The following is a 57,671-nucleotide window of genomic DNA, read 5'->3' as shown; positions in this document are numbered from 1 at the left end:
CACGATTGGTTGATTTACGACTGGGAAGAATTTGTTGCGATCAAACGTCGGCACATCAAGTACAACGTCGCGATTCTTGGGGCATTGCTGATCAATGTGCTTCTGGCCCTCGCGCTTCAGTCCAGCAATGCTTTCCAGTGGTTTCTGACGCTATTGGCGATACCGGCGATCATCAGCTGGCTTCTTTGTCGCAGACAATTGCGGGCGAGGTCAGCATATAAAGGCCATGAATCTGGCGTTGTTTTTCCATGGTTCAGCGGGTTGGGTGGTCTTTAATGGCTGTTCAATAAGGAGCTCTTGCCAGCCCGACGTCCTCTTGCAATACGAATCCGAAACGCAACAAGCAGTGGCAAGCCCTTCAAGGAAGATGTAGATGCGCGAACGCAAAGCAGCACGATTACTGGTCATAAGTCCCTCGCAAGAAGTTCTGCTTTTCAGATTCATCCATGAGAACGGCGCCTTGGCCGGCAGAAATTACTGGGCAACCCCAGGCGGCGGCCTTGAGGCCGGTGAGACATTCCATGACGCTGCAATACGTGAGTTGCGTGAGGAAACCGGTATTGAGGTCCTCACGGTTGACGGACCTGTAGCTCACCGTGATTTTTCCATGCTATTACCCAGCGGCGAAACTGTACTCGCGGTCGAACAATATTTCGTCGTGCATACGCCAAGCGAGCGGCTATCCAGAGCTGGCTGGACTCAGGAAGAAACCGAGGTCATGGCCGATCATCGTTGGTGGTCCGCTGAATCGCTACGAGGCACCGACGATCAGATATGGCCCGAGAGGCTGGATGAAATGCTGGTGAATGCAGGCATCTTCGAGTCGGTCAGGTAATCATCGCTCTCCACTGAAAATAACGGACTGACCTCATGGATACTTCCCAAGAAAACCCATTGGAAACATCACTCCGGCTGGCCGCGGACGAACCCGCGCATCGCCCTGAGTTCTATCACACCCTGCTGGACTCGACCGTCTACATCCTCGGCACCGCCGGTGCGGCGCAAGGCCATGTCAATCTCGAAGCCGGCAGCAATATCAGCATCGCTCATTGGCAGAAGCCCGATGGCACGCCAGTCATTCCGTTCTTCTCCTCACTGCCAACGCTGCAACAATCCATCGACAGCGAGCAGAGCTATGTAGAAATCCCTGCCCGATCATTGTTCGAAATCACGCTGGGCGCGCTGCTCTTTCTCAATCCGAAGTCGCCGTACGGCAAGGAATTCTTTCCGGAGGAAGTGCAACGCCTGCTCTCAGGCGAAATCGGCCGGCCCGCCACGCAGCGTACCGTTGAAAAAGAAACCAACGTCTTGCTTGGACAGCCTTCGGACTACCCATCGACGATGGTCCATTCGCTCTCGCAACTGCTGGCCAAACACGCCAATGTGAAACGCGCGTTCCTGGCGCTGATGCACGACCCCTCGGTTGATGAAAAACCGCACTTGATCGTCGGCATCGAAGCGGATGGCGATATCGAACAGGTCATGCGCGAAGCCGGCAATGTCGCTGCGGACACAGCCCCTGATGGCGGGCCGGTTGATTTTTGCCGCGTGCTGACGGGACAAGCCGGGCTGAGTGATTACTTCCTCAGGGAGACCAAACCGTTCTACGAGCGCAAGTCGCCAAGCAAGCTGCGTTCGTTCTTTGGCTTTGGTTGAATACGATCTGATGAAAATCGCAGTCGCCTGCATGTCGCTTGATCAGCAGGCCAGTGGTCGATTCTGATGAGCGTGACCTTGGATTCTCTCAACCCGCCCTCATAACAGTGGGTATCCCCCCATCGTCTCGAGAGGAAGCACACACCATGACCACTCAAACCGAAACTGCCATTCTCGCCGGCGGCTGCTTCTGGGGCATGCAGGATCTGTTGCGCCGCTATCCGGGTGTGCTGAAAACCCGCGTCGGCTATACCGGCGGCGATGTGCCGAATGCGACCTATCGCAACCACGGCAACCACGCCGAAGCCATCGAGATCGAGTTTGATCCGGCCGTGATCAGCTACCGGCAGATCCTTGAGTTCTTCTTCCAGATCCACGACCCGAGCACGCCTAACCGTCAGGGCAACGATCTTGGCCCGAGCTACCGCTCGGCGATCTACTACCTCAACGACGAGCAGCGTGCCGTCGCTGAAGACACCGCCGCCGATGTAGACGCATCGAAGTTGTGGCCGGGCCGAGTGGTTACGGAAATAGAACCGGCCGGCCCGTTCTGGGAAGCGGAACCCGAGCATCAGGATTACCTGGAGCGGATTCCGAACGGCTACACCTGCCATTTCATCCGGCCTAACTGGAAACTGCCGAAGCGCGGTTGAAGAAACTGCTGGCGGGGTTCAATGCCCCGCCACCACCGAAGCTTCTACAGAGCGCGGGCCCGACTTGAAACCGTGGGCCCGGGCACCCCAGGCAATGGCGAAGGCGATAGCGACCAGTGCCAGCATGGCCCACGGAAATGAGGTAACGCCCCACTGATCGAGCAGCACGCCGCCGACGACACCGCTGCCAGCGATCGCGCTGTTCCACGCCACTACGTTCAACGACAAGGCGACATCCGCTCCGTCGCCCGCCGCATCAGCCAGCGCCGTTTGCAACAGCGTCGCCGCGCCGCCAAAGGTTAAACCCCATGCCGCCACGCCGAGATAAATCACCTCTGGGCTGCCTCCGCCAAATCCCAGCGCCACGCAGACGGCGGCAAAGGTCGCCAAACTCAGCAGAACCGTCGAACGCAGCAGCGGCTCGACCAGCTTCGCCGTCAGCCATATCCCGACCAGAGCGGCGATGCCGAAGCTCAACAACACCACATCCACCCGCTCGGCCATGCCCGCCGGCGCCACGAACGGAGCGATATAGGTGTAGAGAATGTTGTGCGCCAGCATCCAACTGATCACCACTTCTAGCACAGGACGCACGCCCGGGGTAGTCAGGACTTTGCTCAGCGATAGGCGTTGATGGGCCGGCTGCGGCGGGTAGTCGGGCACTTTCACCAGTACCCAGACGATCAGTACCAAGGTCAGCGCCGACATCAGACCGAATGTAGTGCGCCAACCGACCAGCCCACCGAGCCACGTACCCAGAGGCACGCCCAGCGACAGCGCAATCGGTGTGCCGACCATCGCCAGCGCCAACGCCTTGCCCTGCTGTTCGGGCTCAACCATGCGTCGCGCATAGCCGGCCAGCAGACTCCATGCCAGACCCGCCGCAACCCCGGCGAAGAACCGCGCGACCAGCGTCACGCCGTAATGCGACGACAGCGCGGTAATCGAATTGAACAGCAGGAAACCGACAATCGTCAGCAGCAGCACGTTGCGGCGCCGCCAGCCCCGGGTGGCGATGGTCATCGGGATCACCGCCAGTACGGAACCCAATGCGTACGCGGTAACCATTTGCCCGGCCATGGACGGCGAAATCGCCAGGCCTTCACTGATCAACGGCAACAGGCCCGCCGGCAGGGTTTCGGTGACGATGCAGATGAAGCCAGTCATGGCCAGCGCCAGCAAAGCGCCGATGGGCAGACCTTTTGGCGTAGCCGTTAACGTGATTGAAGGTGTCACTGGAAGCTCCTCGAAAAAACCGACTCAGATTTAAATACCGATCGATCTAGATCCTGAGGGTGCATGCGCAGCGTTGTCAACAATTTCTGTATCGACTAGTCTTTATATTAAATCAATGAGGAGTCAGGTCATGGCGAGAACCGGTCGCCCCCGTCAGTTTGATCGCGACGACGCCGTCGATCAGGCTTTGCAACTGTTCTGGCAACACGGCTACGACGCGACATCGCTGGCCCAATTGAAGGCAGGCCTGGGTGGCGGTATCTCTGCACCTAGCTTCTACGCCGCGTTCGGTTCCAAGGAAGCGTTGTTCGATGAATGCGTGCAGCGTTATTTAACCACCTATGCGCAAGTCACCGAGTGCCTGTGGGACGACAGCCTGCCACCACGCCAGGCGATCGAGACCGCTTTGCGCCAGTCGGCACGCATGCAGTGCGACGACACACACCCCAAGGGCTGCATGGTTACCCTCGGCGTCATGAGCGCACCGAGCCCGGAAACCGCCCATGTGGCGCAAGCCCTGACCCACTCAAGGCAGCGCACCCGTGCCGGCATTCAAGCCTGCGTCGAACGCGCTGTGAATGCCGACGAGCTGGCCAGCGGCACAAGTGCGGCGGCGATGGCGACGGTATTCGACAGTTTCCTGCAGGGCATATCCATCCTCGCCAGAGACAACACCGCGCTGGATAACATTGATGCTGCTATCACTCAGGTCATGCAAATCTGGGACATTGCCGCCACGCGTAAGGCGGATTGATCAAATCACAAATGCACCGGTGCCACCGGCGCCGAACCCGGCTCCGGCACATCGACATTGACCTTCAGTGCAATCAGCAGCGCGGCCAGCAACATCAGAATTCCAGCCGCTACAAACACACCATGGATACCGCTGAAACTGAACACCGAACCGCCGGCGGCGGCGCCTGCGGCAATCGCCGACTGCACCGATGCGACGACCATGCCGCCTGCGCTTTCGGCCTGATCGGGTATCGAGCGCGCCACCCAGTTCGACCATGCGACCGGCACGCCACCGAAGGCCATCCCCCACAGCGCCAAGAGCAACGCCTGCCCGGTGAGCGAGGCAGGTAACCCGACCAACGCCAGAGCGGCAACACCCACCAACACCGGCATCAGCACCAGTGTTGCGCGTGGATTGCGCTGCAACAGCCAGCCGGCGAACAGCGTGCCGGCAAAGTTCGCCACGCCGAAACCAAGGAGCATCAGTGCCAGCGTCTGCGGGCCGACGCCGGTGGTGCTTTCCAGAAATGGCCTGATGTAGGTGAACAACGCAAAGTGACCGGTGTGCACCAATACACAGCCAAACATGCCAATGGTAATGCCCGGTCGCAGCAACACCTCAAGCACCGTGCGCAGGCGTGACGGACGATGCGGCGCCAGACTGGGTAGCGTGAATATTTGGAAGACCAGCGTCACCACGCCAACCGCCGCAGCTGCGAAAAACGCACTGCGCCAGCCAAACTGACCGCCGAGATAACTGCCCAATGGCACCGCGACCACGGTCCCCACGGCGATCCCGCTGAAGATGATCGACAGCGCACGCGGCAGCAGCGCCGCCGGCACCAAGCGCATCGCCACGGCCGCCGCCATGCTCCAGAATCCGCCCAGAGCTATGCCCAAAAGGATGCGCATGATCAGCAACACTGCGAGGCTGGACGACAACGCGACCAGCAGATTCGATGCGATCATCAGTGCCGAGAAACCGAGCAAGACCAGGCGCCGATCAAGACTGCGCGTCAATCCAGGTACGAGCAATCCGGCGAACAGCGCCACCACTGCGGTCACCGTCACCGCTTGCCCGGCCAGCGCTTCGCTGACGCCAAGATCGAGCGCCATCGGCGTCAGCAGGCTGGCCGGCAGATATTCCGCCGTGAGCAGACCAAACACACCCATCGCCAGTGAAAACACCGCCATCCACGCAGGCACCAGCGGCTCCCCGTCAGTTCGCCCATCACCTACACGTTCATTCATTTCAAGACTCCCTCGGACATTTCGAGAGGGCAGTCTATTGGCGGCAAACCGGATGATCTATGATGCGCAGTCTTGAACTTTTGATCGAAACCCCGAATATGAGCAGCATTGATTCCTTCTCTGTGTCCTCAGACCTCATCACCGAGTTGCTGCGCAGCATGCGTCTGCGTGGCGTGCAATATCGTCGGATCCACGCCGGTCCGCCGTATGGTCTGGGTTTCAGCGACAAATCGGGCCATGCGTATTTCCACTTCGTCGCCGCTGGATCGACGTTATTGCGACTGGAGGACGGCAGCCTGTACGAGTTGTCAGCAGGCAATGCGGTATTCATTGCTCATGGTGCCGCGCACCAGTTGCTGTCACACGCTGGAGCTGAAGTGCAGGACATTGACAGCGCCGTCGCCGCGCCACTCGGCGATACGGTCTGCGCGATGCAGGTCGGGCACAGCGCCGATTCGCCCGATAACGCCCTGCTCTTCAGTGGCTGTATGGAGTTCGAACTCGGCAGCCTGCAAGGCCTCGGTCGGCTGATGCCGGGTCTTATGCTGATCGACGCCGGCGGCCAGCGTTATCCGGGACTCATGCCGATTCTCGCGACCATGGAACGCGAAGTCAGCGCAGCGCGCATTGGCTTTGCCGGCATTCTCGCGCGCCTTGCCGACGTAGTGGCGGCAATGATTGTTCGCGGCTGGGTCGAATGCGCTTGCGGCAATGCCTCCGGTCTCGTCGCCGCCCTGCGCGACCCTCGCCTGGCGCAGGCCTTGCTGGCCCTGCACCAACAACCGGGGCGCGACTGGAGCGTCGCCGAACTGGCAACGCTGTGCAACACCTCACGTTCGGCCTTCGCCGAACGCTTCCAGACCACCCTCGGCACCCCGCCGCTGCGCTACGCCACCGAACTGCGCATGCGCCTGGCCAGTCAGTGGCTGACCCTGGAGAGACTGCCAATCGAAGAAGTGGCGCAGCGCTTGGGCTACACCTCCCAAGCGGCATTCAGTCGTGCGTTCAAGCGGATAACGGGAAGCTCACCGGGAGCGAGTCGGCGCCAGCGCTGAAGACGAGAATCGCCGTAACAGAGCCGCTCTCATTATGTGCCCCCCCCCCCCAGATTCTGCCCAACACCGCGCTCGCCCGCTCACGGATAACCGAGCCTACGAGACACAGCGCTTTTGCCTACAAATCTTACGGAAGTCGCTGTCTTGCCGGCTTACCCTCCGCAATTTATCGTTTCCCCGTCGCCACCTGAGAGTTGAAAGCGCTGGGCACATTCGACTTTGTGCAAACAGGTCAGACGAAAAAGGTGTTGTTGACGTATCCGTCACTCCTACCTAATCTGCTCCCATCCCGCCCAAGGCAGTACGCCGTTCTAATCATCCAGAACATGCCAAACCCTTGGGCGTTTTTTTAGGTAAAAAACATGCCCACTGCGGTGTTGGTCGATGGCGCCTTTTTCATCAAACGCTTTCGACGAATCGAACCTCAAAACGCCTTCAACGCTGAACGCGCGGCCGATCTGGTCCATCGATGGGCAACCGCCCACCTCCTCAATAAAACCTTGACCCGTCCAACGGGCGCCATTCGAGAGCTACGACAACGAGCCAGGAAAGAGCTTTACCGTATCTTCTTTTATGACTGCCCCCCACTGGACACCAAACAGCACAACCCAATAAGCAAAAAAGCTGTGGATTTTTCCAGGTCCAGGGAGGCGGCATTTCGCAAAGAGCTGCACTCCAGACTGCGAAGTAAACGTAAGCTGGCGTTACGACTTGGACATCTGTCGAAGGATGTCAGATGGACCATCAAACCCGCAAAAATCGCTGAGCTGTTGAAAGGCAAAATCCAGATGACTGACCTTATGGACTTCAGCCCCCCAATTTCCCCAGCCCCGCGCCCACCCGCTCAGCAGCCTGCAAATCCCCACGCGCCTCCAACTCCTGCGCCACTCGCCGCAACTGCTCAACCGTCAATCCCACATTCAGACTGATCTTCAAATGCGACTCCAGCTGTGATTCCACCCCAGCCATTGCCGCCAGCGCACCAACCGTCGCCAGTTCCCGATCCGTCCATGCCAGGTTGTCACGGGCGAAGATGTCACCGAACAAGTGCACCTTCAAAAACTGATCGATCGCCGGGGCGAATTCGAACAGGGGGCCGGACACTGGCGCACCGACCAGACGAGTCTGATTGTCGGTGCCGAGTTCGGTGAGCGCATATCCCGACGGAACCGGACCCGGCTCGCGTCCCGGCACGTCTTCGATGCCCCGAGCAGCGCGTTCCTGCAAAACCTTCATCAGCAATGACAAGGCGTTGAGGCTGCGAGGGAACCCGGCGTAGGCGTACAGCTGCACCAGAATTTCCTTGGTCTCGCTGATGCTCAGCCCGGCATCGAGACCACGATTGAGTGCGTCGTGCAGACGCGGCATGTCGCCGATTGCAGCGTTGGCGGCAATCGGGGCGATCGCCAGTTGTTTAGGCGTCAGAGGCTGTTCTTGCATGATCGGTTTCTCCGGTGATCGGGAAGGATTGGCGCAGAGGGGATTCACGCAGGCTGCACTGGCAAGGACCGCGCAGCCGAGGGCCGCGATGCGCAGAAGGCGCGGCTGATGCAGGGTTTTCAGCTTCATCAATGAATCTCCTCACTCATCCAGCGTGAACGTCACCCGCACATCGCCGCGCCCCAAGACTTCGGCCAAGTCCTGCGGGCGTTCGATGCGGCCAAGACGCGAATAGCGGTAGGACGAATCGAAGGTTTTGTAGAAGACCACCAACGTATCGTCGCCATACAAAAGGAAATCGCCGTTGTGGATCGTGCCCGGCCGGTAGGACTGGGTGGGCAATGGCGGCTGCACGGTGGCGTATTTTTCATTGCCGTGCAGGTCGGTCATTTCCAGGCTTAGCGGCAATCGCGTGAGCAATTGCCGCGTACTCGGGTTGTCATCCAGTGCAATGGCAAAACGCTGTTCTCCGACGGTCATCCACATCCTGCTGGCCTCCATAGCGGTCGGTGCAGACAGAGCAACGGGCAGCCATGCCATCAGTACGAATCCCTTCCAGCCGTTGGCAAAAGTCCGCATCGCTTTGCTCCGTCGCGTTGAAAGTTACTTCAGGTTGCTCTTGAAGAACTGCGTCAGCTTGGCAAAAGGAATCAGCTCGACCCGGTCGTACAGATCGACATGGCCTGCGTTCGGCACAATCACCAGTTCTTTCGGCTGCCCCGCCAACCGGAACGCCTCTTCGCTGAACTCACGGGAGTGCGCGTCGGCACCGGCAATAAACAACATCGGGCGCGGCGAGATGCTCTCGATATCGACGAACGGATAGAAGTTCATGAACTTGGTGTTGCTGCTCAGCGTCGGACGCGTGGTCTGTTGCGGCGTCGAGCTGGCCGGGGTGAATTCGCCGCGCGGGGTGCGGTAGAAATCGAAGAATTCACGCTGGATCGGATGGGTGTCGGCCTTCAGTTCCAGCACCGTGCCGCCGGTGTATTCGACCTTGCCGCCAGTAAACTCGGCGTAACGCTGCTCGGCCGCTTGCGCAATGATCTGCTTGCGCTGCGCAAGGCTTTGCGAGTGCTTGAGGCCATCACGGTTGGCCGCGCCCATGTCGTACATGCTGACCGTGGCGATGGCTTTCATGCGTGGGTCGATTTTCGCCGCGCTGATCACGAAGCTGCCGCTACCGCAGATGCCCAACACGCCGATGCGCTCGCGGTCGATGAATGGCCGTGTGCCGAGGTAATCGACGGCCGCGCTGAAGTCTTCGGCATACATGTCCGGCAGCACGGCATTGCGCGGCGCGCCCTCGCTTTCGCCCCAGAACGACAGATCCAGCGACAGGGTGACAAAGCCCTGCTCCGCCAGTTTCTGCGCATACAGATTGGAGCTCTGCTCCTTTACCGCGCCCATCGGATGGCCAACGATAATCGCCGCGCTGCGCGCTGCCGGGTCGAGTCCTTTGGGGACAAACAGGTTGCCGACCACGGTGAGTTGATATTGGTTTTTGAAGCTGACCTTCTGCACGGTCACCTTGTCACTTTTGAAGAAATTGTCGGCACCGTGGGACATGTCAGCTCCGAATGCAGTGAATGAACTCAGGAGAAACCCGAGCAGTATGAACAGTCGTTTCATGGGGGCGTCCTTGATCGAGAAGCCAGGCGTGGCCGGGATGAAGGTATTGTTGCGCAGGCTCGAGGCTTTGATTAGCTAATGAGTGCTTAATGCGGTTATAAACACTGCTAATCAATAAACCCGAGCGCGCACCCATGGCCAAACCCAATTTCAACGACCTGCTCGCCTTCGTCACCGTTGCCCGCAGCGGCAGTTTCACCCGCGCGGCGGTGCAACTGGGCGTGACGCAATCGGCGGTGAGCCAGGTAGTCTCGGCGCTGGAAGCGCGCCTGAAAATTCGCCTGCTGACCCGCACTACGCGCAGCGTGTCACTGACCGCGGCCGGCGAACGCTTGCTGCACACCGTGGGTCATCGTTTCGATGAAATCGAAGCCGAGCTGGACGCGCTGACCGAGTTGCGCGACAAGCCCGCTGGCACGGTGCGCATCACCTGCGGCGACAACATCATCAAGACCACTCTGCTGCCGAAGCTGACACCGCTGCTGCTGCAGTACCCGGACATCAAACTGGAGTTCGATATCAACTACGGTTTCCGCGACATCGTTGCCGACCGCTTCGATGCCGGCGTGCGTTTCAGCGATACCGTCGCCCAAGACATGATCGCCGTACCGATCGGCCCGCCGCTGCGCATGGCCGTGGTCGCGTCGCCCGGCTACTTCGCCCAGAACCCCGCCCCGCACCATCCGCGCGATCTGGCGGCGCACCGTTGCATCGACATCCGCTTTCCGACCTACGACGGCGTCGATGCCTGGGAATTCGAGCGTCAGGGCAAAAAGCTGAAAGTACGGGTCGACGGCCAACTGGTGTTCAATTCCACCGTGCACATCGCCGACGCCGCTGTGAACGGGTTAGGGATTGCCTACCTGCCTGAAGACGAGTTCGGTGCGCATCTGGCTGAAGGGCGTTTGGTCAGAGTGCTGGAAGACTGGTGCGAACCGTTCGGCGGCTTCCACCTGTACTACCCAAGCCGCCGCCAACCGTCGCCGGCGTTTTCACTGGTGGTGGATGCGTTGCGCGTGGTGAGAGACCCAGCCCCTTTGTAGGAGCGGGCCAGCTCGCGATAGCGTCGGCACATCCAATAGAATAAGTGCCTGACCCAGCGCTTTCGTGAGCAGGCTCACCCCCACAGGGTTTTGCGGCAGATCCCGAAAATCAATCGATTCACAAATCCAAGGTGGGAGCGAGCCTGCTCGCGAAGACGCCAGCCCAGGCAAATCATCTCTGCATGCCACCCCGCGCGCGCCTCACAACTTCGACACATCCCCGGTAGCCTCGGCAATCGTCGCCAAGGTTTCCTCCATGCTGGCGATGTCTTCATGCAGCTTTTGAAACACCAGATCCAGCGACTCGGGAGCGTCCACGGTCTGATGGCCACGCAGCGACTCGACGCTATCGCCCTCCACGTGCTGAAGAATGTCCACGCTTTCTCGCAGTGCCAATAGCTGATCAAAGATCGCGGCAATCTGCGCCTGGCTGCGGGTGCTCATCGCTGCCCCGGCTTACAGATCAGTGATCCCCATCCCAGACGTGCAATGACCATAAATCAGACCCTCGTGAAGAAACGATGAACACAGAGCAGAACAGGCGGCTCAACCTTCGGTTTTTCGCGGGCGGCGCGCGGTAAAGTGCGTTCTTGCGTGAATGATCAAGACCGATAATGGATTGACCTTGAGCGGTTCAGAGAGTTTGAAAGAATTGATCCCGACTCAATAAGCGAACTCATGCCCCAATTCGCTCTCCATCCACGCCAGAAAACGCCTGACCCGTGGGAAGCTGGAATGCGCTTTGGGGAATACCAGATGGTGCGCCGCCACCGCAGCACTCAGTGATTCAGGCGCGACTTCAACCAGCGTGCCCGCGGCCAGATACTTCTGCGCCAGCAGTGTGCTTTCCAGTGCGAAACCCAGGCCGTGACTCGCGGCTTCCAGCGACATGTATGAACGATCGAAGCTCAATGCGTAAGGCCGTTCCGGACGCGCCAAGCCATGTTGGGCAAACCATTGCGGCCATTTGAGCAGGGTGGCTTCCGACAGAATCAGATCGCACTCCAGCAGATCCGCCGCGCCGCGCACCGGGCGTTGCGCGAGCAGTTTCGGTGAAGTCAGCACCGCGAACGTCTCGTTCCTGACCGTGCGCACCTCATAGCTTGGCCAGTTCGGCAGACCATGGCGGATATCGACGTCGATCTTGTCGCGACTGAAGTGCAGCGATTCATAGGAGCACGACAGATTGATCTGTATGTCCGGATGACTCGCACGAAACGCTTCCAGGCGCGGCATCAGCCAGAGCAGGCCGAAGCTTGGCGATGAGTGCAAGCGCAGGCAATCGAGGCTGACATCGCTGGCCGCACGCTCGGTGGCAACGGCGAGACTGTGCAGAATCCCGGAGACTTCCTTGAGGTATTGCTCGCCGACCGGCGTCAGCGAGACGCCACGGGCAGCACGGACGAATAATTGCCGGCCGATCATCCCTTCCAGTTTCGCCAGTTGATGGCTGACTGCCGAGGGTGTCAGGTCCAGCACTTCCGCCGCTCTGGCGACGTTGCCGAAGCGCGCGGTTTGTTCGAAGGCCTGAATTGCTTTCAGCGGTGGCAGGATGATCGATGCCTCAGTGTCTGAGCGCATGGGGACTCCGTGGTGATTTCTTGTGATGTACGGACCGGTTTCATTCAAGCATTTGCGAAACGGCCTGACGAGTGCTGAATTTTTTTCAGCATTGAGTGACTTCCGCGTTATTGCTCACGCTCGCCCCGGAGGACAAGCTGAGTCATCGGTTACTTACACACCGACCCAATAAAAACAATTCGAGGGAATCCTCCATGCTTCTTCAAGGCAAAGTCGCAATCATTACCGGTGCCGCATCTGCCCGTGGCATTGGCCGCGCTACCGCCAGTACATTTGCGCAACACGGCGCTCGCGTGGTCATCCTCGATCTGGATGCATCCGCAGCACGTGACGCCGCCGCAGCACTGGGCGAAGGTCATCTGGGCCTGGCGGCCAACGTGGCCGACGAAGCGCAGGTTCAGCAAGCCGTCGCCGCCATCATCGAGCACTTCGGGCGCATCGATATCCTCGTCAACAACGCCGGTATCACCCAGCCACTGAAGACTCTGGATATTCGTCCTTCGGACTACGACAAAGTGCTGGACGTCAGCCTGCGCGGCACTTTGCTCATGTCCCAGGCGGTGATTCCGCTGATGCGCCAACAGTCTTCCGGCAGTATCGTCTGCATGTCGTCGGTGTCGGCCCAGCGCGGCGGCGGCATCTTCGGCGGTCCGCATTACAGCGCGGCCAAGGCCGGTGTGCTGGGGCTGGGCAAGGCCATGGCGCGGGAATTGGGGCCGGACAACATCCGCGTCAACTCCATCGCACCGGGGCTGATTCACACCGACATCACCGGCGGCCTGATGCAGGATGAACGCCGCCACGCCATCATCGAAGGCATTCCGCTCGGGCGCCTGGGTCAAGCGCAGGACGTCGCCAACGCCGCGCTGTTTCTGGCCAGCGACCTGTCCGCTTATCTGACCGGCATCACCCTCGATGTGAACGGCGGCATGCTGATTCACTGAGTAACTCTGGGCGGGCCTGCGTGGCCCGTGCGGTTCTGGATCGATGACGCAGCCGGGCCTGATGGCCTGGCGGTCAATAAAAACAAGAGATCAGACCATCATGACTACCCTGTCGCTCGAAGCGGTTTCGACCGTGCGTTCTTCTGCCTATCGCAAAACGGCCTGGCGGCTGATGCCGTTCCTGATGCTGTGCTACCTGTGCGCCTATTTGGACCGGGTCAACGTCGGTTTCGCAAAGCTGCAAATGATGAACGATCTGGCCCTCAGCGAAACGGTCTACGGACTGGGCGCGGGGGTGTTTTTCATCGGCTATTTCCTCTGCGAAGTGCCCAGCAACATCATCCTGCACAAGGTCGGCGCGCGAGTGTGGATTGCGCGGATCATGATCACCTGGGGCATCGTCTCGGCGCTGTTCGCCTTCGTTGAAACCGCCTGGCAGTTCTATGCCCTGCGCTTTCTCCTGGGGATTGCCGAAGCCGGTCTGGCGCCGGGCCTGCTGCTCTACCTCACCTACTGGTTTCCGTCCTATCGGCGGGCGCGCATGACCGTGTTGTGGTTTATCGCCATTCCGCTGTCAGGCATGGTCGGTGGCCCGCTTTCGGGCTGGATCATGAACCACTTTGCCGGTGTGCACGGCTGGGCCGGCTGGCAGTGGATGTTCGTTTTGGAAGCGGTGCCCACGGTCATCGTCGGCCTGCTGGTGCTGAGTTATCTGAAGGACGGCGTGCATCAGGCGACCTGGCTCAATGACGAGGAAAAAGCGCTGATCACTCGCGAGCTGGCCGAAGACGACCAGCAAAAGGTCACCCATGCCTCGGTCGGCGAGTTCATTCGCGACCGGCGCTTGTGGCTGCTGGCGGCGATCTACTTCTGTGTGGTCATGGGCCAATATGCGATCACCTTCTGGCTGCCGACACTGGTGCGCAATGCAGGTGTTTCCGACCCGCTGCACATCGGTTTCCTGACCAGCCTGCCCTATCTGTGCGCCATCGCCGCCATGCTCCTGGTCGGCCGTAGTGGCGACAAACATCGCGAGCGCCGCTGGCACCTGATCGTGCCGATGATCGCCGGCGCGATCGGTTTGAGCCTGGCAGCGCTGATGGGCGGCAACCCGACCTTGTCGATCCTCAGCCTGTGCCTGGCCGCCTCCGGCATTCTCTCCGCCACCTCGTTGTTCTGGATGCTGCCCACCACGCTGCTTGGCGGGGTGTCTGCGGCCGCCGGCATCGCCGCGGTCAACAGCTTCGCCAACCTCGCCGGGTTCTGCTCGCCTTATCTGATCGGCTGGATCACCACCCTGACCGGTTCCAGCGCCATCGGCATGTACCTGATTACCGGCGTGCTGTTCCTCGGCGCGAGCCTGGTCCTGCGTATTCCTGCCGCTTTGGTCAATCGTTGAGTCAACGGAGTTTCATCATGACGACTAATCTTGCACACGCTGCATCGCTGAGCCTGACCCAGCGCGCGCACAACATTCGCCGCCATGCACTGCGCATGGGCCAGGTTCAGGGCCAGGGCTATGTGGGCCAGGCGCTCGGCGCGGCTGACCTGCTGGCGGTGTCTTACTTTCATGCGATGAACCATCGCCCGACAGATCCCGAATGGGAGCAACGCGATCGCTTCTATCTCTCCATCGGCCACTACGCCATCGCGCTGTACGCAGCGCTGATCGAAGCCGAGATCATTCCGCTCGACGAGCTGGAAACCTACGGCTCGGATGACAGCCGCCTGCCGATGTCGGGCATGGCCGCCTACACCCCGGGGATGGAAATCACCGGCGGCTCGCTAGGTCAGGGCCTGGGTATCGCGGTCGGTGCCTGCCTGGGCCTCAAGCGCAAAGGCTCTGCCTCGTTCGTCTACAACCTGCTGTCCGATGGCGAACTCAATGAAGGCTCGACCTGGGAAGCGGTGATGTCGGCTTCGCACTGGCAGCTCGACAACCTGATCGCCATCGTCGACGTCAACAACCAGCAGGCCGACGGTTACTCCAGCGAGATTCTTTCGTTCGAACCCATTGTCGATCGCTGGCAAGCCTTCGGCTGGTTCACCCAGCGCGTCGACGGCAATGACCTCGACGCCCTGATCGCTGCATTCGATGCCGCGCGCAATCACCCCGGCGGGCAACCGCGCGTGATCATCTGCGACACGAAAATGGGCAAAGGCGTGCCGTTTCTGGAGAACCGGGAGAAGACCCACTTCATTCGCGTCGAAGAGCACGAATGGGACCTGGCACTGAGCAACCTTGAAGAAGGAAAAGACCAATGAGCAACGCCGCCAACACTGCGCCTTCGACTGCTACTGGCGCGCCGGTGAAAAAGCGCCTGACCACCTCGGCGATGATTGCCTCGATTGCCTCCGAGGGCCAGGCGACCCGCTCGGCACCGTTCGGCCATGCGCTCGCAGCGCTGGCAGACCAGCGCGCGGACATCGTCGGTCTCTCTGCGGACCTGTCCAAGTACACCGACCTGCACATTTTCGCCAAGGCGCATCCGGAGCGTTTCTATCAGATGGGCATGGCCGAACAGTTGCTGATGAGCGCTGCGGCGGGCATGGCGCGTGAGGGTTTCGTGCCGTTTGCCACCACCTACGCGGTGTTCGCCTCGCGCCGCGCTTACGACTTCATCTGCATGGCCATCGCCGAGGAAAACCTCAACGTCAAAATCGTCTGCGGCCTGCCCGGCCTCACCACGGGTTACGGGCCGAGCCATCAGGCCACCGATGATCTGGCTATTTTCCGCGCTATGCCCAATCTGATGATTGTCGACCCGTGCGATGCGCTGGAAATCGAACAGGCCGTGCCGGCCATCGCCGCTCATCAAGGCCCGGTCTATATGCGTTTGCTGCGCGGCAATGTGCCATTGGTGCTGGACGAGTACGGTTATAAATTCGAGATCGGCAAGGCCAAGACTCTGCGCACGGGCAACGACGTGCTGATCATCTCCACCGGGCTGATGACTATGCGCTCACTGGAAGCGGCCAAGCAATTGCAGGCCGACGGCATTGATGTGGCCGTGCTGCACGTGCCGACCATCAAGCCGCTGGATGAACAAACCATTCTCGCCGAAGCGCGTAAATCCGGGCGTCTGGTGGTCACCGCCGAGAACAGCTCGATCATCGGCGGCTTGGGTGAGGCGGTTGCCGGGTTGTTGTTGCGCAATGGCGTGACGCCCACCTTCAGGCAGATCGCGTTGCCCGACGCGTTCCTTGACGCCGGCGCCCTGCCTACGCTGCATGATCGCTACGGCATTTCGACGCCGGCCGTTTGCGCGCAGATCAAAGCCTGGCTGTAACTCCACCGTGAGCGGCGCCTCCATCCGAGGCGCTCGTTCATTCGCAACCAGGAGGCAGAACGTGAAAGCACATGAACTGCTGGATCCCGACTTCAAAAGCTTTTTAACTCCCGGCGCAGAAGCCTGGACGTTGGAAACGCTGCCCGCGATCAGGGAACGTGTTCACGCGACATTCAAATCCCGAGAACAAGCGCTCGGAGAAAACCTATGGATCAAGGCCCACGACGGTGAGAATTTGCGCCTGTGTCTTTACCGGCCCGCCGCCGCAGCAGCGGACGGTAATTTTGCGGTGATCCTGTACATCCACGGTGGAGGTTTCGTCCTCGGTTGCCCCGAAATGGCCGATGACTATCTGGCTGACCTCGCCGAAAAACTTCAAGCGATCATCGTCGCCGTCGATTACCGTCTCGCGCCAGAGCACCCCTTCCCTGTTCCTCTGGAGGATTGCTACACGGCCCTCGGCTGGGTTTTCGCCCACCGGCAAACGCTCAATATTGACGCCGACAAAGTAATCGTCATGGGCCACAGTGCCGGCGCCGGGCTGGCAGCAGCGCTGGCCATTGCGGCGCGGGATCGCGGCGAGTATTCCATCGCCAGTCAGGTGCTGGTTTATCCGATGCTCGATCACCGTTCGGGCAGCGCGGCCTCGCCTCAGCAGAACAGCACGACCGGCGTGATTGGCTGGCCGGCGCAGGCCAACCAGTTTTGTTGGGAGTGCCTGCGCGCTGACCAAGCGCTGGATGATCTGCCAATTGGCTGGTTTTCGCCGGCCCTGCAAGACGATCTGCGTGACTTGCCACCGACGTTTTTGGCCGTCGGCGCGCTGGATCTGTTTCTGGAAGAGGACGTTGCATTTGCCCTGCGCCTGTCCCGCGCCAGGGTTGCCGTCGAACTGCATGTCTACCCTGGGGCGCCACATATGTTCGATCAGTGCACCGGCAGTGTTAGCGATCAGTCTGCGCAGGATATCGTCCGATCACTTCGGCGATCGATAGCTAGCGCATTAACTGCTGAGGGATAGAAAGAACAGCTGAAACGGTACAACGGGATTTCTTATACAAAGCCTTCCTCCCCTCCTACGCTTTTTGATTAATACCTTCGCAGACAGGCAACTGCGGAGGGTGGCCTGCGCTTTGAGAAATTCAATATCGCTTAGCCATCGCTCTCCTCGATTCCGCCCGGATATTTTCCAGCGTCTCTTTGGATAATGTCGAAACCGACACATTTTGTTGCACCCAAAAACCGCTTGGATCCAACGTCCCGACAAACGGTAACGACCTGAATAGAACAGATTTTCAAATAGATAAACGTGGGCAAATGGCCCATCCATACGCTCGTCAAAAATCAGGCAGCCCCATCCGACACTCCCTATCTATGGTTTTAAAACCACCCGTGGACGTCCGCCCCACCCATTTACAGGGAGTAGTAATGGACAACATCGTCATTGCCGACAAAGCCAATTCTCAGCTCACTGCCCAGAACTGGGGCAATGTTCAGCTCAGTCAGCCTTCAGTTGTACAAATGCCGGTTCGGCCCGATCAATTGGCGTCGACCAGTCGCAGCGGTCAGGATTTGATCGTCAATCTGAAGTCTGGCGAGCAAATCAAAATCTCCAATTTCTTTGTCACCAGCCCTGACGGCGTGCCCAATGACATTGTCTTTCAGGGTGACGACGCGACGCTGTGGCAGGCGCGCTACAGCGCCGAGCCGTTCAATGGCTTTACCTTTGACGAAATCAATTCGCTGGACGAGCTGATCGCTGGCGTCGGAGTGGTGGATGGTGCGACGCCGGCCTGGGCGATTGCCGGGCTTGGCCTGTTGGGCGCGGGTGGTGCGGCAGCCGCTGCCGGCGGAAGTGGGGGCGGCGGAGGTGGTGGTGGTGGTGGTGGCGGTGGCGGTGGAGACGCGACGCCTCCTGCGCCCGCGACCGGATTAACCTTGTCGGCCGATGGCCGGGTGCTGAGTGGTTTTGGCGAAGCTGGCAGTGTCGTTCAGGTACGCGATGCAGCCGGCAACCTTTTGGGTTCCGGTACCGTTGGCGCCGATGGCAGTTTCCAGGTCGACCTGGGTACGCCACAGAACAATGGCCAGCCGCTCGACGTCACGCTCACCGACCCTGCGGGCAACGTTTCGACGCCGGGTACGGTCACTGCGCCGGATACCACCGCGCCCACTGGGCCTGGCAACCTCGCTGTGAGCGCCGATGGCACGCAACTCGGCGGCACCGGTGAAGTCGGCTCGACCATCCAGGTGCGCGCCGCCGATGGCAGCCTGCTCGGCAGCGCCGTGGTTGCGGCCGACGGCACCTTCAGCGTCGCCCTCAGCCCCGCGCAAACCGGCGGTCAGCCGCTGACAGTGAATGCCACCGATGCCGCAGGCAACACCTCGACCGGCGCAACGGTCAGCGCGCCGGAGATCGTCGAACCGACGACGCCAGGCAATCTCGGTTTGAGCAGCGACGGCAGCCAGCTGACCGGCACCGCCCGGGCCGGCACCACGATCGAAGTCCGTGCCGCCAACGGCGAATTGCTCGGGCGTGCGGCGGTGGCTGCTGACGGCACTTTCCTGCTGACGCTGGTTCGTGCGCAGGCCAACGGTGAAACCTTCAGTGTCGTGGCAGTCAACAGCGCCGGTGCGCAATCGCCGGCCATCACCTTCAATGCGCCGGACATCACCGGCCCCGCCGCTGCAACGGATCTGGCGGTGAGCAGCGACGGCCTCTCGGTCACCGGCCGTGGCGAACCCGGCAGCACAGTCAGCGTCACCAATGCCCAAGGCACGCTACTGGGGACAGCTCTGGTCGCCGCCGATGGCTCGTTCACCGTGCAACTCAACGCCGCGCAAATCGATGGTGAGGCGCTGAGCGTGCTGGTCACCGACGCCGCGGGCAACCCTTCGCCAGCAGTGACTATCATCGCGGTTGACCTCGACGGACTGACCCAACCAAGTGACATCGCGGTCAGCATCGATGGCACGCAGTTGAGTGGACGCGGCCAGGTCGGTTCGACCGTGACGGTGCGCGACGCCAACGGCAATCTGCTCGGCACGGCCGTGGTGGCCGCGGACGGCACGTTCAGCCTGCAACTGAGCAGTCCGCAGAACAATGGCGAAACACTGCAGATCAGTGCCAGCGACGCCGCTGGCAACACTTCCGCACCACTGAACTACGTCACGCCTGACACTCAAGGGCCGACGGCCGTCTCCGATCTCGCGCTCGACGCTCAGGGGCAGACGCTCACCGGTAAGGGTGAGTTGGGTGCGTCGGTCACTGTGCGCGATCCGGCCGGCAACATCATCGGCACGGGCACGGTGGATGCCGATGGCAATTTTACCGTTCCACTTTCCACACCACAGACCGATGCGCAACAACTGCAAGTGATCCAGACCGACGCAGATGGCAATCCATCGGCGCCGGTCAACGTAATCGCACCCGATCTGACCACACCGGTAGCCGTGACCGATGTAAGCATTTCCGCCAATGGCGCCATAGTTTCCGGCGCGGGTCAGATCGGCGCCACCGTTACTGTCACTGACACCAACGGGACCGTGCTGGGAACAGCTTTGGTCGGCAGCAACGGCCGGTTCGAAGTCACCCTGTCGTCGCCACAAACCGATGGCCAGAACCTCAGCGTTGTGCAGACCGATGGCTCGCCCACTGGCTCCCCGGCAGTTCCAGTTGAAGCGCCGGATATCCAGGCCCCCACTGCCCCTTCCAATCTGTCGCTGAATGCAGGCGGCACTGAACTGAGCGGCACCGGCGAACCCGGTGCCACCGTGTCGGTCAAGGATTCGGCCGGCAATGTGCTGGGCACCGCGATCGTCGACGGCACCGGCGCCTTCACAGTGCCGCTGAACAGCCCGCAGATCGAAGGCCAACAACTGCAAGTGAGCCAATCGGATGGCGTGAACGTTTCCCCCAACACGCCGCTGACCGCAGTGGACACCACCGCGCCGCTAGCGCCTGACAATGTCGTGCTCGCCAGCAACGGCGTGACGTTGACCGGTACCGGGCAAGCCGGCAGCACCGTAACGGTCAGCGCACCGGACGGCACGGTAATCGGTACGACGGTAGTTGCCAGCGACGGCAGTTTCAGCGTCAACCTGAGCCCGGCTCAGCTCGACGGTCAGGTGTTGAGTGTGGTCCAGACCGATGCGAGCGCCCTGCCCTCGCCGGCCACGCCGGTCACCGCACCGGACATCACCGCCCCGCCTGCACCGACCGGGCTGGTCGTCGATCCTGCAGGGGCCACGGTCACCGGCATCACGCAGCCCAATAACACGGTGCAGGTGCTGGATGCCGACGGCAACGTCATCGGCACTGCGACCGCTGACGGCACGGGCGCCTTCACGGTCGACCTCGATACTGCGCAGACCAATGGCGAAGCCTTGCAAGTCGTGGTGTCGGACGGCGCCAACAGTTCGCTGCCAGGCACCGTTGCCGCGCCGGACAGTACGCCGCCGGCAGCGGTCAGCGATCTCGCGCTCAACCCGGCCGGCACGCAAGTGTCGGGACTTGCCGAACCGGGCACGACGGTCACCGTCAGCATCGCTGGCGGCGGTCTCGTGCTGGGTACCGCAACGGCGGGTGAGGACGGCCGCTTCGTCGTGACCCTCAGTCCACCGGCCGAGCCTGGCGGCAATCTGGAAGTCATCAGCACGGATGGCGGCGGTAATGATTCGCCCGTCGTGCCGCTGGCAGGACTGGACGGTAGCCAGGTCGCGACCCCGACCGATCTGGCCTTGAGTGCCGATGGTTTCACCCTGACCGGCGCCGGAACGCCCGGTTGCACCGTGACGGTGACCAGCAGCAGCGGCACGGTGCTCGGCTCAGGTCTGATCAACAGCTTCGGCCGCTTCACCCTGTTGCTCAGCAGCAAACAGATCAATGCGCAAGTTCTCCAAGTGACGGCCACCAGTCCCGACGGTGACGTGTCGATTCCGGGCACGGTGACGGCGATCGATGGCACGGCGCCGGACGCTGTGACCAATCTGGCGCTGAATAACAACGGCACGACACTCACTGGACGCGGAGAGGCCGGGGCGACGGTCACTGTCACCGACGCCACAGGTACCGTGCTCGGTACTGCACTGGTCGCCAGCAATGGCACGTTCAGCCTGACGCTGACGCCGGCGCAGCTCAATGGCCAGGCGCTTACCGCGATCCAAAGCGACGCCGCCGGCAACCTGTCGCAACCCGCCGGCATCATCGCTACCGATCTGCAACCGCCAGCTGCAGCGACTGGCGTCAGCATCAATGACGTCGGCACCGTGGTCAAAGGCCAGGGCGAAGCCGGCAGCACCGTGACCGTGCGCGATGCCGCCGGCAATGTTCTGGCCACCGGCGTGGTCGATCAGAGCGGCAATTTCCAGGTCACCTTGCCCAACGCGCAGAACACCGGCGAAATCCTGCAGGTCGCCCTGACCGACGCCAACGGCAACACCTCGATTCCCACTGGCGTGGTCACCGTCGACGGCACCCCGCCGGCCGCCGTGCAGAATCCGCTGATCAGCGCCGATGGCAGCACCCTCAGCGGCACGGGTGAAGCTGGCGCGACGGTCAATGTCACCACCGCCAACGGCACCTTGCTCGGCAGTGCCGTGGTTGGCGCAGACGGCGCGTTCAGCGTGACCCTGGCGCCAGCGCCGACCAACGGCGAGGCGTTGGCGATCAGCCAGACCGACCCTGCCGGCAATGTCTCGCCGTCGACCAGCGTCAACGCACCCGACATCAGCCCACCAGCTGCACTGACCCAAGTCGCGGTGAATGCTGACGGCGTCACCGTCACTGGTCATGGCGAACCGGGCGCCACGGTGTCTGTGCGCAGCGCCGACGGCACCTTGCTCGGCACCGCGCAGGTCGGCAGTGGCGGCGCGTTCACTGTCACCCTCAACGCAGCACAACTGAATGCCGAAGTGCTGACCGTCACTCAGGAAGATCCGCCGGGCAACGTTTCGACGGCGGTTGAAGTCATCGCCGCGGATCTGACCTCCCCGGCGATTCCGAGCGCATTGACGCTCAATGCTGCCGGCGTGCAACTGTCGGGCAACGCCGAGGCCGGCAGTACGGTGACCGTACGCGACAGCCAGGGCAATCTTCTCGGGACCACCACGGCGGCCGCAAACGGCACTTTCCAGATTACCCTCAACAGCCCGCAAACCAATGGCCAGGCACTCAACGTGACAGCCACCGACGCGGCGGGCAATCCGTCGGCCCCGGGCATCGTCAACGCCACCGACACCACCGCCCCCTTGGCGACCAGCGATCTGGCGGTGAGCGCCAATGGTGCCACCCTGACCGGCATTGGTGAGGTCGGCGCCAGCGTGGAAGTTCGCGATGCCGGCGGTGCTTTGCTGGGTACTGCGACCGTTGCCAGCAATGGCAATTTCAGCGTCACGTTGTCCCCGGCGGCGGTGGCTGGATCGAATCTTTCCGTGGTGCAGATCGATGCAGCCGGCAACACCGGACCGGCGGCGCCGGTGACCGCGCCGGGCAATCTGGCGGAAAGTGCACCGACAAATCTGGCCCTCAGCGCTGACGGTCTGACCCTCACCGGCTCGGCCACCGCCGGCAGCACCGTGAGCATTCGCAATGCCTCGGGCGTGTTGCTCGGCAGCGCGCTGGTGGCGGCCAACGGCACGTTCAGCGTCACGTTGAATGCCGCGCAACTCAACGGCGAACAGCTGTCTGCCGTGGCGACGTCGAGCACCGGTATCAATTCATCCCCGACCGACTACACCGCTGCCGATATCGCCGCGCCAACGCCGCTCAGCGAGCTGAGCCTGGCACCGAACGGCACGGCTCTGACCGGGCGCGGTGAAGCCGGCGCCACGGTGACCGTGCTCGGCACGGGCGGAGTGGTTCTCGGCAGCGCCGTGGTGGCGGCCAATGGCACGTTCAGCGTCACCCTCAGCCCGGCACAGACCTCTGGTCAGACTTTGAGCCTGAGCCAGGCCGACACCGCCGGCAACGAATCCAACAGCGTCAACCTGATCGCCCCGGACCTGCTCGCGCCCAATGCGCCGGCGGCGCTGGTGGCAAGCACTGACGGCACCTTGCTGTCGGGTACCGGTGAGGCCGGCACCACGGTCAACGTGTACAACGCTGCCGGAGCGCTGGTCGGGACCGGCACCGTGAGCATCGACGGCACGTTTGCGATAACCCTGACTACGCCACAAGCCAACGGTCAGGCGCTGACCGTGTCACTGACGGATGCGGCGGGCAACACCTCGGCAGCCACGCCGTTCACTTCGGTCGACAGCACACCGCCAGCCGCTGTTTCGCAACTGAGCATCGGCGGCGACGGCGCAAGCCTGACCGGGCGCGGCGAACCGGGCGCGCTGGTCCGGGTCATCGACAGCGACGGCAACGTGCTTGGCACCGCCGTGGTCAGCGCGACCGGTACCTTCACCCTGCCACTGAACCCGGCGTTGACCAATGCCGAAGTGATCACCGTGGTTCAGGCCGACGCGGCGGGCAACGACTCGCCGGCAGTGAACCTGACCACGCCGGACTTCACCCCGCCTGATCCACTGGACAACGTCGATATCAACTCGTCCGGCGCGCTGGTCATCGGTACTGGCGAACCCGGCGCGACCGTGACCGTGCGCGATGCCAACGGCACTTTGCTCGGCACAAGTGTGGTACTCGGTGACGGCACCTTCAGCGTCACCCTCAATCCGCCGCAGATCAATGAACAGATCCTCAGCGTGCAACAGGCTGATCCACCCGGCAACGTCAGCGCCCCGGTGACGGTCACCGCCCCGGATCTGACCCCGCCAGCGACGCCGGCCGATCTGCAACTGAATGCCGATGGCGGTCTTCTCACCGGTACCGGCGAAGTCGGCGCCACTGTCCGTGTGACGTCGGCCGATGGCACCGAACTGGGCACCGGCACCGTGGGTAGCGATGGTCGTTTCCAGATCACCGTGACCCCGGTGCAGACCAATGGCCAAGCGCTGTTCGTGGTGTTGGCGGATGCAGCCGGCAATGCCTCGCCTGCCGGCACCCTGACCGCACCGGACAGCACGCCTCCTGCCGCGCTGACGGATGTCGAGATCGACGCCAGCGGCAGCCTGATTACCGGCTCCGGTGCGGCTGGCTCGCAGGTGGTCGTCACCAATGCGCTGGGCACCATCGTCGGCACTGGCACGGTGCAGGCCGACGGCAGTTTCAGCGTGACGCTCGACCAGCCGCTGCTCAATGGTGAAGCCTTGTCGGTGATCCAGCGTGATGCGGCGGGCAACCCTTCGCCGATCGTGCCCGTCACTGCGCCGGACATCACCCTGCCCGCTGCGCCCACCGGCCTCGTTCTCGCGCCCGACGGCGTGACATTGACCGGTACCGGTGAAGCCGGCGCCACGGTGCGCGTGCTCAGTGCGACTGGCACGGTACTGGGCTCGGCAACCGTGACCGGCAATGGCTCGTTCAGCGTGACCCTCAACCCGCCGCAAGTGAACGGTGAGTTGTTGAGCGTCAATCAGACCGATCTGGCATCCAACACATCGCCGACAGCGCCCGTGCAAGCGGGCGATATCACCGATCCACTGGAGGTGGCCGACCTCAACGTCAGCCAGGACGGCTTGACCGTCACCGGTACCGGCGAGCCCGGCGCAACCGTCACCGTGCTTGACGGCGCGGTGGTGCTCGGCACAGCGACGGTGGCGGCAGATGGCAGTTTCAGCGTCACGTTGTCGGCTGCGCAACTCGATGGCCGCGCACTGTCGGTCGTGCAGGCCGACGCACAAACCAACCAGTCCGAGCCCGTTCTGGTCGACGCGCCGGACAGCACTGCACCGATCGCACCAACGGTGACATCGCTGACCGGCGCCGGCACCTTGCTCGCCGGGACCGCCGAAGCCGGCAGCACCGTGACTGTGCTGTCCGCCACCGGCACCGTGCTCGGCACAGCGGTGGCATTGGGCGACGGCACCTATACAGTCACGCTGAATCCGGCTCAGGCCAATGGTCAGTTGTTGTCAGTGATCGCGACGGACGAGGCGCAAAACGCATCGCCAGAGCTGCTCTACCCGGCGGCAGATACCACGGCTCCGGATGCCGTCACCGGTCTGACCATCAGCGGCGATCTGAGCCAGCTCGCCGGTCGTGGCGAAGCCGGCGCGAGTGTCGAAGTGACCGATGCGCTGGGCAATGTTGTCGGCACCGGCACGGTCGCGGCCAACGGCACATTCCTGATCGATCTGGATCCGGGCATCACTGCCGGCCAGGTGCTGACAGTGAATCAAACAGACGTCGCGACTAACGTGTCCGCAGACGCCGACCTGACTGTTCCGGCAGTGCCAGCCCCGGCTGCGCCGGACAATCTTGTGCTGACAGCCGACGGCGTGACGCTGACCGGCACGGCGGCGATCGGCACCACCATCAATGTCTACGCGCCGGACAACAGCCTGATCGGCACCGGCGTGACTGGCCCGGATGGCACGTTCAGCGTGGTGCTGACGCCTGCGCAAACCAACGGCGAAAGCCTCGAAGTCACCGCCAACACTGCGTTGGGGGGTGCCTCGCTGCCGACTGAAATCACCGCAGGTGACACCTCGGCGCCGGCGCCACTCAGCGATCTGGCGGTCAATGCCAACGGCACAGTCGTTACCGGTCGCGGCGAAGTCGGCGCGTCGGTGACTATCACCGGCGCTGGCGGCGTGGTGTTGGGCAATGCGACGGTCGGCGCCAATGGCACCTTCAGCGCACAGCTCAATACGCCGCAGGTCAACGGTCAGGTGCTCAATGCGACTCAGACCGATGCGGCACTCAACACTTCGCCGGGGCTTAACGTAACCGCGCCCGACATCACTCCCCCGGCCGCTCCGACGGCGCTGGTCCTTAGCGGTGCCGGTCTGGTCCTCGGCGGGCTCGGTGAAGCCGGCGCCACCGTCACTGTTCGCGGTGCGGGTGGCACGGTGCTGGGCACGGCGACGGTGGCGGGCAATGGCTCGTTCTCGGTGACCTTGTCCTCCGCACAACTCAACGGCCAGCAGCTGAGCGTCACGCAGAGCGATGCGGCGGGCAACGTTTCGACGGTTACCAATCTCAGCGTCGCCGATACCACCGCGCCGGCGCCGCTGAGCAATGTCAGCCTGAACGGCACCGGACTAGCCGTCAGCGGCACGGGTGAAGCCGGCGCGACCGTCAGCGTGACCAACGCAGCCGGTACCGTCCTCGGCACCGCCGTGGTCAATGCTGGGGGCACCTTCACCGTGCAACTGTCCAGCGCGCAACTGAACGGCCAACAGCTCAACGTCCAACAGGCCGACCCGACGGGCAATCTGTCGCAGGTCTTCAATCTGACGGCCCCTGACGTGCAGGCGCCGATTGCAGCCAGCGGTCTGACGCTCGCTGCCAACGGTCTGACTTTGAGCGGTACGGGCGAAGCCGGTGCGACGGTCAACGTCTACGGCCCGGGCGGCGCGCTGATTGGCACTACCACCGTGGGCAGTGGCGGCACGTTCAGCTTCAACCTGAACACCGCACAACTCGACGGGCAGCTGTTGACCGTGCGTCTGGTCGACCCGGCCGGCAATCTGTCGCCCAACGCCAGCCTGACAGCGCCGGACATTACCGCCCCTGGCGCGCCGACTGGCGTCAGCGTCAATGGCAGCGGCACCGTGCTCACTGGCGTCGGCGTGCCCGGTTCGACCATCAGCGTACTTGGCGCCGGCGGCGTGGTGCTCGGCACCGCCACCGTCGCCGCTAACGGCAGTTTCTCCGTGGCACTGGCCTCGGCGCAGATCAACAGCCAGGTGCTCAGCGTCACCCAGGCCGATCCGAGCGGCAACGTATCGGCTGCGGCGACCGCGACGGCGCCAGACCTGACACCGCCCGCTGCCGCCACGGCGCTGCTGGTCGGCGCCGACGGCCTGACCGTCACCGGTACCGGCGAAGTCGGCGCAACCGTCACCATCAAGTCGGCCAGCGGCGCCGTTCTCGGAACCGGCACGGTCAACAACCTCGGCGTGTTTACCGTCACCCTGAACAGCGCGCAGATCAACGGTGAAAACCTCACCATCAACCTTAGCGACGCACGCGGCAACGTTTCGGTGGCCGCCAACGTCATTGCGCCGGACGTCGACGTCAACGCGCCAGTGATCGCCAGCGATAACCTCGCCGTCGGCACCGTCACGCTGGCCCCGGTCACCGCCTCGCAGACCTTCAACGACTCGTTCACCACGCTGCTGGCCGGATTCTCGAAAACCTTCACTTTCACCGTCGCCGGCGGCACGCGTCTTGATCCGACCCTGACGCTGACCACCAGCAGCCTGATTTCGCTGATCGATGGCGTGGTCTACACCCTGCAAGTGAAGGATGCCAGCGGCAACTGGGTGACTCTGGATGTCAACGGCAGCGGCGGCCTGCTCGACCTGATCGCGCTCGCCGGCCAAGGCGTGCGGGTCGACATCGGTAACCTGCTGTCAGGCGATTATCGACTGACGGTTTCAAGCACCGGTATAGGCGTGCTGACCACGGTCAATACCCAGCTGCAACTGGATGTCAGCAGCCTGACCCAGTTCAACGGCATTGCCGGGCCAGCGGTGACCGGCAACGTCATCACCAACGTCGGCGTCGATGGCACGGCCGATCAGACCGGCCCGGACAACGGCGCGCAGTTGCAGATCTTCAAGAACGGCGCCTGGGTCAGCGCTGGGGCCGGCACCACGGTGCAAGGGTTGTACGGCACGCTGACCATCGACGCCAACGGCAACTACAGCTACAAACCGAACGGCAGTGTCGGCAGCGTCGGCAAAGTCGACGTGTTCAACTATCAACTGGTGCACCCGAACGGCTTGAGCGACACCGCCAATCTGTATGTGCGCATCGACAGCCCGCAAGCCAGCGAAGTGTGGAATGACGCCAATCTCGGCAGCCCGGCACTGGTGGTTGATGCCACAGCGGACATCGCCTCAACCGACGTCACCCTGATCAACCGCGAAGTCACCACCAACTCTGCCCTTGGCACGTTCAATGTGCTGCTGGGCGGCGGCAGCGGTAACTACAACACCGTGGTCGCAGCCGATACCGTCAGTGACCTGACCGTGGTGGTCAATTCGAGCAACCTGTTGGCGCTGCTCGGTTCGATGACGGTGGGCCTGTACAAGCTCAACACCGCCACCAACCAGTACGTGCTGGTCAAGAGTTACGGCGGCAACGCGCTGGTCAATCTCGGCGGCGGCAACTACGGGATCAAGTTCGACGACCAGACCGCCGGCAGTTATCAGGTGCGGGTGGCAGTGGGCGGCCTCGGCCTGCTGACCAGCGTCAACACCAGCCTGATCAACGTCGCGACCTACAACAATCAGTTCGTGGTCGGCAGCTACACGCCGGTATCGGGCAATCTGCTCACCGACACCGCTGGCGGCGGCGCCGATGTGTTGGGCTCGGTCTACACCTTGCTCAGCGTGCTGGTCGCCGGCAGTTACGTTGCGCCGGGTTACAACGGCGTCTCGCTGGTCGGTAACTACGGCACCCTGGTGGTCCAAGCCAACGGCAACTACACCTACACGCTCAAGGCCGGGCTGACCGATGCGGTGATCGGCCAGGAAGACACCTTCACCTACCAACTCACCCACCCCAACGGCACCGTGGATACCGCGACGCTGACCATCGACCTGAACAAGGCCGGCGCATTTGCCAGCACCGCTTTCTCGGCCCTGGCCAGTGATGACCTCGGTCTGGCCCATGCCACTGGCAGCGACTTGATCCAGGGCACCGAGGGCAACGACACCCTCGACGGGTCGCACGGTGGCGCCGTGACCCTGCAAGGTGGCGGTGGCGACGACACGCTGATCATCGCCGATCAGCAATTCACCTCGGTGGACGGCGGCAGCGGCACCGACACCCTGCTCTGGGCCGGTGGTGATGTGTCGATCAACCTCGGCGATCTGCAGAGCAAGATCCACAACGTCGAAATCCTTGACCTCAACCATTCCAGTGCGGTTGCGCTGACACTGAATCTCAGCGATCTGCTGGCGATCACGTCCTCGGACAACAACACCCTGCTGATCAAGGGTGACGACAGGGACAGCGTGCACATGACCGATGGCTGGGTCGCCGATGGCACGCAACAGGCCGACGGCATCGACTATGTTCAATACACGGCGCAGGAGGATCCGAGCCACCACTTGTGGGTACAGAACGGCATTCAAGTGGTTTGAAACAAGACATCGAACGTTGGTCTCTCAACAGTAAGGGAAGTCTGTGGAGTCAGTTTTTCGCCAGAAATGGCCGGTGGTCCTGTTGACCATCGGCCTCTACCCCGCTTTCACCGCCGGCGTTCGCGCCGACGACAATCTCGACAGCAGCTTGCGCAGCATCAGCCCGTCGCAACAGCAACAACCGGCAGGCAATGAAAGCCGTCAGCGCCCTGCCCCTGCTCTGAAAGCGTCCGCCGATGCGGACGCGTTGGGGCTGGAACAAGCGGTCAGGCTCGCCGTGGACTGGCACCCACGCATCGGCGAAGCCATCGGCACCCTGTTCCAGCAAGGCGAAGGGGTCAACGTCGCCGAATCCGGCTATTACCCGCAGGTCACCGGCGGCATCAAGGGTGGCTACACCAGCGGTTACGGCAGCGATGCCGGCAGCCAGTCGGTGAACATTTCCCTCAAGCAGATGCTGTATGACTTCGGCAAGGTTTCCAGTTCGGTCGACGCCGCCCGCGCCCGGGTGGCGCGCAGTCAGGCCGGGATTCTGCTGGCGATCGACGACATCGCCCGCGACACCGCCAGGGCCTACATCGAGGTGCAGCGCTATCAGCGTCTGCTCGAGGTTGCGCGCGAGCAGATTCAGGGCATCGGCGGCATCGTTGATCTGGCCAAACAGCGCAGCGACATGGGCGCCAGCACCCGCTCCGATATGGTTCAGGCGCAGTCCCGGGCCGAAGGCGCGACGGCGACGTTGCAGGAATTCAAGGCGCAATACGCACGCTGGCAAGCGACCCTGACCAGTCTGCTCGGACGGCGCACGCCGCCGGCGGTCAGTGACGCCGCCGCACCGACACTGACTCAGGCCTGTGACGCGTCGAAGATTTCCGACACCCTGCCCGCCGTTCTCCAAGCCGCCGCGCAACGCACCCAGGCCCAGGCCGAGCTGGCCCAGGCCAAAGCCGAGGCCTACCCGACCCTGTCGCTGCAACCGTCGGTCAACCAATACCTGGACGACCACTACGACGATCAGAACTCGCGCGCTGATCGCACCCAGGTGGGGATCTTCCTCAACCTCGAAGTGCCGATCTACCAGGGCGGTGCGATCAGTGCGCGCAGCCGCGCCGCCGGGCATGCGCTGACCGCAGCGGATTCGGCCGAAGACTTCGCCCGTCTGCAAGCGCGCCAGGGTCTGGCCGAAGCCCAGGCGCAAACCTCGGGTCTGAACCGGCGGCTGCGCTCGCTGGAATTTCGCCAGACCAGCATCACCGAGGCGCGCATGTTGTATGGCCGCCAGTACCTGGAACTGGGCACGCGGCCGCTGCTCGACCTGCTCAACGCCGAGCAGGAAATCCATCAGTCGCGCTTCGATCTGGTCAACACCCAGGCTGATCTGCAACGCCTGCAGATCGACTGCTTCTACAACAGCGGTGCGATTCGCCGGGTCTTCGGCATCGACCACAGCGCCATCCAGAATGTCGAGATCCTGCCATGACCGATGCCAGCATCACTGTTCCCGAACCCGCTGCTGCCGAAGCTCGCGAAGATTATTCGCCATGGCTGGAAGCGGTGTTGAAGGTCGCCCGCCACTACCGACTCGACGTCTCGCCGGAAAGCGTGCGCCTGGCCTCGGTGCACAGCGAAGGCCGCGTCGAAGAAGTGGTTCGGCACATGGCGCGTCAGGCCGGTTTGAGCGTGAAATTCGCGGTATTCGACAACAAGAGCCTGAGCCGCTGGCGCACGCCGCTGGTGGTGCAACTGCGCGACGGCCAGGTCGGCGTGCTCGAAAGCATCGGCGAAACCGGCGAGCTGGGCATCTGCTTCAGTGGCGATCAAGGTTTGCAGAGTCGCATGGAGGCTGGCGCGCTCGCCGAGCAGGCATTGCGCACGGTGATTCTGCGTCCGACGCAACCGGTGGCCGACGTGCGCACCAACGATTACATCAAGCCCTACGACGAGCACTGGTTCCGGCGCATCGTCCTCACCGATCTGCGGCCTTACAGCCAAGTGATGATCGCCTCGCTGGTGGCCAACCTGCTGGGCATGGCCGGGGTACTGTTTTCCATGCAGGTGTACGACCGGGTGATTCCGGCCGAGTCGCTGCCGACCCTGTACGTGTTGTTCGGTGGGGTGATGCTGGCGCTGCTGTTCGATTTCGTCATGCGCATTCTGCGTCTGCGCATCACCGATGTGCTGGGCAAACGCGCCGACTTGCGCGTCTCCGATCTGGTCTTTGGCCACGCCTTGCGCCTGCGCAATTCCGCGCGGCCGAAGTCCAGCGGTTCGTTCATTTCGCAGTTGCGCGAGCTGGAGCAGATCCGCGATCTGATCACCTCCAGCACTGCCACGGCACTGGCGGACATGCCGTTTTTCCTGCTGTTCCTGCTGGTGTTCTATTTGATCGGCGGGCCACTGGTGCTGATTCCACTGGTGGCGCTGGTGTTCATGTTGCTGCCCGGGATCATCGCGCAACCGCGTCTGGCGCGACTGGCCAATGCCTCGATGCGTGAAGCGGCGCTGCGCAACGCCATGCTGGTGGAAAGTATTCAGGGCCTCGACGACATCAAGGCATTGCAGGCCGAGCAGCGTTTCCAGCAACAATGGAACCAGTACAACGCCGCCTCGGCGGACAGCAGCCTGCGCCTGCGCACCCTGACCAACAGCCTGGTGGCGTGGACGCAGAACGTGCAAGGCGGAGTGTTCGCGGTGGTCATTGTGTTCGGCGCGCCAATGGTGATCGCCGGCGACCTGACCACCGGCAGCCTGGTCGCGGCGTCGATTCTGTCGTCGCGGATGATGGGGCCGATGGCGCAACTGACCCACGTGCTCACCCGATGGCAGCAGGCCAAGGTCGCGCTCGAAGGCTTGAACCGGATCATGCAGATGCCGGTGGATCATCCCGAAGGCAGTCAGCGCGTGCACCTGCCGGCGATTCGCGGCGACTACCACATGCGTCAGGCCAGTTTTCGCTACAGCGAGGAATCGACCCCGGCGCTCAACAACATCGACCTGAGCATTCGGCCCGGCGAGCGCATCGCCCTGCTCGGCCGCAACGGTGCTGGCAAGTCGACGTTGCTGCAAGCACTGGGCGGCGCGATGGATCTGAGCAGCGGTGAAACCACTCTGGACGGCATCGCCCTGGCGCATCTGGATCCGGCCGATCTGCGCCGCGACGTCGGCCTGCTGTCGCAACAGGCGCGACTGTTTCATGGCACCTTGCGCGACAACATCACCCTCGGTGCCGGTCAGGCCAGCGATCAGGAAATCATCGCCGCGCTGACCGTCACCGGTGCCCTGGACTTTGTTCGGCAGCTGCCCAAAGGCATGGATCACCTGGTGCTTGAGGGCGGCCTGGGTTTGTCCGGAGGTCAGCGTCAAAGCCTGTTGCTGTCGCGCTTGTTGATCCGCCAGCCACAAGTGCTGCTGCTCGACGAACCGACAGCCGCGCTCGATGACGTCACCGAGCGGCTGCTGCTGGAAAAACTCGCGACCTGGACCCAGGGCCGAACGCTGGTGGTCGCCACGCACCGGGTCAGTGTGTTGCAACTGGTCGAGCGGATCATCGTGCTCGACAACGGACGGATCGTCATCGATGACCATCGCGACGCGGCATTGGCGCGGCTGCGCGCACCGGGCAAAGGAGTGGCGGTATGAAGCCGATGATGACCGACGTGCCGGACCCGATGTCCTACCTCGACGGCCGCGATGAGCGCGCCCTTGCCGGTGGCGCAAAGGTGATCTGGGGGTGCGCGCTGATGCTCGCCTGCTTCATTGCCTGGGCGGCGTGGTTCGAGATCGTCGAGGTCTCGACCGGTACCGGTAAAGTGGTGCCCAGCTCGCGCGAACAGGTGATTCAGTCGATGGAGGGCGGCATTCTCGAGCAGCTCAATGTCAGCGAAGGTGCTTTGGTCGAGCGCGGGCAGATCCTCGCGCAACTAGACCCGGTGAAGAACCAGTCCAACGTAGGCGAAAGCGCGGCCAAGTACCGCGCGGCGCTGGCCAGCGTCGACCGCTTGCAGGCCGAAGTCAGCGAAAAGCCCTTGACCTTCGACGCATCGCTGCAGGAATTTCCCGATCTGATCCGCGCCGAAACCGAGCTCTATCAGACCCGGCGCAAAGGTCTGGCGGAAACCCTCGACGGTATTCAGAGCTCGCTGAAACTGGTGCGCAGCGAACTGGCGATCACTGAAAACCTGGCGAAGATCGGCGCCTCGAGTCGGGTCGAAGTGCTGCGCCTGACCCGTCAGCGCTCGGAGCTGGAATTGAAGGCCACCGAAGCCCGCTCCGATTACATGGTCCGCGCCCGCGAAGACCTGGCCAAGGCCAACGCCGAAGCGCAGATGCTCGAAGCGGTGATCCGTGGGCGCACCGATTCACTGTCGCGTCTGACCCTGCGCTCGCCGGTGCGCGGCATCGTCAAGGACATCGAGGTCAGCACGATTGGCGGCGTCATTGCGCCCAACGGCCAGGTCATGCAGATCGTACCGCTCGATGAACAACTGCTGATCGAGACGCGTATCTCGCCGCGCGACATCGCCTTCATTCACCCGGGCCAGGCGGCGAAAGTGAAAATCACCGCCTATGACTATTCGATCTACGGCAGCCTCGACGGCGAAGTGGTGACGATCTCGCCGGACACCATCCAGGACGAAGCCAAGCCGGAAATCTTCTATTACCGCGTGTTCATCCGTACCGTTTCGGATGAACTGCGCAACAAGGCCGGCAAACGCTTCGCCATCGTGCCCGGGATGATCGCCACGGTGGACATCCGTACCGGCGAAAAAACCGTGCTCGACTACCTGATCAAACCACTCAACCGCGCCCGCGAAGCGTTGCGCGAACGCTGATCAGCGGCTGGCCAGTTTGGTCGCTGGTGGCGCTGTGGGGGTGATGCTGGCCTGATAGCGCGACCACTCGCGATTGATCTCCGCGTACGGCAGGAAAATGCTCACGCGCGGTTGATCGAGCAGGTCCTTGCGCTTGAGGCGGCTGACATCATCACGGGTGAGAAACGCCACGTTGATGCCAACCACTTTGCCATCGGCAGAAAACACCGGCCCGCCGGACATGCCTTTGGCCAGTGCGCCATTATGGGTGCCATAAAGCACGTTGCCCTCTTTGACGTCGAGGCGAACCATCGCCGGCAGCGCCTGGCCGGTGCCCTTGACCGACATGTACAGCGAATTGAACCCCACCGAAGTCAGCTCCTCGCCCGGCTTGTAGCCGCGCCACGCCGGCACGCTATTGGCCTTGTGGCGGAAGAACTGCACGTCTGCCTGCCCTTGGAAAACCGTGCCCGACAAGTAAGGAATGTGCTTCACCGTTACGGCGAAGTCTTCGTTCCATTGCACAGCCGAACCCATCAGCAGGTAAGGCAAAGGCGCGCCGGAGTGGACGACAAAGGCTTGGTCTAAAACAGGATCCTGAACAAAAGCGACTGGCATTCCATTGCACCCGCTGAGCAGCAACGACGCTGCAACAAGTGACTTGAGGGGGCGCATTTTCGGTACATCTTGAAGTGAGGAAAGGTGCTGCAATATGTCATTGCGCCATCACTTTAAGCAATAGGCTCAGCCTACCGCTTGTCGGCGTGCGATATAGTGAGTTAATGATTGGATCCAAGCAATTTCCCGGCAATGCACGCAATCAACAGCGAATTAACGCAAATGATCGCGATTGTCTTCAACCAGGTCGGGTGATCCCATGCTGACGAAGCTTGCGGTACAGCGTATTGCGGCTGATCCCCAGACGACGGGCAACTCGCGCGACATGCCAGTGTTCAGCTTCGATCATGCTGAGCAGAGTTTGCCGTTCGGATACGCCCAGTGGATCGTCAACAGGTTGGTCGTCACTTGCGGGCAGTAACTCGTGCACGTCCTCCAGCGTGACCCGGCCTTCCACTGCCAACGCCACCAACGTACGCAAACAGGTGCGCAGTTGCCGGACGTTGCCCGGCCAAGGCTGCGCCAGCAAGCGCTCTCGAACTCCCGCTTGCAGCCGCACAGTGGCGCCCGCCGCTTCTTCGCGCAGCAGGAGGTCGAGCAGACGGCCCTTGTCGGAACGCTCGCGCAGCGGCGGCAGTTCCACGGCGAAACCGCCAATGCGATAGAACAGGTCCTCGCGCAGGCGTCCGTCGGCCACGCAGGCTGGCAGATTCTGGTGACTGGCGCTGATCAGGCGTACATCAAGCGGTCGCGGCGTTGCGCTGCCCAGCGGCACAACCTGGCGCTCTTCGAGCACCCGCAGCAGACGGGTCTGTAGCGCGAGGGGCATGTCGCCGATTTCGTCGAGAAACAGAATGCCGCCATGGGCTTGCTCAAGCTTGCCGACCATGCCGTCCTTGCGCGCGCCGGTGAAGCTGCCGCCGCGATAGCCGAACAGCTCGCTTTCAATCAGCGTCTCGGGGATCGCCGCGCAGTTGATCGCGACAAACGGCTGGCCGGCGCGGGAGCTGGCGCGATGCAGCGCTGCCGCAAAAGCCTCCTTGCCGGTGCCGGTTTCACCCTGCAGAAACACCGGCACGTCACGCTCCAGTACACGCAACGCGCGAGCGAATCCGCGTTGCAGGCGCGGGTCTTCCAGGCACACGCGCTCATCCTTGATTGGCGGGACAGGCGCAAGGGTCAACGGCGCGGAGCGGATCGGTTCGCGCAACTGGCCGTAGAACAAGCGCCCGTCGGCCAGGCGCATCGGCCAGCAGACGTGCGCCTGAGCACTGGCCTGTTCGAGCAACTGCTCCATCGGCGTTTCCAGCAGCATCGTCAACGACTGCCCGACCATCTGCTCGCGGCTCAGGCCCAACAGATCCAGCGCCGCCGCATTCACCGAACAGATCCGCGCACTCTCGTCGAAGCTGAGCAGGCCTTCACCCAGCAGCCCGACAAACCCGGCGTCGGGATGAAACCGCAGCAAATAGCGCTGCGGATCGTGGCCAAGGAAAAAACAGCTCTCGATCAACCTGGCCGACAGATTGGTCAGCGCCATGGCCTTGAAGCGTTGCTCAAGGCTGCTTTCCTCGCGCACGGAGGACAGGTTGAGCACCGCGAGCAACTCACCGCTGGCGTCGAATATCGGGCTGGCCGAACAGGTCAGGCCGACGTGCTGGCCACGGAAATGCTCGTCGCGGCGAATGGTCACGTGCTGGCGCTCGACCAGGCAGGTGCCGACGCCGTTGGTGCCCTCGTGCTCCTCGCTCCAGACCGAGCCGAGCCACAGCCCGGAGCGCTGGAACTCGCCGCGTTCGGCTTCGTTGAACACGCTGTCGATCGCCACGCCGCGCGCATCGGTGAGCAGCACGACATTGCCGTCACGTCCCAGTTGCTGGTGCAGGCTGTTCATCTGCCAGTGCGCAACGGAAATGATGTGTTCCAGCGGCGCACGGTGTTCGCGCAAACGCGCCTGTTCGAGCACATCCGGCGCGCGGCGGCTGGCCGGATCGAGCTGGTATTGATCCAGGCAACGCCGCCACGAACGGGTGATCGCCAGGTCTGCCGCCGCGCTGTGGCTGGCAACAGAGCCCTGCACGGCTTGCAGTACCTGGCGCGCGTGGGCGTTGATCGAGGCCGGTTTCATTGTTGTTGTTCTCCGCTTCGGTGAAGACACGGGTGTGTCCGCAGCTTAGATGAAAAGCTCGTTGCGGGGGAATTTCGCGCCGAGTGACACAGTGTCATCCGCGAATCTCGAATTTGTGACATGTCGCCTGTGCCAAAGCCTTGTCGGCCTTTGCATCAAACGCTCTGGCCCGCGTCTTTCAAGGAGATGGCCCAAGCCTTGCTCTGATGCCATGGCTTACCAAAACAACAAGATCGGGAGTGGCCCCATGAACATCGCTATTGAAACCCCTTTGCAATCGCCAACAGCGCAACTCGCCGCTTGGGTCGAACGCCTCGGCGGACGTCTGGCGCAACGAGATGTGGACGGCACGCTGGAGCTGTTTGCCGAAGAATGCCACTGGCGTGACTTGCTGCTGTTCAGCTGGAACCTCGTCACCCTGGAAGGCAAACCGGCGATTCGCGACATGCTCGAAACACGCCTTGAGCAGACCCGGCCCGAACGCTGGCAACTCGAAGGTGAAGCCACGCTTAGCGATGGCGTGCTTGAAGGCTGGATGAGCCTGGAAACCGACTCGGCGCGCGGCAAAGGCTACGTGCGCCTGAAGGACGGTCTGTGCTGGACGCTGCTGACCACCATGCGCGAACTCAAAGGCTTCGAAGAACCCAGCGGCCGCCGCCGGCCGATGGGCGCGAGCCACGGCCATGCCCACGCTGACAAGCGCAACTGGCTGGAGCGCCGCCGCGATGAAGAAGCGGCGCTGGGCATCACCACGCAACCGTACTGCCTGATCGTCGGCGGCGGTCAGGGCGGGCTCGGCCTCGGCGCAAGGCTCAAACGCATGGGCGTACCGACGCTGATCATCGACAAAGCCGAACGCCCCGGCGATCAATGGCGCGGCCGCTACAAGTCGCTGTGCCTGCACGACCCGGTCTGGTACGACCACATGCCCTACCTGCCCTTCCCCGACCACTGGCCGGTGTTCACCCCGAAAGACCAGATCGGCGACTGGCTGGAGATGTACACCAAGGTCATGGAACTCAACTATTGGCCGCGCACTGAGTGCCTCGGCGCTACGTTTGACGAAGAGACTGGCCGCTGGACCGTGGAGGTCCTGCGCAACGGCGAGCCCGTCACCCTGCAACCGACGCAACTGATCCTCGCCACCGGCATGTCTGGCGTACCGAATGTGCCGGTGTATCCAGGCGCCGAAAACTTCCAGGGCCAGCAACATCACTCCAGCCGTCACCCCGGCGGCGATGCGTGGAAAGGCAAGCGCGCAGTGGTCATCGGCGCGAACAATTCAGCCCACGACATCTGCGCCGATCTGGTGGAAAACGGCACCGAGGTGACCATGGTGCAACGTTCGAGCACGCACATCGTGCGTTCGGACAGCCTGATGGAACTGGTTTTCGGCGGGCTTTATTCCGAAGAGGCGCTCGAGTCGGGGCTGACCACGGACAAGGCCGACCTGCTGTTCGCCTCGATTCCGTACAAGGTCATGCCACAGTTTCATCGGCCGATCTTCGACGCGATCAAGGAGCGCGACAAGGACTTCTATGAACGCCTGAGCCGGGCGGGTTTCATGCTCGATTTCGGCGATGACGAATCGGGTTTGTTCATGAAATACGTACGCCGTGGCTCGGGTTACTACATCGACGTCGGCGCCTCGGAACTGATCGCCAACGGCACGATCAAGCTCAAGAGCGCGCCGGGCCTCGGTGTCGAACGCATCGAAGCGGATGCGGTGGTGCTCACCGATGGCAGCCGCTTGCCGGCCGATCTCATCGTTTATGCGACAGGTTATGGCTCGATGAACGGCTGGGCCGCGAAGCTGATTTCCCAGCAAGTCGCCGACAAGGTCGGGCGCTGCTGGGGCCTGGGTTCCGGCACCACCAACGACCCCGGCCCGTATGAAGGTGAACTGCGCAACATGTGGAAGCCGACCCAGCAGCAAAACCTCTGGTTCCACGGCGGCAACCTGCATCAGTCACGGCACTATTCGCTGTATTTGGCGTTGCAGTTGAAAGCCCGTTTCGAAGGCCTCGACACCGATGTTTATCGCCTTGCAGAGCGCCATCATCTGGGCTGATTCCTCAAGTGGTCGTTCGTCGGTGCGCAGACCAAGCGCACCGGCGAACTGGAAAGTGCGTGCTAGGGTGTCTAGCCCAAGCACGTTTCAATCCAGGAAAAATGAGGAGGATTCATGCCACTTCATCCCATTCTGTTCATGGGCGGCTCCGGCGCCATCGGCCACCAGACAGCCCGCGCATTGCGCGCGGCGCATCCCGACGTCCCCTTGCTGATCGGCGGACGCGACCTCGCCAAGGCTGAGCAAACCGCCGAGCAAATCGGCAATGCCCAGGGTGTGGTCATCGATGCTCGCGCAGAAAATCTGGGACTGGGTGATCGCCCGATCAGCGCCATCGCCCTGTTCTACATGGACCACGCCCTCGCCGGGCTGCGCTTTGCGCAAAAGCGCAAGGTGCCGCACCTGAGCATCTCTTCCGGCGTATTCGAAATCGCCCCGCAGATCGCCAGTTTCATCCACTCGCCCGACGCGTCTCCCATTGTCCTCGGCTACGAATGGATGGTCGGCGCCACCACGGTAGCGACGCTGCACATCGCCAAGGCATTCGCCCGCGTGCACGACATCCGCATTCATGCGCTGGTCGACGAACAGGACGGCGGCGGCCCGACCGTAGCCGTCGATTTCGAGCACCTGAACAAAATGCTGCCCGCCGCGCTGACCCGCCGCGACGGCAAATTCATCTGGCGTGAAGGCGACGACGCCAAGGTCAGCTTCCGCGCCGTCGACGGCACAATCATGCAGGGCGCCGGCTTTTCCTCCATCGACGTCACCGGCCTGGCCGCCGCCACCGACGCCCCGAACGTCGAGTTCAACCTCGCCAGCGGTATTAGCTCGACCCGGCGTCAGGGTCAGCCGATGTCGACGGAAATACTCATGGAACTCGAAGGCACGGATCACGATGGCCAGCCATTGCGCACCCGCCACGCCGTGGTTCACCGCGAAGGCGCAGCGGCGTTGACCGGGCTCAGTGTGGCCATGTTGCTGGAGCGGCTGGTTGGGCTGGATGGGCAAGCGCAGGTAAAGCCGGGGCTGTATTTTCCGTATCAATTGCTGGAGGCGCAGGTGTTTTTGCAGCGGTTGAAGGAGGACGGAGGGGAGCTGATCGAACTAGTTGAGTGAGACCGCGCACAGGTCGCTCGACACTTGAACTGCTCGTTTGAGAGAGTACCGGTCCTGCCCGCCACTGCTCGCAAGGATTGATTGCCATGGATTGCATCCCCACGCTTTACACCCGCCGCTTGATCCTCACGCCGCTGCAACTGAGTGATGCAGCGGCGGTGCAACAATTGTTTCCGCAATGGGAGGTCGTGCGCTATCTCGACAGCCGCGTTCCGTGGCCGTATCCGGACGACGGCGCGCTTGTTTACGTCCGCGATGTCGCGCTGCCCGCGATGGCTGCCGCAAAGGAATGGCACTGGATGATCCGCACCCGCGTTCAGCCCGAGAGCTGCATCGGCAGTATCAGCCTGTTTGATCAACCGGGTAACCATCGAGGCTTCTGGCTCGCCCCTCAGTTTCAGGGCAACGGCTACATGCGCGAGGCCTGCAAGGTGATCAATGCCTACTGGTTCGATACGTTGATGCGCCCATTGATGCAGGTGCCCAAGGCCGCCGCCAACCACGCCTCGCGCAAGATTTCCGAAGATGAAGGCATGCGGATGGTTGAAACGCGGGACGGCCAGTTTGTGTCGGGGCCGATGCCGGTGGAGGTGTGGGAGATCACGCGCAGCGAATGGCTTGCCGAAGAAACAAACCGGTCAATTGATTGTTAGAGCCGATCAAGTGCTCAATCTTGCGTATATGCTGCTGTCTGCAAAATCAGGACAAGTACTCCCCAAACGTTCGAGACAGTAGAAATGATCTCCGATCCAGGAACACCAACGCTTGATCAACTGAAAGTATTTCTGACGGTTGTAGAAGTGGGCAGTTTTGCCGCTGCGGCCAGAAAACTGCATCGCGCGACATCGGTGGTGAGTTACTCCATTTCCAATCTGGAGATGCAGCTCGGGGTTTCACTGTTTGACCGCAAAACCACGCGCAAACCGCAACTGACGGAGGCAGGTCGAACCGTCCTGGCTGAAGCACGCACTATTACCAACGGCGTAAATGGGCTGCGCGCAAAAGTCTCCGGTTTGCTGCATGGGCTTGAAGCAGAAGTTCACCTCGCGCTCGATGTAATGCTCCCTGCCGAGCGAGTAGTCGATGCGTTGAGGACCTTTAGGGAAGAATTTCCCACAGTCACTCTGCACTTGCACATGGAAGCCTTGGGGGCAGTGACCCAACTGGTGATGGAGAAGAAAGCTGGAGTCGGCATCAGCGGTCCGCTGGACATTGGCCTGGACGGCATCGAGCGCATCGGCGTGGGCAGTGTTCAATTGATACCGGTCGCAGCGCCTGCACACCCGCTTGCAACCGAGTGTTCCAAATCCCCTGGCGCTGCCAGAGAGTTTGTTCAATTGGTGCTATCGGATCGTTCAACGCTTACGGGTGACAGGGACTTTGCCGTTGTGAGTACTCGCACTTGGCGACTGGCGGATCTGGGCGCCAAACACATGCTTCTCAAAGAGGGCATCGGATGGGGGAATATGCCGGTGCCCATGGTTCAGTCTGACCTGGACGAAGGACGCCTGGTCGAACTGGATATGCCCGACTGTAAAGGCGGCACCTACGCCTTCGATGCGATTTATCGAACCGACTCGCCGCCCGGTCCGGCTGGGCAGTGGCTGATCAAGCGGTTCGGCGAACAGCTCTTGCCGACGTAAGCAATTCAGGGAAAAGAGCAAAAATCCGACAGCCTGAGCAAGGCTGCCGGAGAGATGCATGTCAAAAAGCAGGAAAGTTGAATTGTCGAAAGCGACTGACAACAACTGTTTATCCTCTTTTGATCCACGGAGGCGCCATGACCGCATTTCGAAAATCCGACTTCCCTTTGAGCGAGGTTCGCCAGCATCTGGAAACTGGCCCCATCGTCCTGGTGACCTCCGCCTGGCAAGGTGAAACCAACATAATGACCATGGGTTGGCACATGATGATGCAGTTCTCCCCCGCCCTGTTTGGCTGCTACATCTGGAGTGCAAACCACAGCTACGAGCTGATCCACAACAGCCAGCAGTGCGTCATCAACGTGCCCACCGTCGAATTGGTGGACGAGGTTGTTGCCGTCGGCAACAGCAGCGGTGGCGCCATCGACAAGTTTGCCCAATTTGACCTCACAGCCGCCCCCGCAGAACGGGTAAAGGCCCCGTTGATCAAAGAGTGCTACGCCAATTTCGAGTGCAAGCTGTTCGACTCCAATCTTATCGGCGAGTACGGTCTGTTCGTGTGGGAAGTGGTCAAGGCGCATGTGGCTACGTCGGTGAAAAACCCCAAAACCCTGCATTACCGCGGGCAGGGGAAATTTATGGTGGCGGGCGAAACCCTGGATTTGCGCGATCAATTCCGCCCACAGAATCCGTAATACGACACCAATAAAAAAGCCGGAATGTTCATTCCGGCTTATGCGTCAGCGCTCCGGATATAACACCATGCCCGCGTGGTACAGCACGTTATCTCGAAACTCTCCGTCTGCGGTAAAGCCAGTATCGTCCACATACTCGATGTGGTCGCCTTCCAGCCAGTAGCGCCCTTGATAAGCGCTTTTTTGCCGACCGCGAGCCTCGTCATATCGCCCTCCTGGCAGCAACTCATGGCGAATATGACCGTCGGCTGTCACCCACATGCCAACGTACTTGCCCTGATCGCCGGCTGAATTTGCCGTGGCGTGTTCTTGCGCATCAGGGGCTACGCGAATTTCGACATCGGACATTTTAGAACTCCTGTTTTCAGATCAGAGTTTCCTGCCGTTCAGCAGGACTTGAAGCAAGAGTAAAAAGTCGCGGCGCGGTGCCGTTATGCAATTCCTGCACAGGTTTTGCCCAATGCTCCAGGCGCTCGCAGAACGTCTAAGCGACGGACTACGCGAACTTCTGCAAAGGAGAGAAGGCCCGCGCATCTTTCAGCGCCCGTGCCCACCAGGCCAGCTGGATCAACAACTGCGCCATCGAAACCCGTGCTTGCGCAAAGTGCTCCAGTCCGAAGCCTTGTTCGAGACGCTCGGCAATCTCAGCGAACTTCACATAGCCACCAACAGGCATGGCCTGCAGCTTCAACAACTCGCATCCAAGCTCGTCGACCTCATCCTCCCCGCCGGTCGTGGTGCCATAACCAACAAATGAACAAGGTCGTCCCTGGAGGTGTTCAGGCCAGCGCGCCATCAAGACTTTCAATCCATGCTGGTAACCAAGGTGACGTGCGGGCACCAAGACGATATAGGCATCTGCTGCCGCTAGCGCTCTCAAGCACACTCGACGACCGGGTTGTTCCGAAAAATCGTCTATAAATCTCAGGTCAAACGGCTCTACCACGCTCAACGCAAATTCGCTGCGGTCTTGCACCACGGCGGTAATCCATTGCACCAACGCCGTGTCTACGCCGTTGGACTGGTTGCTGTTATGGATCAGTACTAATTGCAGTGTGTGAGTCATTTCAGCCTCCGAGCAGCTATCAACTTGGCAATGTTCTACGGTTAGAGAAAACAACGTGACAGCAAGAGCGCGATGGTTGGAAGTGGCCACTTCTTTGCTTGCAAAGTCGGCAACCGTTCCATATCGCGTTGGCAAAATATTAGGCGCGCGAAATGGTAGATAAACAGCCCGTGCCCAGGCACACGATTTATGACGTGAGTTCACATGCGACGACTGGATATCAATTGCTTCGCCGAGATGAGCGTGTTCGTTAAAGTGGTGGAACGCGGAGGTTATTCAGCGGCCGCAAGAGCTTGCGCGATAACCCCCTCTGCCGTGAGCAAGCTCATGACGCGCCTGGAAAGCCGTCTTGGCGCACGTTTGCTGAACAGGTCCACGCGCAAGCAACTGCTGACGCCAGAAGGAATGGCTTTTTACGAACGCAGCGTTGCCATACTGGCCGATCTTGACGAAGCGGAACGCGAAGCATCTGCCAGTTCTGCACCGCAGGGCGTGGTCAGAATCAGCTCTAATGTGGGTATCGGCCGCCAGCTTTTTCTTCCCATCATCAACTTGTTCATGAATCAACATCCTGGGGTCAGCGTCGAACTTTTCCTCACCGATGAGGTGGTCGATCTCATCGAAGCTCGTGCGGATATCGCCATACGCACCGGAGCGCTCAAGAACTCCAACCTTGTGGCGAAACGACTCGGGCAATCCAGAGGGCTGATCGTAGGATCTCCTGACTACCTGGCGGCCAAGGGCACTCCGCTGGTGCCTCAAGACCTTGCCGATCACAACTGTCTGGGTTTCACCTTTTCGCCTCCCGCCATGGAGTGGGCCTTGCTCGACGAGAGCGGCGAGCAACGTATGTACCCGGTAAAAGGCAATCTGCGCGTCAGCGATGGCGACGCCTTGCGTGAATTGACGGTGCTGGGCGCAGGGCTAGCCAGGCTGGGGTTCTGCCAGGTTGCAGATGACCTGGCTGCCGGAAGATTGGTTTGCGTCCTGCAACCATTCGTGCCTGCAAGCGTCACGGAGATTCATGCGATTTACGTCGGCCAAGGCGGACATCTGCCCGCACGCGTAAGAGCCCTGATGGATTTCCTCGCCGCCCATTTGCATGTTCATTGAACCGCAACGCGGGCAAAGGGCCGTTCCTTCAATGCATAGGCCAGCACAAGAGCCGCGGGCAAAGCAGCGCCCAGTAGGCACAGCCCTTCCCAGCCGACATACCGAATACCGAAACTTGCAACTGCGGAGCCAATAGCGCCGCCAACAAAGTTGATACTGATAAACACCGCGGTAATCCGTGAGTTGGCTGCGGGGGCCAGTTTGTAGATGACCGATTGATGGGTGATCTGCAAGCCCATTACGCCAACGTTCAAGGCCATTGCGGCAGCGATAATTATCCAGAGCCCTGTCGCCGCAAAGCTCAGCACTGCCCAGGCCAGTATCATCAACGAGGCCAACCCGAATGCCAGCGCGTGCCGGTAGCCATGATCACAGAGCCGGCCAACCACACCGGGAATCAACGCGCCAGTCACTCCCGTGAGCCCGATCAGTCCGATGCTCGAAGTCGAAAAATTGAACGGCGGTTGCGACAACAGTATTGGTAATCCAGTCCACAACATGCTGAAGCTGGCCATTCCCAGCGCACCGTAAAGCGCCCGGCGAGCAAGCGCTGGATACTCGAGGATGAGTTGCCACAACGAGCGCATCAACTGCTCATAACGCACGGGCTGGCCTCGGCGCTCGGGCTCGGTTGGCAAGGTGATTCTGAGCAGCATGAGCAGGATCAGCGCCGCGCACCCGGCGCTGGCGTACACCAAGCGCCACCCTGCCGCGTTGCCGATACCGCCGGAGACCAGCCACGACAGCGGTATCGCGAGCAAGGCCCCGGTCATCACCACGCCGATCACTTGACCGCGCCGATGCTCGGCTGCGATGGACGCTACGTACGGCACAATCAACATGGCAGCGGATGCCGTGACTCCACTGATCACCACTGCGGCGCAGAACAACAAGAAATTCGGGCTGGCCGCAGCCACAAACAGCGCTAGTGCGTTGATGGTAAACATCCGGCTCAGAAGCGCTCTTCTTTCGAGGACGTCACCGAGCGGGACGACCAGCACAATGCCCAGCGTGTAGCCAAGTTGAGCGCAACTCACCAGCAGGCCGGACGTGGCGAGCGGAATATCAAATGTCCCCGTTACCAACGACAGGATCGGCTGCAGATAATAGAGATTAGCGATCATGGACCCCGCTGCGAATGCGCAAAGCCACATGAAAGGTCGGGACGGGGACGACGAATTCATACAAATACTCCTCGGTAAATGCCGTTCAAAATTGGGCGAGTCATCTCACTCGCCCAGTTTTTCCCGCACCGCGTCGTCCCCGTTAACTCACTTCTCTCAGGTGTTTGCCTGATTCTGTAGCGTCCATGCCATCAGTGCGGGCTTCGCCTGTCAGGCCGTCGGGAAGTCCGCGCCACGGGCGGTAGATTCCCATGCGCTGAACTCGCGGCCCATGGCGGCAAGCTTCGCCTGCGCTGCCTCATAGGCTTCATTGCCCAACAGCAGGCGCGCCGGCGGCGCTGCGCAGGTAACCGCGGCGTAGATTGCCGCTGCCGCCCTGGCTGGGTCGCCAGCTTGATTGCCAACAGATTGCTGGTATGCGCGCATCGCAGCGCCGGCGGTTGCCTGGTAATCCTCGGCCACCGTTTGCGCGGCGCCCGAAGACCCCGCCCATTGGGTTCTGAAGGCGCTGGGCTGAACGGTCATCACGCCGATACCCAGTGGCGCAACTTCGGCGCGCAGACTTTCCGACAGACCCTCCACGGCGAACTTCGTCGCGCAGTAATGGCCGACCGCTTCGAACCCGACCAGACCGCCTACCGATGTGAGGTTGACGATCATGCCGGTGCGCCGCTTGCGCATGCCTGGCAGTACCGCACGAATCATATTGGCCGTGCCGAAGTAGTTGACCTCGAACATCCGCCGAACAGCTTCATCGTCGCTGTCTTCTACCGATGAGAAATAGCCAACGCCGGCGTTATTGATCAGCACGTCCACGCGCCCGAAGCGATGCTCGGCCGCCTGTACGACCTGCATCGCCTGCGCCGGATCGGTCACGTCCAGAGGCAGAATCAAAGCGTCGCCGAGGGCGGCCAGATCCTCGATCTGCTGTGTGTTGCGCGCCGTGACCACCACACGCTCACCCTCATTCAGCAGCGCCGTGGCAATGTGGCGACCGAACCCGGTGGAACAGCCTGTAACCAACCAAACCTTAGTCTCGTTCATTGCAGTACTCCTCTTGATAGCGGCGGTTCAGGATTCGGCTGAACCGCGTTCGAGACCAACGTACCGAATCCGCCCCGCCGCTGTTATCCGATTAGTCCGCGACATTTGCCTGATTCTGCTCACCAACACACGTCGCTAACCACAGAGGAAGGTCCCCTTCGATATCTGCTGCATTTCTATTTTTTCGAACCTGATCATCGAAACTTGTCGGCTATTGCGCAAAGCTGCGCGGTGACATCATCTGCTCCACAACGGCGCTTCATGGTGAAGCGCTGAAATCAGCGGAATCCACGTCATGTCCCACGCAGCCACAATTTCCAGCGTCACTGCTTCAACGTCTTCCAACCTCAACAGCAGCGTTTCCTTGATCGGGCGGATTCTTCTGAGCGCGATCTTCATTCTTTCGGGCCTGTCGAAAATCGCGGCACCGGCCATGATGATTGGCTACATCGGCTCTGTCGGGTTGCCTTTTCCAGCACTGGCGTTGGGCGTGGCGATTGCTGTCGAGGTTCTCGGCGGCGTAGCGTTGATCGCCGGTTATCGCACACGTACCACCGCAGCGCTGTTGGCGATTTTCAGCGTACTGACCGCACTGATTTTCCATAACGCCCTGGCGGACCAGAATCAGTTCATTCACTTCTTCAAGAATATCGCCATGGCCGGTGGGCTCTTGCAGATCGTTTCTTTCGGCGCAGGGCGTTTCAGCCTCGACGCACGTCGCCACTAATCGAATCGCCGGCGCGTCCATTTCTTCCGACGAGCCTTGACCATCACAACGGAGAGAATCATGAAAGCGATCCAAGTCGCGCAGTACGGCCAGGCAGAAGCGCTGGAGCTCAAAGAACTTGCGGATCTGAAACCCAATGACGATCAGGTGTTAATCAATGTTGCCGGTAGTGGGATCAATCCAATCGATTGGAAAATCCTCTCCGGTGCCATGCAGCAATTCATTCCTCTGCCACTGCCCTACACGCCTGGCGTGGAAGTCTCAGGCACAGTCGCCGCGGTGGGCAGGAATGTCAGAGACTTTGTCGTTGGCGACAAGGTGTTCGGGTTTATCGGGATTACCGGCGGATATGCGACCCAGGCCCTCTCAACGCCAGATCGTCTGGCCCACACGCCGACAACACTATCGTTGCAAGAAGCCGGCGGCGTGCCGGCGGCAGCACTGACTGCTTGGCAAGCCTTGCATGAACACGCCGGGATTCAGGCTGGTCAAAAAGTCCTCATTCACGGCGGCTCAGGTGGCGTGGGCAGCTTCGCAATCCAGCTCGCCCGCCTTGCCGGTGCTTATGTGATCGCGACCAGCTCTGCGAAGAACCACGACTATCTGCGTTCACTTGGCGCCGATGAGGTGATTGACTACACCACGGCTAAATTCGAAGACAGCGTTGCTGACCTCGATGCGGTCATTGATCTGGTCGGCGGCGAAACTCAGAACCGTTCATGGAGTGTGATCAAGCGCGGGGGCGTTCTGGTTTCCCCCGTAAGCGCACCCTCTGCACAGAAGGCAAGCGAGCACGGTGTGAGTGGCAAAAATTTCGCCACCCGCTCCGATGGCAGCCAATTGGCCGAGATTGCCGCGCTGTTCACATCCGGCAAGCTCAGCCTTGAGGCTCAAGTGGTACCGCTGACAGAAGTTGTCGACGCGGTTAAACAAAGCTGGGCCGGACACACCCGGGGAAAAATCGTGCTCGATGTCAGCGCTCAGGCCGAATCCTGAACCAGATCGCATACATCGCCGGCAGAAACACCAGCGTGATGATGGTGCCAACAAACGTGCCACCGATCAGCGTGTACGCGAGCGTGCCCCAGAACACCGAGTGGGTCAGCGGAATGAACGCGAGAATCGCCGCCAGCGCGGTCAACAACACCGGCCGCGCCCGTTGCACTGTCGCTTCGACAACGGCATGGAACGGCGCCAGCCCTTCCTGCTCGTTGTGATGGATCTGCCCGATCAGAATCAGCGTGTTGCGCATCAGAATCCCCGACAGCGCAATTAACCCGACCAGCGCATTGATACCGAATGGCTGGTTGAAGATCAGCAGCGTCGGCACCACACCGATCAAGCCTAACGGCGAGGTAAGGAAGACCATGATCATCGCTGAGATCGAGCGTACCTGGACGATGATGATGAGCAGCGTCATGGCGATCATGATCGGCAGCAACGGCAGAATCGCTTTGCCGGCCTTGCCGGATTCTTCGATGGCGCCCGCCTGTTCAATCCGGTAGCCGGAAGGCAGGTTTTCGATGATCGGCTGCAACTGCTGGATGATCGCGCCGGAAACGTCCGGTGGCTGCAAACCTTCGGCGATGTCGCCACGCACGGTGATGGTCGGCGTGCGATCGCGGCGGCGCAGGATCGGGTCTTCCATGCGCACTTCCACCTCGCCGATCTGCGACAACGGGATGCGCTGCCCCGCCCCGCCGACCAGGGTGAAGCCCTCGATCTGCGCCGGATCAAGGCGGATATTGCCCGCCGCACGGCCAACGACCTGCACGGAACGGATGTTTTCGCGCACCGCCGTGATCGGCACGCCGCTGAGCAAAAACTGCAACTGCTGGGCGACCGCGCTGGACGTCAGCCCCACCGCCTGCAAGCGATCCTGATCCAGGTTGAAGTGCAGCGTGGGCGTCAACGGCCCCCAGTCAGTGTTGACGGTTCTCATCATCGGGCTGTCCTGCATCACCGCCCGGACCTGCTCGGCGATGTCGCGCAATTTCGCCGGATCAGGCCCCATCACCCGGTAGGCCACCGGAAATGGCGAATACGGGCCGAATACGATCTGCGTCGCCCGAACCCGCGCCTCTGGAGCAAGCCCTTCGGCGACCGCTTCGCGCAAACGCAACTTGAGGGTTTCGCGAGCGTCCTGGTTGTCGGTCAGCACGACGATTTTGGCGAACGATGGGTCCGGCAATTCCGGCGCCATTGCCAGGAAAAACCGTGGCGCACCCTGGCCGATATAGGCGGTGACGATTTTTGCTTCATCCTGCTTGTGCAGCCAGGCTTCGACTTTGGCCGCCGCAGCGCTGGTCTGCTCGATGGACGTGCCGTAGGGCATCTGCACTTCGATCATCACTTCAGGGCGGTCAGAGGTCGGAAAGAACTGCTTCTTAACCAGCCCCATGCCCGGAATCGCAACGGCAAACAGCACGACCACCGCACCGGCCACCAGCCATTTGCGCGTGATCACCCACGCCAGAACGCGCCGGAAACGGTTGTAGCGCGGCGTGTCGTAGATTGCCGCGTGCCCGCCTTCGACTTTCTTGATGTCCGGCAACAGCTTCACGCCCAGGTACGGCGTAAAAGCCACGGCGACGACCCACGAAGCAATGAGCGCGATGCCGACAATCCAGAACATGTTGCTGGTGTATTCGCCTGCCGTTGATTGCGCGAATCCGTTGGGCAGAAAGCCAATCGCCGTGACCAGTGTGCCGGACAGCATCGGCGCTGCCGTATGACTCCAGGCATAGGCCGAGGCCTTGATGCGGTCGTAGCCCTCCTCCATCTTCACCACCATCATTTCGATGGCGATGATCGCGTCATCGACCAGCAAGCCAAGCGCCAGAATCAGCGAACCCAAGGTGATCCGGTCAAAGTTCTTGCCGGTCGCCGCCATCACCACAAACACGATCGCCAGGGTCAACGGCACCGCCGCTGCGACCACCACGCCGACGCGCCAGCCCATGCTGAGAAAGCACACCAGCATGACCACCAGCAGCGCGACAAAGAACTTGACCATGAACTCGCCAACGGCCGAGTCGATATTCACTGCCTGATCGGTAACTTTCGAGAGCGTCATGCCCAAGGGCATTTCTTCGTTGATCCTGACTGTCTCGGCATCCAGCGCCTTGCCCAGATCGAGACCGTTCCAGCCCTCGCGCATGATCACGCCGAGCAATAACGCTTCTTCGCCGTTGTTGCGCACCAGGAAGGTTGCCGGGTCTTCGTAGCCGCGCTCGACCGTGGCCACGTCAGACAGCTTGAGTGTTCGGCCTTGGGCGACAACAGGCGTGTCACGGATTTTCTGCAACGTGTCGAACGCGCCATCGACGCGCAAAAACACCTCTGGCCCTTTGGTTTCGACCGATCCGGCGGGGGTCAGCACGTTTTGATTGTTCAGCGCGGCGAAGATGTCCTGCGGCGACAAGCCCAGCGTCGCCAGCCGATCATGGGAAAACGAAACGAATATCCGCTCGGCCTGCTCGCCGATGATGTTGACCTTCTTCACGCCAGGCACATGCAACAGACGCTGGCGTAACGTCTCCGCATCGCGTACCAGCAAGCGCTGCGGCTCGCCCTTGGCTTTCAAGGCGAACAGCGCGAAGGTCACGTCGGAGAACTCGTCGTTGACCATCGGCCCGATGACACCCGCCGGCAGTTTGACCGCTTCATCGTCGAGCTTCTTGCGTGCCTGGTAGAACTCTTCCTGCACTTGCGACGGCGGTGTGCTGTCGAGCAACGAGACCATGGTGAATGCCAGTCCCGGGCGCGTGTAGGTTTCCGAGCGGTCGTACCACTTCAGTTCCTGCAAGCGTTTTTCGAGGGGTTCGGCGACCTGATCCTGCATCTCTTGCGCGGTCGCCCCCGGCCACGCGGTGATGACGGTCAGCTGCTTGACCGTGAACGGCGGATCTTCCGCCCGACCCAATTTGAAGAACGACAGGACGCCGGCCACGGCGATGAGAAAAATCAGAAACACCGTGATCGCACGTTGGCGCACGGCGATAGCAGAAAGGTTGAACCGGCCCTCGCTCATGGACGACTCCCGGCAATCTGGCCATCGTCGCGGGCAAGCAGGCGCACTTCTTCGCCATCACGCAGCAGATGCGCGCCCAGCGCGACAATCGGTTCACCGACGTTGAGCTGGCCAGCGACACGGGCCGAGTCATCGCTCAAACCCAGGACCTCGACCGGGCGCCAGCTCACTGTTGCCGGTGTGCCGGCGATGATCCACACGCCGGGGCCTTTGCCCGGGTCGTAGATCGCGGCGACGGGCACTTTCAGCGCCTGATCTGGCGAGGAACCCTGAGCAATTTCGACGGTGACCGTCGAGCCGATTGGCGCATTGGCCAAACTGCCTTCGAGCACATAGCGCGCCTCAAAAGTACGAGTTGTGCTGTCAGCCGAATCGGAAAGCAGACGCAATTTTGCGCTCACGGCAGCCGACGTATCGCCATACAGTTTTGCCTGAGCGGTTGAGCCCGGCGCGGGGCGCAAGGTCTCGGGCAGATGGACGATGGCCTCCCGCTGACCGGCCCGCGCCAGCCGCACCACCGGTTGTCCCGGGCTGACGACTTGCCCCGGTTCGGCGAGGGTTTCCACCACCACGCCATCAGCGTCCGCCAGCAAAACCGCGTAACCCGAGGCGTTGCGCGCTACGTCCGCTTGCGCCACAGCGGCATTGAGTTGCGCCCTGGCGGTGTCAGCGGCGGCTTTGAACTGATCGTAGGCCGATGCCGAAATAGCGCCGGCGGCGACGAGTTTGCGATTGCGCGCTTCGTCACCGGCAGTCTGTATGGCTCGGGCGCGAGCGGCGCTCACCGCTTCTTGCTGGGCTCGCGCCTGCAGGCCGAGGTCGATCGGGTCGAGGCGCATCAGTGGCTGGCCGCGCTTGACCGTCTGACCGGTATCAACCAGACGCTCGAGCACCTTGCCCGAAACGCGAAAGCCCAGATCGCCCTGGGTGCGCGCGGCGACGACGCCGGTGAATGATCGAGATCCATTTTCTGCCGGTTGCACCGCCGCCGATCTGACAATCGGCGCCAAGGTACGTGGATCTTTTGCGCTGGAGGACTCCCCGCACGCCGTCAGGGCCAAGGGCAACAAACATACCGCGAGGGGGAAAGGTCGGAGCCGGCGCATGGAATTCCTTCACTGAAAATAGGATGATCATCATATTCTCAGTCTTGTGACCAATGTCGTCAATAGTCACAGAGTTACCGGCCCGATGTTCAGCGCTGAATCAGAAGCGATAGCTGACAGAAGTACCGAGCCCGCTGGCGCTGTTCTTGTATTTCGCGCTGTACGACCCCTTGCCCGCCGAGGCGTCGTTGATCTCGACGCTCTCTTCCCAGAGATACGAATAGGCGACGTCGATGGTGACATTCTCCGCTGGAGTCCAACCGGCACCAAGGCTGAACACTTTGCGATCACCCGTGGGAATACGCGGCCCGCGATTGGTGTTGTTCGCCGGAGACTGATCAACCGAGAACCCGGTACGCAGCACCCATTGGTTGTTCAACCGGTACGCCGCGCCGATGGCGTGAGCCCAGGTGTCGTGCCAGTTCTGCTCCTCGCTGATCGTGCCCAACTGGCCGGCTAGCAATGGCGGCAATCCACTGTTTTCGATGGTCAGCTCTTTGAAGCGACTCCAGCGCGTCCAGGTGCTGCCGGCATACAGCGTCCAGTCGTTGTTCAGTTGATGGGTGACCGAGAAGTCCACCGACTCCGGGGTGTCGACGTCCAGCGAGGCGTCATAGCTGCGACCGCTGACCCCAAGCACGTTGAAGATGCCATCGCTGAGTTTGCTTTTCGCGTCGAGGTGGTAACTGACTTTTGAGTGATAGGTCAGACCCAGGCGGGTCTGCTCGGTGGCCTGGACCATGACCCCGGCGTTAAAGCCCAGCGCGGTGTCGTCGCCGGTGCTTTTGACTTTGCCGTCGTTGCGCCCGGGGCTCAGCGGATTGGCGACCATCCCTGACAGCTCGCCACTGATGCGGTTGATGGTCGGGCCGAAGCCGATAGACACCTTGTCGTTGAAGGCATAGCTGATGGTCGGCTGGAACGTCAGCGTGGTGACTTCGCTTTTGTTGGCGTAGTAACGGCCGGCGAAACCGCTGCCGTAGTCGGTGATCAGACCAAACGGTACGTAGAACCCCACGCCGAACGCCCAATGCTCGTCGATCGGTTTGACGTAATAGCCCATCGGTACCGTGGTGGTCGGCACCATGTCGCCGTCTTCCTTGCCGCCGAACGTGCTGCGGGTCTGGCTGATATCGGACTTCGCAAACAGCGTCGCCTGCCCGACGCTGGCCTGCTCGCGCTTGAGCCGCGCCATGCCCGCCGGGTTGCCGAAAACGGTGCTGGCGTCTTCCGCCGACGAAGAGCGACCGGCAAAACCCGATCCCATGCCGCTGACGCTTTGCTCATTGAGCGCGAAACCGCCGGCCAGAACATTTGAGGACGCAAGAACGACAGCCAGCCCCACCGGGTGCTTGAGCATTGTTTTTTTCATTGTGTGGACTCTATGGGTGACTCGGAATTGGAATACCTGAACTGCGGCGGCCATGTTATCCGAGTGACCATATCAGTCAATAGTCACGCTTTGGGCAATTATTCATCGTCCGCCCTGTACAGGCGAGGCGAGATCAGGGGGCGACTGATCCGAGTATTCGGATCAGCAGAGGGTCAAGGCATCAAGCTGCGCAGGATGAGGTTCGAAGTCAGCGTCGGCGCCACTTCGATAAAGTCGAGGTTGTGTTGCAGCATCAGTGGATTGACGAAGGGCCGCAACGCCAAGTGGATCGACTCGACCGTCTCGTCCAGCGGCGTCCTGCGCTCGAACTCACCGGCCTCGCGCCCTTCACGGACAATGTCGGTGATAAAGCGCTTGATCTGCGCATCGTAACGCTGCGCACTTGGCCAGTTCTCACCCGCTGCAAACGCGGCAATGTCGTAGAGTTTGCGATCGTTGAAGAACAGATTCACACCCGTGGCGATCACGGTTTTTACCAGCCGGCGGAAACGCTCGGTGGGCGTCAGGTCTTCTTCGTTTATCGCCTGCTCGACCGCCGCAACGATCTGCCCCAGACAGTTCGCGCAGATCGCTTCGCCAATCGCCTGTTTGGAATCGAAGAATTTGTAGATGTACGCCTTGGAGAAACCGATGGCCTTGGCCAGATCGGACACCGTGGTCTTGGCGTAGCCGTACTGGCTGAAATGCTCGTTGGCAGCCGCGACAATCTGATCACGAATGTCGTGATCAACGGGACCACGCGGGCCGGGGAAGGATGGGGAAACTGAGGACTGATTCATGTCGGCAGCTTACTCACCCGCCCGCCGACTGACAACGTGTGACTCATTCTGAAAAACACCACCCATCCACTGTGGGAGCGAGCCTGCTCGCGAATACGCACGCCCAAACAACAACAATTCCCCAAGCTGCTGCACTACCCCGCCTTACTGATCGCAGAAAAATTGATACGAGAAAAGCCATGCAGCAACATCCCGACGATGATCAACTCCCCCGCCCGCAACCACGTTTCCCAACCCTGCTGACTGAGCAGCACCAGACACGAAACGATCGCAAGCACCGGAACGAAGGTCGGCACGCGAAAGTGGTCCTCCTCCACCCTGTCCCGCCGAAGTACCAGCACAGCCACATTGGTACTCAGAAAAACGAACAGCAACAGCAAGACCACCGTCTCTGCCAGCGTTGCCAGCGTGCCTGTGAGTGTCAGGGCAATAGCGACCAAGGTCGTTGCGACAATGGCAGCCCATGGAGTTTTTCGTTGAGGCAACACCGCACCCAAAACACCCGGCAACAGCCCCAGATTCGCCATGCCATAGGTCAATCGGCTGGCCATGATCATGGTTAACAACGCACCGTTGGCCACAGCAATCAGCGCAATAAAAGAGAACAGCGCCGGCGGGATTGCGAGGGTCGATGCGCGGACAACTTCGAGCAAAGGCGCCGACGTGGCCACCAACTTTTCGGTAGGCAACACCGAAGAAGCCGCCACACCCACCGCCATGTAAACCACGCCAGCGGTGAGCAAAGCCGCGAACAAAGCACGCGGATAAACCTTGCGCACGTCCTTGATTTCCTCGGCCAGATTGGCCGAAGTTTCGAAACCGACGAAGGAATAGAACGCCAACAATGCCGCCCCCAACACCGCCAGCATGGGACTGACGCCCGGCTTGAACGTGAGCGTCCGTCCCAGATCCGCATCGCCTGTGCGGAAATACCAGACCGCAGCCACGATCACCAGAATCAACCCGGACAGTTCAATCACGGTCATCACCAGGTTTGCCCCAAGCGACTCCTTGATCCCCCGCGCATTGAGCAGGCCGATTGCCAGGAGAAACACCAGGGCGGCAATCTGCGGCGATACGTCGACAAAGGCGTTGAGGTAATCACCGGCAAACGCCAGCGACAAACCCGCTGCACTGGTGACCGCAGCCGCCAGCATGCAAAAACCGACCAGGAAGGAAATGAGCGGTGACTTGAAGGCCTTTTCCGCGAACACGGAAGCCGCGCCGGCGTGGGGATATTTGGTCACCAGCTCTGCGTAGGAACCCGCCGTCAACATGGCGAAGAACAATGCGATCAACAGCGGCACCCAAATCGCGCCGCCCACCTCGCCCGCGATAGTTCCGGCGAGTGCGTAAACCCCCGCGCCGAGTACATCGCCGAGAATGAACAGAAACAGCATCGGAAAAGTGATTGCCCGGCGCAGAGCAGGTTTATGAGTGGGAGCCGTCACGGTCATTCCTTGGTTCAGGTGGGTAGGAGCTGGAGGGTTGTCACCTCAAACAATGGAAATGGCGCCGAAAGCAAAGTTCAAAATCTGTGATGGGGCTTGTCGGCACGACGCTATAAACATCGCCAACTCGACACCTGTGGGAGCGAGCCTGCTCGCGAAGACTCCAGCCCGTTCAACACAAAACCTCAGCCAAAACCATTTCCCTAAACACCTCGTTTAAAACCGATATCAAGACTATTCCAGCAAGCTACAACGCCTTGCGCCATTGCCTACGACTACGCCAGAATCCGCCGGCTTGTGCGCCTCGGGCCGGGGTTCTATCGTTGGCCGGTCACTGAAAACAGTGATCGGGTTTGGTAGCCCGGGTATACGAGGTGCGCAATGAAACCGTTTGGCGAAGTCTTCGCCTGGCTTCTATGGTGGCTATGCGCAGGGCGCTTTCGAGCGCGCCGGTTTTGCCTCGTGTCCCGGTCTACCAACCTGTGCATGGCCGCCACCCTTCGTTTGGTAGCGAACGGGTGATGGCTCCTTTTAAAGCGGCACGAGGAGAAAGATCATGTTCAAAGTCACGCCAAACCCGCCACAGTCAGACGCAACCTCCCCCTACGAATCCCTCGACTCAAAAAAACTCCACGAAGCCGCCGACCGCGCCCTCGACCACTACCTCAAACCCACCGACACCCTCAAAACCACGCCCTACCAGACCAGCAGCATGTTCCTCGCCAACCCGAAAATCGCCACCGAAGAACTGCTGGTCAACGCCAGCGAATCACTGGGCTCGGCCTCGGTGATGTTGAGTGATGTGATCGGGATGGTTGAAGGATCTGCGCGCAAGACACTGCAAGGTATCGCGCAGGTAGTGATGCTCGGCGAGCTCGCGGTTAATCAGGCGTTGGATAACGTCGTGCCGGTGGAGTAAACGAAAACGTCCTGTCGCTGGTGAGATACGAAGTTTCGAAGAACAGCGGTGAGCGTTGGCGTGGGCTAATGTTTCGCCCCCTATCGCGCTCGTCTCAAAAGCCCAGCCTTGCGCTGGGCTCTTGCCGTTTAGTGGCAGTGGTAGTCGTTGG

The 57,671-nt window shown here is 61.3% G+C and carries 44 protein-coding genes (2 of these 44 running past the window's edge); 25 read left to right on the top strand and 19 right to left on the bottom strand.

Translation table 11 applies throughout. From position 1 onward, the window contains the following. From KVG87_RS08700 to msrA, 4 genes are all read left to right on the top strand, one after another. On the top strand, positions 1-276 hold the 3' portion of the coding sequence (locus KVG87_RS08700) for a hypothetical protein (protein WP_217850234.1). The gene continues 84 nt to the left of window position 1, outside the view; 276 of the gene's 360 nt are visible here — the last part of the coding sequence; its start codon lies beyond the left edge, outside the window; its stop codon occupies positions 274-276. Between the two features lie 97 nt (positions 277-373). Next, the gene (locus KVG87_RS08695) at positions 374-835 is read left to right on the top strand and encodes an NUDIX hydrolase (protein WP_217850233.1); all 462 of its coding nucleotides are present in this window, start codon (positions 374-376) and stop codon (positions 833-835) included. 35 nt (positions 836-870) lie between these two features. Next, positions 871-1,656: an enhanced serine sensitivity protein SseB gene (sseB, locus tag KVG87_RS08690; RefSeq protein WP_076563246.1), complete on the top strand. Its 786-nt coding sequence runs from the start codon at positions 871-873 to the stop codon at positions 1,654-1,656. Positions 1,657-1,802: 146 nt separating this feature from the next. Next, the gene (msrA, locus tag KVG87_RS08685; protein WP_016774420.1) at positions 1,803-2,309 is read left to right on the top strand and encodes a peptide-methionine (S)-S-oxide reductase MsrA; all 507 of its coding nucleotides are present in this window, start codon (positions 1,803-1,805) and stop codon (positions 2,307-2,309) included. Positions 2,310-2,327: 18 nt separating this feature from the next. Here the strand turns inward: msrA and KVG87_RS08680 are convergent, their stop codons facing one another. Beyond that, a complete protein-coding gene (locus tag KVG87_RS08680) occupies positions 2,328-3,545 on the bottom strand; it encodes an MFS transporter (RefSeq protein ID WP_217850232.1) in 1,218 nt (405 codons plus the stop codon). Between the two features lie 130 nt (positions 3,546-3,675). On the opposite strand from KVG87_RS08680, the gene KVG87_RS08675 reads away from it, so the two are divergent. Then, the gene (locus KVG87_RS08675) at positions 3,676-4,299 is read left to right on the top strand and encodes a TetR/AcrR family transcriptional regulator (protein ID WP_217850231.1); all 624 of its coding nucleotides are present in this window, start codon (positions 3,676-3,678) and stop codon (positions 4,297-4,299) included. Between the two features lie 5 nt (positions 4,300-4,304). Here KVG87_RS08675 and KVG87_RS08670 read toward each other — a convergent pair whose 3' ends face one another. Then, positions 4,305-5,531, bottom strand: a complete 1,227-nt coding sequence (locus KVG87_RS08670; protein ID WP_217850230.1) for an MFS transporter — start codon at positions 5,529-5,531, stop codon at positions 4,305-4,307. A gap of 98 nt (positions 5,532-5,629) precedes the next feature. On the opposite strand from KVG87_RS08670, the gene KVG87_RS08665 reads away from it, so the two are divergent. Beyond that, positions 5,630-6,586 (top strand): cupin domain-containing protein, encoded by a 957-nt coding sequence (locus tag KVG87_RS08665; RefSeq protein ID WP_437180892.1) that lies wholly within the window; start codon positions 5,630-5,632, stop codon positions 6,584-6,586. Positions 6,587-7,393: 807 nt separating this feature from the next. Here KVG87_RS08665 and KVG87_RS08660 read toward each other — a convergent pair. Genes KVG87_RS08660 through KVG87_RS08650 form a run of 3 tightly spaced genes read right to left on the bottom strand, consistent with a single transcriptional unit; the run spans position 7,394 to position 9,658 of the window. After that, on the bottom strand, positions 7,394-8,149 hold the full coding sequence (locus tag KVG87_RS08660; protein ID WP_437180895.1) for a carboxymuconolactone decarboxylase family protein: 756 nt from the start codon (positions 8,147-8,149) through the stop codon (positions 7,394-7,396). An 18-nt stretch (positions 8,150-8,167) separates the two neighbouring features. Continuing rightward, on the bottom strand, positions 8,168-8,605 hold the full coding sequence (locus KVG87_RS08655) for a cyclophilin-like fold protein (protein WP_225930811.1): 438 nt from the start codon (positions 8,603-8,605) through the stop codon (positions 8,168-8,170). Between the two features lie 24 nt (positions 8,606-8,629). Next, complete coding sequence (locus KVG87_RS08650; RefSeq protein ID WP_123442679.1) at positions 8,630-9,658, bottom strand: alpha/beta hydrolase; 1,029 nt, start codon at positions 9,656-9,658, stop codon at positions 8,630-8,632. Positions 9,659-9,792: 134 nt separating this feature from the next. Here KVG87_RS08650 and KVG87_RS08645 point away from each other — a divergent pair, with 134 nt between their 5' ends. Continuing rightward, on the top strand, positions 9,793-10,701 hold the full coding sequence (locus KVG87_RS08645) for a LysR family transcriptional regulator (protein WP_217850226.1): 909 nt from the start codon (positions 9,793-9,795) through the stop codon (positions 10,699-10,701). A gap of 201 nt (positions 10,702-10,902) precedes the next feature. Here KVG87_RS08645 and KVG87_RS08640 read toward each other — a convergent pair whose 3' ends face one another. Together KVG87_RS08640 and KVG87_RS08635 are read right to left on the bottom strand one after the other, a co-directional pair. Further along, complete coding sequence (locus KVG87_RS08640) at positions 10,903-11,145, bottom strand: hypothetical protein (protein ID WP_217850224.1); 243 nt, start codon at positions 11,143-11,145, stop codon at positions 10,903-10,905. Between the two features lie 219 nt (positions 11,146-11,364). Next, positions 11,365-12,282 carry a LysR substrate-binding domain-containing protein gene (locus KVG87_RS08635; protein ID WP_024012668.1) on the bottom strand — a complete coding sequence of 306 codons (918 nt, stop codon included), beginning with the start codon at positions 12,280-12,282 and terminating at the stop codon, positions 11,365-11,367. A gap of 194 nt (positions 12,283-12,476) precedes the next feature. On the opposite strand from KVG87_RS08635, the gene KVG87_RS08630 reads away from it, so the two are divergent. From KVG87_RS08630 to KVG87_RS08590, 9 genes are all read left to right on the top strand, one after another. Beyond that, a complete protein-coding gene (locus KVG87_RS08630; RefSeq protein ID WP_024012667.1) occupies positions 12,477-13,226 on the top strand; it encodes an SDR family NAD(P)-dependent oxidoreductase in 750 nt (249 codons plus the stop codon). A gap of 100 nt (positions 13,227-13,326) precedes the next feature. Then, positions 13,327-14,625 (top strand): MFS transporter, encoded by a 1,299-nt coding sequence (locus KVG87_RS08625; protein ID WP_095179689.1) that lies wholly within the window; start codon positions 13,327-13,329, stop codon positions 14,623-14,625. Positions 14,626-14,642: 17 nt separating this feature from the next. Beyond that, on the top strand, positions 14,643-15,491 hold the full coding sequence (locus KVG87_RS08620) for a transketolase (RefSeq protein WP_217850222.1): 849 nt from the start codon (positions 14,643-14,645) through the stop codon (positions 15,489-15,491). After that, positions 15,488-16,516 carry a transketolase family protein gene (locus KVG87_RS08615; RefSeq protein WP_071171997.1) on the top strand — a complete coding sequence of 343 codons (1,029 nt, stop codon included), beginning with the start codon at positions 15,488-15,490 and terminating at the stop codon, positions 16,514-16,516. The genes KVG87_RS08620 and KVG87_RS08615 overlap by 4 nt, the downstream gene beginning before the upstream one ends. 61 nt (positions 16,517-16,577) lie before the next feature. Next, positions 16,578-17,537, top strand: a complete 960-nt coding sequence (locus KVG87_RS08610) for an alpha/beta hydrolase (protein WP_217850465.1) — start codon at positions 16,578-16,580, stop codon at positions 17,535-17,537. 407 nt (positions 17,538-17,944) lie between these two features. Then, a complete protein-coding gene (locus KVG87_RS08605) occupies positions 17,945-29,680 on the top strand; it encodes a BapA/Bap/LapF family large adhesin (protein WP_217850220.1) in 11,736 nt (3,911 codons plus the stop codon). Between the two features lie 43 nt (positions 29,681-29,723). Then, positions 29,724-31,160: a TolC family outer membrane protein gene (locus tag KVG87_RS08600; protein ID WP_217850218.1), complete on the top strand. Its 1,437-nt coding sequence runs from the start codon at positions 29,724-29,726 to the stop codon at positions 31,158-31,160. Next, the gene (locus KVG87_RS08595; protein WP_217850216.1) at positions 31,157-33,319 is read left to right on the top strand and encodes a type I secretion system permease/ATPase; all 2,163 of its coding nucleotides are present in this window, start codon (positions 31,157-31,159) and stop codon (positions 33,317-33,319) included. The genes KVG87_RS08600 and KVG87_RS08595 overlap by 4 nt, the downstream gene beginning before the upstream one ends. 5 nt (positions 33,320-33,324) lie before the next feature. Continuing rightward, complete coding sequence (locus KVG87_RS08590; protein WP_437180894.1) at positions 33,325-34,512, top strand: HlyD family type I secretion periplasmic adaptor subunit; 1,188 nt, start codon at positions 33,325-33,327, stop codon at positions 34,510-34,512. Here the strand turns inward: KVG87_RS08590 and KVG87_RS08585 are convergent, their stop codons facing one another. Together KVG87_RS08585 and KVG87_RS08580 are read right to left on the bottom strand one after the other, a co-directional pair. After that, complete coding sequence (locus KVG87_RS08585; RefSeq protein WP_143170125.1) at positions 34,513-35,109, bottom strand: trypsin-like peptidase domain-containing protein; 597 nt, start codon at positions 35,107-35,109, stop codon at positions 34,513-34,515. Between the two features lie 238 nt (positions 35,110-35,347). Then, positions 35,348-37,237, bottom strand: coding sequence for a sigma-54-dependent Fis family transcriptional regulator (locus tag KVG87_RS08580; RefSeq protein WP_217850214.1), 1,890 nt, complete (start codon positions 37,235-37,237; stop codon positions 35,348-35,350). Positions 37,238-37,484: 247 nt separating this feature from the next. Between KVG87_RS08580 and KVG87_RS08575 the strand changes: the two genes are divergently transcribed. From KVG87_RS08575 to KVG87_RS08555, 5 genes are all read left to right on the top strand, one after another. Then, positions 37,485-39,308: an NAD(P)/FAD-dependent oxidoreductase gene (locus tag KVG87_RS08575; RefSeq protein ID WP_122507437.1), complete on the top strand. Its 1,824-nt coding sequence runs from the start codon at positions 37,485-37,487 to the stop codon at positions 39,306-39,308. Between the two features lie 114 nt (positions 39,309-39,422). Continuing rightward, a complete protein-coding gene (locus tag KVG87_RS08570) occupies positions 39,423-40,427 on the top strand; it encodes an NAD(P)-dependent oxidoreductase (RefSeq protein ID WP_217850212.1) in 1,005 nt (334 codons plus the stop codon). An 86-nt stretch (positions 40,428-40,513) separates the two neighbouring features. Continuing rightward, the gene (locus KVG87_RS08565; RefSeq protein ID WP_122692079.1) at positions 40,514-41,080 is read left to right on the top strand and encodes a GNAT family N-acetyltransferase; all 567 of its coding nucleotides are present in this window, start codon (positions 40,514-40,516) and stop codon (positions 41,078-41,080) included. A gap of 84 nt (positions 41,081-41,164) precedes the next feature. Continuing rightward, complete coding sequence (locus tag KVG87_RS08560; protein ID WP_217850210.1) at positions 41,165-42,070, top strand: LysR family transcriptional regulator; 906 nt, start codon at positions 41,165-41,167, stop codon at positions 42,068-42,070. 137 nt (positions 42,071-42,207) lie between these two features. Then, positions 42,208-42,765 carry a flavin reductase family protein gene (locus KVG87_RS08555; protein WP_217850208.1) on the top strand — a complete coding sequence of 186 codons (558 nt, stop codon included), beginning with the start codon at positions 42,208-42,210 and terminating at the stop codon, positions 42,763-42,765. 45 nt (positions 42,766-42,810) lie between these two features. Here KVG87_RS08555 and KVG87_RS08550 read toward each other — a convergent pair whose 3' ends face one another. Together KVG87_RS08550 and KVG87_RS08545 are read right to left on the bottom strand one after the other, a co-directional pair. Beyond that, complete coding sequence (locus KVG87_RS08550; protein WP_056786820.1) at positions 42,811-43,026, bottom strand: Atu4866 domain-containing protein; 216 nt, start codon at positions 43,024-43,026, stop codon at positions 42,811-42,813. Between the two features lie 235 nt (positions 43,027-43,261). Continuing rightward, on the bottom strand, positions 43,262-43,831 hold the full coding sequence (locus KVG87_RS08545) for an NAD(P)H-dependent oxidoreductase (protein WP_122610071.1): 570 nt from the start codon (positions 43,829-43,831) through the stop codon (positions 43,262-43,264). 204 nt (positions 43,832-44,035) lie between these two features. On the opposite strand from KVG87_RS08545, the gene KVG87_RS08540 reads away from it, so the two are divergent. Further along, positions 44,036-44,944, top strand: a complete 909-nt coding sequence (locus tag KVG87_RS08540) for a LysR family transcriptional regulator (RefSeq protein ID WP_056785056.1) — start codon at positions 44,036-44,038, stop codon at positions 44,942-44,944. On the opposite strand, the gene KVG87_RS08535 is transcribed toward KVG87_RS08540, so the two are convergent. Both KVG87_RS08535 and KVG87_RS08530 read right to left on the bottom strand, forming a co-directional pair. Further along, positions 44,938-46,098, bottom strand: a complete 1,161-nt coding sequence (locus KVG87_RS08535) for an MFS transporter (RefSeq protein ID WP_225930826.1) — start codon at positions 46,096-46,098, stop codon at positions 44,938-44,940. The genes KVG87_RS08540 and KVG87_RS08535 overlap by 7 nt on opposite strands. 180 nt (positions 46,099-46,278) lie before the next feature. Further along, complete coding sequence (locus tag KVG87_RS08530; protein ID WP_016774388.1) at positions 46,279-47,112, bottom strand: oxidoreductase; 834 nt, start codon at positions 47,110-47,112, stop codon at positions 46,279-46,281. Positions 47,113-47,407: 295 nt separating this feature from the next. On the opposite strand from KVG87_RS08530, the gene KVG87_RS08525 reads away from it, so the two are divergent. Further along, on the top strand, positions 47,408-47,839 hold the full coding sequence (locus tag KVG87_RS08525) for a DoxX family protein (protein WP_122601593.1): 432 nt from the start codon (positions 47,408-47,410) through the stop codon (positions 47,837-47,839). Between the two features lie 60 nt (positions 47,840-47,899). Next, positions 47,900-48,835, top strand: a complete 936-nt coding sequence (locus tag KVG87_RS08520) for an NADP-dependent oxidoreductase (protein ID WP_056785049.1) — start codon at positions 47,900-47,902, stop codon at positions 48,833-48,835. On the opposite strand, the gene KVG87_RS08515 is transcribed toward KVG87_RS08520, so the two are convergent. From KVG87_RS08515 to KVG87_RS08495, 5 genes are all read right to left on the bottom strand, one after another. Then, on the bottom strand, positions 48,813-51,872 hold the full coding sequence (locus tag KVG87_RS08515) for an efflux RND transporter permease subunit (RefSeq protein WP_217850203.1): 3,060 nt from the start codon (positions 51,870-51,872) through the stop codon (positions 48,813-48,815). The genes KVG87_RS08520 and KVG87_RS08515 overlap by 23 nt on opposite strands. Next, positions 51,869-52,978 (bottom strand): efflux RND transporter periplasmic adaptor subunit, encoded by a 1,110-nt coding sequence (locus KVG87_RS08510; RefSeq protein WP_217850200.1) that lies wholly within the window; start codon positions 52,976-52,978, stop codon positions 51,869-51,871. Before KVG87_RS08510 ends, KVG87_RS08515 begins: the two co-directional genes overlap by 4 nt. A gap of 100 nt (positions 52,979-53,078) precedes the next feature. Beyond that, a complete protein-coding gene (locus KVG87_RS08505; protein WP_217850198.1) occupies positions 53,079-54,350 on the bottom strand; it encodes an OmpP1/FadL family transporter in 1,272 nt (423 codons plus the stop codon). Between the two features lie 173 nt (positions 54,351-54,523). Continuing rightward, the gene (locus KVG87_RS08500) at positions 54,524-55,150 is read right to left on the bottom strand and encodes a TetR/AcrR family transcriptional regulator (protein ID WP_016774383.1); all 627 of its coding nucleotides are present in this window, start codon (positions 55,148-55,150) and stop codon (positions 54,524-54,526) included. A 134-nt stretch (positions 55,151-55,284) separates the two neighbouring features. Next, positions 55,285-56,607, bottom strand: a complete 1,323-nt coding sequence (locus KVG87_RS08495) for an APC family permease (RefSeq protein WP_217850196.1) — start codon at positions 56,605-56,607, stop codon at positions 55,285-55,287. 550 nt (positions 56,608-57,157) lie between these two features. Here KVG87_RS08495 and KVG87_RS08490 point away from each other — a divergent pair. Next, positions 57,158-57,520: a DUF6124 family protein gene (locus tag KVG87_RS08490; protein WP_039758848.1), complete on the top strand. Its 363-nt coding sequence runs from the start codon at positions 57,158-57,160 to the stop codon at positions 57,518-57,520. A 128-nt stretch (positions 57,521-57,648) separates the two neighbouring features. Here the strand turns inward: KVG87_RS08490 and KVG87_RS08485 are convergent, their stop codons facing one another. After that, positions 57,649-57,671, bottom strand: the 3' portion of a protein-coding gene (locus KVG87_RS08485) for a YHYH domain-containing protein (RefSeq protein WP_116657708.1). Its footprint extends 109 nt past the window's final position; the window shows 23 of its 132 coding nt (coding positions 110-132); the start codon falls outside the window, past its right edge; its stop codon occupies positions 57,649-57,651.

It is taken from the genome of Pseudomonas siliginis, from assembly GCF_019145195.1.
Taxonomy (GTDB): domain Bacteria; phylum Pseudomonadota; class Gammaproteobacteria; order Pseudomonadales; family Pseudomonadaceae; genus Aquipseudomonas; species Aquipseudomonas siliginis.
The sequence above is the reverse complement of the archived record's forward strand: the minus strand, read 5'-3'. Positions and strand labels throughout refer to the sequence as shown.

Excerpts from the sequence above, each read along its gene's own strand:
- msrA (WP_016774420.1), top strand. The coding sequence starts at position 1,803 with ATGACCACTCAAACCGAAACTGCCATTCTCGCCGGCGGCTGCTTCTGG.
- KVG87_RS08505 (WP_217850198.1), bottom strand. The coding sequence starts at position 54,350 with ATGAAAAAAACAATGCTCAAGCACCCGGTGGGGCTGGCTGTCGTTCTT.
- KVG87_RS08530 (WP_016774388.1), bottom strand. The coding sequence starts at position 47,112 with ATGAACGAGACTAAGGTTTGGTTGGTTACAGGCTGTTCCACCGGGTTC.
- KVG87_RS08560 (WP_217850210.1), top strand. The coding sequence starts at position 41,165 with ATGATCTCCGATCCAGGAACACCAACGCTTGATCAACTGAAAGTATTT.
- KVG87_RS08545 (WP_122610071.1), bottom strand. The coding sequence starts at position 43,831 with ATGACTCACACACTGCAATTAGTACTGATCCATAACAGCAACCAGTCC.
- KVG87_RS08620 (WP_217850222.1), top strand. The coding sequence starts at position 14,643 with ATGACGACTAATCTTGCACACGCTGCATCGCTGAGCCTGACCCAGCGC.
- KVG87_RS08575 (WP_122507437.1), top strand. The coding sequence starts at position 37,485 with ATGAACATCGCTATTGAAACCCCTTTGCAATCGCCAACAGCGCAACTC.
- KVG87_RS08555 (WP_217850208.1), top strand. The coding sequence starts at position 42,208 with ATGACCGCATTTCGAAAATCCGACTTCCCTTTGAGCGAGGTTCGCCAG.
- KVG87_RS08520 (WP_056785049.1), top strand. The coding sequence starts at position 47,900 with ATGAAAGCGATCCAAGTCGCGCAGTACGGCCAGGCAGAAGCGCTGGAG.
- KVG87_RS08625 (WP_095179689.1), top strand. The coding sequence starts at position 13,327 with ATGACTACCCTGTCGCTCGAAGCGGTTTCGACCGTGCGTTCTTCTGCC.
- KVG87_RS08510 (WP_217850200.1), bottom strand. The coding sequence starts at position 52,978 with ATGCGCCGGCTCCGACCTTTCCCCCTCGCGGTATGTTTGTTGCCCTTG.
- KVG87_RS08615 (WP_071171997.1), top strand. The coding sequence starts at position 15,488 with ATGAGCAACGCCGCCAACACTGCGCCTTCGACTGCTACTGGCGCGCCG.
- KVG87_RS08590 (WP_437180894.1), top strand. The coding sequence starts at position 33,325 with ATGATGACCGACGTGCCGGACCCGATGTCCTACCTCGACGGCCGCGAT.
- KVG87_RS08500 (WP_016774383.1), bottom strand. The coding sequence starts at position 55,150 with ATGAATCAGTCCTCAGTTTCCCCATCCTTCCCCGGCCCGCGTGGTCCC.
- KVG87_RS08580 (WP_217850214.1), bottom strand. The coding sequence starts at position 37,237 with ATGAAACCGGCCTCGATCAACGCCCACGCGCGCCAGGTACTGCAAGCC.
- KVG87_RS08655 (WP_225930811.1), bottom strand. The coding sequence starts at position 8,605 with ATGCGGACTTTTGCCAACGGCTGGAAGGGATTCGTACTGATGGCATGG.
- KVG87_RS08495 (WP_217850196.1), bottom strand. The coding sequence starts at position 56,607 with ATGACCGTGACGGCTCCCACTCATAAACCTGCTCTGCGCCGGGCAATC.
- KVG87_RS08490 (WP_039758848.1), top strand. The coding sequence starts at position 57,158 with ATGTTCAAAGTCACGCCAAACCCGCCACAGTCAGACGCAACCTCCCCC.
- KVG87_RS08540 (WP_056785056.1), top strand. The coding sequence starts at position 44,036 with ATGCGACGACTGGATATCAATTGCTTCGCCGAGATGAGCGTGTTCGTT.
- KVG87_RS08525 (WP_122601593.1), top strand. The coding sequence starts at position 47,408 with ATGTCCCACGCAGCCACAATTTCCAGCGTCACTGCTTCAACGTCTTCC.
- KVG87_RS08565 (WP_122692079.1), top strand. The coding sequence starts at position 40,514 with ATGGATTGCATCCCCACGCTTTACACCCGCCGCTTGATCCTCACGCCG.
- KVG87_RS08665 (WP_437180892.1), top strand. The coding sequence starts at position 5,630 with ATGAGCAGCATTGATTCCTTCTCTGTGTCCTCAGACCTCATCACCGAG.
- KVG87_RS08650 (WP_123442679.1), bottom strand. The coding sequence starts at position 9,658 with ATGAAACGACTGTTCATACTGCTCGGGTTTCTCCTGAGTTCATTCACT.
- KVG87_RS08640 (WP_217850224.1), bottom strand. The coding sequence starts at position 11,145 with ATGAGCACCCGCAGCCAGGCGCAGATTGCCGCGATCTTTGATCAGCTA.
- KVG87_RS08695 (WP_217850233.1), top strand. The coding sequence starts at position 374 with ATGCGCGAACGCAAAGCAGCACGATTACTGGTCATAAGTCCCTCGCAA.
- sseB (WP_076563246.1), top strand. The coding sequence starts at position 871 with ATGGATACTTCCCAAGAAAACCCATTGGAAACATCACTCCGGCTGGCC.
- KVG87_RS08645 (WP_217850226.1), top strand. The coding sequence starts at position 9,793 with ATGGCCAAACCCAATTTCAACGACCTGCTCGCCTTCGTCACCGTTGCC.
- KVG87_RS08635 (WP_024012668.1), bottom strand. The coding sequence starts at position 12,282 with ATGCGCTCAGACACTGAGGCATCGATCATCCTGCCACCGCTGAAAGCA.
- KVG87_RS08550 (WP_056786820.1), bottom strand. The coding sequence starts at position 43,026 with ATGTGGGTGACAGCCGACGGTCATATTCGCCATGAGTTGCTGCCAGGA.
- KVG87_RS08535 (WP_225930826.1), bottom strand. The coding sequence starts at position 46,098 with ATGTGGCTTTGCGCATTCGCAGCGGGGTCCATGATCGCTAATCTCTAT.
- KVG87_RS08670 (WP_217850230.1), bottom strand. The coding sequence starts at position 5,531 with ATGAATGAACGTGTAGGTGATGGGCGAACTGACGGGGAGCCGCTGGTG.
- KVG87_RS08585 (WP_143170125.1), bottom strand. The coding sequence starts at position 35,109 with ATGCCAGTCGCTTTTGTTCAGGATCCTGTTTTAGACCAAGCCTTTGTC.
- KVG87_RS08595 (WP_217850216.1), top strand. The coding sequence starts at position 31,157 with ATGACCGATGCCAGCATCACTGTTCCCGAACCCGCTGCTGCCGAAGCT.
- KVG87_RS08630 (WP_024012667.1), top strand. The coding sequence starts at position 12,477 with ATGCTTCTTCAAGGCAAAGTCGCAATCATTACCGGTGCCGCATCTGCC.
- KVG87_RS08605 (WP_217850220.1), top strand. The coding sequence starts at position 17,945 with ATGGACAACATCGTCATTGCCGACAAAGCCAATTCTCAGCTCACTGCC.
- KVG87_RS08515 (WP_217850203.1), bottom strand. The coding sequence starts at position 51,872 with ATGAGCGAGGGCCGGTTCAACCTTTCTGCTATCGCCGTGCGCCAACGT.
- KVG87_RS08570 (WP_217850212.1), top strand. The coding sequence starts at position 39,423 with ATGCCACTTCATCCCATTCTGTTCATGGGCGGCTCCGGCGCCATCGGC.
- KVG87_RS08675 (WP_217850231.1), top strand. The coding sequence starts at position 3,676 with ATGGCGAGAACCGGTCGCCCCCGTCAGTTTGATCGCGACGACGCCGTC.